The sequence below is a fragment of the Pelomonas candidula genome (genome assembly GCF_043555985.1).
Taxonomy (GTDB): Bacteria; Pseudomonadota; Gammaproteobacteria; order Burkholderiales; family Burkholderiaceae_C; genus Pelomonas; species Pelomonas candidula.
In genome coordinates this window covers 1-57,031 of record NZ_JBIGIC010000017.1, presented here as the reverse complement: position 1 = coordinate 57,031, position 57,031 = coordinate 1, and the positions used below count along the sequence as shown (strand labels likewise).

Genomic DNA, 57,031 nt, shown 5'->3' with positions numbered 1-57,031 from the left:
TGACGGCAACTGGGTCACGATCGATCTCACGGCCCAGGCTGGCAAGCAGGCCAAGGTGCAGATCTTCGACAACGAGTCCGGCGGCTGCGGCTTCGTCAGCTTCGACCACGTCTACATGGGCGCGGTCCGCAAGAAGTAGCCGGTGCGGGCTGGGCGGGCGCATTGCCCGCCTTGCAAGTCACCGCAGAGGCGCCGCAAGGCGCCTTTTCGTTGAGCTTCCGGGTAAACCCGCGCGGCAACTCAACACAGAAGAATTACTATCGATAGACAAATGGCTACCGATGGCCATTTGCTCAAAAGAATGATGGAGACATGACTTCTTCGGCCACGATATACGAGGTTGCCGCTGCCGCCAATGTGTCGGTGAGGACGGTGTCCCGTTACCTCAATGATCCCAACTGCGTCTCCAAGAAGACGTCGGCCTTGATCGTTGGCGCCATGCAGGCGCTCAAGTACCGGCCTTCGATCGCCGCGCGTTCTTTGAAAGGCGTCAAGACCAACCTGATCGGCGTCGTCTCTGACCGCATTACCACCAGCCCGGATTCCTTCGAGCTGATCAAGGGCCTGCAGCTCGCTGCCAAGCAGCAGGGCAAGCGCCTGCTGATCGCCGAAAGCGGCGGGTCGGATGAAGACATCCCCTCCCTCATCGACGAGCTGATCGAGCACCGGGTCGACGCGTTGATCTTCGCCACACACTTCCACCGTCCGATCGACGCGGCGCTGCTCGAGCGTGCCGACGACCTCCATATGGTCTTGCTGAACTGCTACGCGCAACGCGGCGAATTCCCGGCAGTCGTCCCCGACGATGAGCAGGGCGCGCGAGAGGGCCTCGCGCACCTGTATGAGCTCAAGCACAAGCGGGTGGTGGTTTTCGAGCTGTACCCCGACATGCGCGCCACGCAACTGCGCCACAAGGGCTACCTCAAGGCCGCCAAGGACCATGGCGCCTCCGAGCCGATCTTTGTGCAAGGATCCCAGGGCGGCAGCCCCGATGACGAGTTCGCCGCCATCGATGCGCTGGTCGGTGAGGTGCTGCGCGTGCACAAGCCCACCGCCATGGTAGCCGGCAACGACAAGATGGCCGCGCGCATCATCCAGTGCCTGCACAAGCGCCAGATCGCCGTGCCCGATGAAGTGTCCGTGCTCGGCTTTGACGATCACCCGATGCTGGTGCATGCCACCGACCCGCCGCTCACGAGCGTGAAGCTGCCCTACCTTCAGATGGGCATGCGTGCCGCGCAGCTGGCCTGCGATCCGTCGCAGACGGGCAAGTTCAAGGAGCGCTGCGATGTTCAAACGCGCGCATCGGTAGCGGGCGTCACGAGCGGAGGGCGACGGTGAAGTGGTCCATCCCGGCGGCCCTCTCCCTGGCCGTTGGCGCCGCCCTGGCAGCTCCTCAAGAGCTGCACGTCTGGCGTCATGAAACCGGCGACAGCGAGATGGTCGCGAGTGCCCACGCCGTGGAGCGCTTCAACCGAAAGCAGAGTCGTTGGCACGTGGTCGTCGAGACCCTGCCGCAGGGGTCGTATCAGCAGGCCGTGATCGCCGCCGCGATGACCAAGAAGCTGCCCTGTGTGCTCGACCTCGATCAGCCCTCGGTCCCCAACTTCGCGTGGGCCGGGCATATCCAGGCGCTTGAGGGTCAGCTGCGCCCGGCCGGTGCCGACAAGCTAATCGCCGGCGGCCGCTCCACGCTCAAGGGCAAGCTATACGCGGTTGGTCAGTTCGACGTCGCGCTGGCCTTGTTCGCCCGCAAGAACGTGCTGGCGAAATACGGCATAAGGTTGGCCACGCTGGAGCAACCGTACTCGGCCGACGAATTCCGCGAGATCCTGCGCCGGCTCAAGAAGCAAGGCGTGAGGTATCCCCTGGATCTGAACGGTCAGCGCAACGGCGAGTGGGTGACGTACGCCTTCTCCCCTTGGCTGCAAAGCGCGGGCGCCGACCTGATCGACCGACGGAATTTCAAAGTGGTGGACGGCGTCCTGAACAGCGACAAGGCGCTGGCGGTTCTGGACTACTACCGTAGCCTGTTTGATGAGCGTCTTGCGTCACGCAGGCCGGTGGATGAGCAGGCTTTCCTCAGCGGCCGCGCGGTCTTCAACTACAACGGATCCTGGGCGGACAGCGAGTACCGCCGGAAGTTCAACGACGACCTGGCTGTGCTGCCGCCGCCGGCGTTCGGCGACAAGCCGCGCATTGGTGCTGGCTCCTGGCAATGGGCGGTCTCCAGCAGTTGCCCCCATCCCGACGGTGCCCGGCAGTTCATAGAACACCTGATCAGCACGGACGAGATTGCCCGGTTCTCGATCGAGACCGGCCTGATGCCCACCAGCGAAGCCGCGGCAGGCGCCACGCCGATGTACCGCGTCGGTGGCTATGGCCGGGACTACTTCGAGTTCGCGCGCCAGTTCGCCGTGCTGCGCCCAGAGACGCCGGCCTATCCCCTCATCAGCAGCAGCTTCGAGCGCGCCTTGAAGGAGGTCCGCGAAGGGGGCGATGCGGCCGAAGCGCTGGACCGAGCCGTCGAGGCCATCCAGCAGGATATGAAGCGGAACCGCGACTATGGCTTCTGATACCCAACATTTCGGCCACGCCCGCTGGGGCGAGGTGGCCACGCTCCTCGGCCCCGCGATGCTGCTGTTCGCGGGCTTCGTGGTGCTGCCGTTCATCATGGCGGTGTGCTTCAGCTTCACCAACGTCAAGCTGCTGCAGACGGACAACGTGGAGTGGGTCGGCCTCGACAACTACGTCCGGATGTTTTCGTTCAAGGTCGTCAAGGCGCCGTCTGAGGCTGAGGCACAGCCGCTGGCTCCCTCACGCCAGTGGCGCCAGCTCAAGCGCGCCGAACCCACGGCATTTGAAGGGTTCCAGTACCTCACAGACGTTCGGCTGGCAGGCTCGCACTACCTGATCGGCGCCCGTGATCCGCTGTTCCTGCGATCCATCGCGAACACCTTCCTGTTCGCGCTGCTGGTCGTGCCGCTGCAGTGCGGCCTGGCCTTCGCCATGGCGCTGTGGGTGAACCAGAAGTTCCGCGGTCGCGTCGGTTTGCGGACGGTCTTCTTCTCGCCGGTCGTGACATCCATGGTCGTCGTCTCGGCGATTTGGGGGCTGATCCTGCACACGGATGCGGGCCTCTTGAACCAGGTGCTCCGCGCCATCTTCGGCGAAGACGCTGCGCAGCCCGACTGGCTCGGCGACCCGCGGCTGGCCATGCTGTCCATAGCCATCATGTCCGCGTGGCAGGGCGCAGGCTTTCAGATGCTGATCTTCCTGTCCGGCCTGCAGGGCATATCGAACGACCAGTACGAGGCGGCGAGCGTCATGGGCGCCAACGCCTGGCAGAAGTTCATCTACATCACGCTGCCTGGCCTAAGGCGCACGCTGGTGTTCGTCATGCTGTCCACCACCATCATGGCCTTCGGCCTGTTCACGCAGGTGGATGTGCTGACCGGTGGCGGGCCGCGTGACTCGACCAGCACCATCATCTTCCACGCAGTCCGCGTGGGCTTCAGGGAGCAGGACATTGCCTATGGCTCAGCGATGACTCTGTTCTTCTTCCTGTTCGTGCTGCTGTTCTCCTTCGGTCAGAAGAAGGTCATGGAAAGGTTGGGATCATGAGCCGATCCACCGAAGGGGCGCGGGTGGCCGGTCGGCTCCTGCATGTCGCGTTGATGCTGCTGGCCGGCGTCGTGTTCGCCTATCCGATGCTGTTCATGTTCGCCGCCGGCTTCAAACCGAGCGAGACGATCTTCGCGGACCTGGGCAGCCCAACCGCGCTGATCCCCGACGCCAGCTGGACCCTGGACAACTACCGTGCGATGTTCGAGAAAGGCTCCATCGGCTCCTACCTCTTCAACTCGGGCGTGGTGTCGCTGGTGACGGTCGTCGCGGGCATCTTCATCAACAGCGCTGCCGCGTTCGCGCTGGCCAAGCTGAAGTGGCGTGGCCAGGGTCTGGCGCTAGCCATCGTGATCGGCCTGCTCATCGTGCCGTTCGAGGTCTTGGCCATCCCGCTGCTGCTCATCGTGTCCAAGCTGCCCTGGATCGACATCGCCACGGGTGCCGTTGTCGTGGGTTGGCTGGACACCCTGCACGTGCAGTTCATTCCTTTCCTGGCGAACGCCTTCTGCGTCTTTCTGTTCTACCAGTTCTTCAAGGATGTGCCCGACGAGCTCCTGGAGGCGGCGCGCATGGACGGCGCCGGCGCGCTGACGATCTACCTGCGTGTGGTCCTGCCCGTGTGCAAGCCCGTCATCGTGACGGCCGCGATCATCCTGTTCCTGGGCATGTGGAACCAGTACCTCTGGCCCGTGATGACCGTTCACACATCGCAGGCGCGTACCGTGATGGTCGGGCTCCAGCAGTTCTACGGCCGCACGACGCAGTGGGGCGAAATCATGGCCTACGCCTCGTTGATCACATTGCCGGTGCTTCTCTTCTTCCTGGCGTTCCAGAAGCACTTCATCCGGTCGGTCGTGGGCGCCGGCATCAAGGGCTGATACCCCCGCTGCACGCCAATCGCCCCCTTTTTTTGACCCTTCATGTCTATCGGTAGTCATCGCGGACTGTTCCCAGTTGCACCATGCCAAACATAGTTTTCGACCAAGTCGACAAGCGCTACGAGGAGCACTCGGACCGCTACGTCTTCCAGGGGCTGAACCTGCACATTCGCAAGGGCGAGTTCACCGTGCTGGTGGGTCCGTCAGGTTGCGGCAAATCCACCCTGCTGCGAATGATTGCGGGCCTCGAAGCCGTCAGCGGCGGCGAGTTGAGCTTCGACGGCGCGAGGGTCAATGAGCTGCCGCCGGTCGAGCGCGGTGTCTCCATGGTCTTCCAGAACTACGCGCTGTATGCCCACATGTCTGTGTACGACAACATCGGCTTCGGCTTGAAGATCCTCAAGACGCCCAAGGCCAAGCGCCACGAGATGATCATGAGCGCTGCGCGGCAGCTCCAGCTGGAGGACCTGTTGCAGCGCAAGCCGACCCAGCTTTCCGGTGGGCAGCGCCAGCGCGTGGCTATAGGCCGAGCGATCGTGCGGGAACCCCGAGCCTTCCTGTTCGACGAGCCGCTGTCCAACCTCGACGCGAACCTGCGTGGTCAGATGCGCACGGAGATTGCACAGCTCCACCGCCGCCATGGCATCACCACGGTCTACGTGACCCATGACCAGGTCGAGGCGATGACGCTCGCCGATCGGATCGTTGCCCTCAGCCGCCAAGGGTTGGAGCAGTTCGGCACCCCCGACGAGTTGTTTGATACGCCTGCCAACCTGTTCGTGGCCGGCTTCATGGGAACGCACCGGATGAACCTGGTCAAGGTCGCCCCCACCAACGGTGCTTTACTGCAAATGCTGACGGGCCGAACACATGCCGAATTGGCCGCGGCCGGTATCGGCACGGTCGGAGCTCGTCCTGAACACATTGATCTGGCGCCCGGCGACGCCACGACCGTGCGGCTGGTGGAGCGGTTGGGTGCTGAGTCCCTGGTGCACCTGGGCCTGCCGGAGATGCCAGATGACATCACGGTGCTGACCACCGACAGGACCACAGCCTTCGGCCAGGGCCGATCACTTCGGATCGCGCCCGAACGACTTCACTACTTCGATACCAGCGGCGCCCGCCTCGTGCCGTGTTGACCCGGCGCGTTTTCTACCTTGGCACTTTGGCGCTTGCCGGTTGTGGCGGCGGCGCATCTACCAACTCTCCTGAGACACCTCCCATCGTGAATCCCCCCACACCGTCGCCCCAGCCCCCGCTCTCGAAGTCGGAGGCCTGGCGCCCCCGCTTTCACTACAGCCCGCAACGCAACTGGATGAACGACCCGAACGGGCTCGTCCTGTTCGACGGTGAGTACCACCTGTACTACCAGTACAACCCGTTCGATGCGCAGTGGGGCAACATCAGCTGGGGCCACGCCGTCAGTACCGACTTGGTCTCCTGGCAAGAGCAGCCCGTGGCGATTGCTGCGACCGAGCATGTCATGGCGTTCTCCGGCTGTGCCGTGGTGGACCACGACAACACGGGGGGCTTCGCCCCGGCAGGTTCGTCGAGTCCGGCGCTGATCGCATTTTTCACGGGCTTCGATCCGACGACAAAGATCCAGTCGCAGCATCTCGCTTACAGCCTTGATCGCGGGCGGACCTTCGTGCCTTACGCCGGCAACCCCATCATTGACATCGGTTCGACAGAGTTCCGGGATCCCAAGGTGTTCTGGCACGAGCCAACGCGCCGCTGGGTGATGCTCGTCGTGGCAGCGTTGCGCCAGGAAGTCTGGTTCTACACCTCGGCCGATTTGAAGAACTGGAGCAAGGTGTCGACGTTCGGGCCGGCCGGCTCGGCGGCGAACAACATCTGGGAGGTTCCGGATCTGTTCGAGCTGCCCGTGGTGGGCGCGCCGGGCTTGAAGCGCTGGGTGCTGATCGTCTCGGTCAACCTGGGCTCCATCTGGGGCGGCAGCGGCGTCCAATACTTCGTCGGCGACTTCGACGGCACGCGCTTCAAGGCCGATCCCAGTGACACCGTGGATGCCGTCACACCGCCTTCCGGCGACCTGGTAGCCGACTTCGAAGGCGATCGCTTCCCAGCGGGATGGCAGGTCAGCGGCACGGCGTTTGGCAGCGGACCTGCCGGTGGTTCGCTCGCAGGGCAGCAGCACGTCAGTGGCTTTCTGGGTCGCGGCTTCGCTTCATCTTTCCATGGCGGCGATGGGAGTACGGGGACGTTGACGTCGCCGGTCTTCACGATCACGAAGCCGTTCCTGTGCTTTCAGATCGCGGGGGGGCGCGATCACGTGACGCGCATCGAGTTGGTCATCGGCGGGCGGGTCCTTCAGCAAGCCTCGGGCGACGACACGGAGATTCTGAAATGGGTGTCCTGGGATGTCGCGACGCTCATTGGCCTCGGAGCGCAGCTGCGTATCGTCGACGAGGCGACCGGCGGATGGGGGCACATCAGCGTCGATCACGTCGTCATGACGGACCGGCCGATACGCCAACCCAGCAATGCCGAAATCACGCTCTGGGCGGACCATGGACGCGACTTCTACGCTCCGATCACCTTCGCCAACATGCCAGCCAGCCGGGTGGTCTGGCTCGGCTGGATGAGCAACTGGGACTACGCGCGGGCTATTCCCACGCAACCTTGGCGCGGCCAGCAGTCGTTGCCGCGCGAGTTGAGCCTCGCGACCACGCCACGAGGTCTGCGCCTTTGTCAGACCGTCGTCGAAGAGGCGAGGGCGTTGGTCAATCCGCTGCCGCTGCAGCGTGCCTCCGATGCTCCCGCCAGCCAGGTGGCCGCCATGCTGTCGGGCACCGCGGGTGCTGGCCGTCAATTGCGGATGAAGCTGCGGTTGTCGCGAGCGGCGATCGGCGCACCCATCGGCGTGGAACTGTTCAAAGGCGCCGCCCGCGCGATCAAGGTTGGATTCGACCCGGCGGCGGAATCATTCTTCATCGACCGCACGACAGCTTCGCCCGAGTTCGCGGGCCAGTCCGAGCGACACACGGCGCCGCGCGTGCTGACTTCTGATGAGATCAGCCTTGAGATTTGGGTCGACGGCAGCACGCTGGAGGTGTTTGCCGACTACGGTCTTATCGCACTCTCCGACCTTGTCTACTGCGACCCGGCCGACATCGGCTTGGGCCTATTCCACGGCGCGGAGGACCCGCGGGTCGGGCTCCTTGAGCTCTGTGCCGTCCGCGGCACGATGTACGGCGCAGGCGCCTGACTCAGCAGAAAGGGTTCAACGATGTTCTTGGTTTGTGGTGAAGCACTGATGGATGTCTTCGCGGAGCAGGAGACGTCCTCTGGCGTGGTGCTCGACGCGCGCGTGGGCGGCTCGCCGTTCAATGTCGCTATCGGCCTAGCGCGCTTAGGACAGCCCGTGGCCTTCTTTGGAGGCATCTCGAAGGGCTTCCTTGGAGACCGGCTGCTCAAGGCACTGACGTCCGAACGTGTAGACGTCGGCTTCTGCCCGCTGGTCGACGCACCGACGACGCTGGGGCTGGTCGGACTGACGGCAGACGGGTCCGCTTCCTACGCCTTTTACGGCACCGGGTGCGCCGACCGCATGGTCACCTCCGATGACATTCCTGATCTGGGAGACGACATCCGGGCGCTGCATTTCGGCTCCTATTCGACGGTCGTTGAGCCGGTGGCCGCTGCACAGCGTGTTTTGGTCGAGCGTGAACGGGGCCAGCGCCTAATCGCTTACGACCCCAACTTGCGCCTCAATGTCGAACCGAACCTTGAGCGCTGGCGGGACTTGATGGCTTGGATGGCTTGCAGGGCTCACATCATCAAGGTGAGCTCTGAAGACTTGGATCTAGCCTTTCCCGGGGCGTCGACCCGGGAGATCGCGGCTGACTGGCTGCAGTCCGGCTGCAGCTTGGTCATTGTCACCCGCGGAGGAGCCGGCGTTGCCGCGTTTACGAGCCGAAGCGAAATCGAAGTTGAGGCACGGCCAGTGGATGTCGTGGACACCGTCGGAGCGGGCGACACCTTTCAGGCCGCCCTTCTTACCTGGCTTGCAGAGCAGAATTTGCTGTCGATCAACGCTGTCAAATCGCTTGAGGAAGACCAGCTTAAGCTCGCCCTAGAATTTGCATCAAAGGCGGCCTCGATAACCTGCACGCGGCGCGGCGCGGACCTCCCGCGGCGAGATGAAATGGATGATCTTGGTAAGTCGCTGCTCGGACATTGAAAGACCTCTTGAGCGCGGAGTGACCCTGCACGCACCATGCCTTGCTCACCGTCGAAATTGTTGATGCCGACGATGAGGATGTGCGCATGACGCGCACGCTATGCATTCCTGGAACAACGCCCAGCGGCGGGGCTGTGCTTGCCGGAAGCCAACCGCGTCAAGGGCATCGCTTGCATGATGCCCGCGTGGCAATCGGTCACGGGCCATTGGACCTCGCGCGAGATTCGGGAGGTCTGGCTGTGCAAGTCCGCCGCGGGTGAGAGCGTCTTGCTTTGCGACGCGAGTGGCGAGAGGTTTGACTTTGGCCTGTCCCTCGAACATCGCACGCCCATGGAGCAGGAACTGATGCCGCGGCTTGCCCCGCGCCCAAAGCCGGCGGCGCGCCGGCGGAACCGCGCATCTCGCCCTGCCGCCTGGTCTGCCGTGGGAGCACCTGCGGTGGCACTAGCCGCAGCCCTCACTTTTCGTGCTTCCTCGAGGTGGCTTCCCGCATCTTCTTTACATCGCGGTTCGGTGGCTCCCCGAAAAGTCGGCTGTACTCTCGGCTGAACTGCGACGCACTCTCATAACCGACACGAATTGCCGCGCTACCGGCATCCAGCCGTTCATTGAGCATCAGTTGTCGTGCGTCCAATAGCCTAAGGTTCTTGACGTACTGCAACGGGCTCATGCCGACCAACGCACGGAAATGCTGGCGGAACGTCGACGGACTCATGTGGGCCAAGGCCGCTAGGTCATTCATTGCAAGGTCTTCCGTGTAGTGCTGCTTGAGCCAGGTGACAACCTTGGCAATTTGCTGGCTCGGCGAGCCCGCCGCAACGAGGCGGCGCAAGCTCGGGCCATGTCCGCCATTCAGCAAGCGGATGACGATTTCCTGTTCGATCAAAGGCGCAAGCGATGAGACCAGGGAAGGTTCTTCAAGCAGGCGGACCAGCCGAGTCAACGCATCGCACAGGCCTTCATCCAGCTGCACCTGCGACATTCCCCGGGTCGCAGAATCCTGGAGCGGTGTAGCGAACTCCAGTTCTGCAGAGAGCTGGGCGATGACGCGAGCATCGAGTGCCAACAACATCCCGAGGAACGGTTCGGTGGCACTGGCGCGGGTGATGTACGCCACGACCGGCATGTCTACCGTTGTGATCAGCGTTTGCCCAGCCGCATAGTCGAAGACTTCATCGCCCAACAAGATCCGCTTGCCGCCTTGGACGATCAGTGCAAGGCTCAGACCATAGATGCAGGGCATCGGATCGGTCGTGAAACTGCAGCGACGCAGCTTCAGCGCCCGAATGGCCGTGTCGTAGTCACCGTCAGTTTGTGCAATCTTTCCCACGAGGCCGGCGAGCTCGAGGGCGTTCGCCCCTTCGTAAGTAAACATTCAAAGCCCCTTCGATGCTGCCAAAGCCTCCCAGCCATGCGGGAGGCAAGCCTAGCATCGCCAACGCTGGATCAACGCGATCTCCGATGGAACTCCGTCGAATCAGGCAAGAAGAACGACGGTTCCGACAAACGCCCATCAGACCTTCAGAACCATACTTTCCAGCATCAGATCGCACCCGAACTCGGTGCGGTTTTCACTGCTGGAGATCCAATGAGCCCCGCCTACTCACGGCTGTTTCAACCTTTCGCTTTCAGGAACGGCCTGACCTTGCGCAATTGCGCAGTGATGGCGCCGATGACGACGTGGTCGGCAAACCCGGATGCCACTGTCTCGGAGCAAGAACTGGCGTACTACCGCGCCCGCGTCCAGGGCGTCGGCATGGTGGTGACGGGCTGCACGCATGTGACTTCGAACGGCATCGGCTTCACCGACGAGTTCGCCAGTCATGACGACAGCTTCATTCCCAGCCTTCGTCGTCTCTCCGAGGCGGCGAAGAGCGGCGGCGCACTTGCGATCCTGCAGATCTTCCATGCAGGGAACAAGGCCTTGCCGCACCTTGTGCCGGACGGTCGCGTCGTCAGCGCGAGTACGTTGAAGGTGCCACCCAGCCCCTTCAACAGCGCCGAAGTGACCAGCCACGCCCTGAGCGAGAGGGAGATCGAAGCCATCATCAAGGCCTTTGGCGCCGCCACCCGACGAGCCATCGAGGCTGGGTTCGACGGTATCGAACTGCATGGCGCCCATGGCTTCCTGATCCAGAACTTCTTCTCACCGATGTACAACCAGCGCGAGGATGGCTGGGGCGGCTCGCTCGAGAAGCGCATGCGCTTCGCGCTCGCCGTGGTGCGCGAAGCGCGGCGCGTCATCGCACAGCACGCCAAGAAGCCCTTCCTGCTCGGCTACCGCATCTCTCCGGAAGAGGCGGGCGAGGGTTCGCTGCGCATTGCCGACAGCTATGTGCTCATCGACCAGTTGATCGACGAAGGCATTGACTACCTCCACGCGTCGCTGTTCGACATTCCGAACGCCAAGCCGGCGGACTATGCCGGTGAGCGAACCACCGCGGAACTCCTTGTGGAGCGTGTCGCCAATCGCGTCCCGCTGATCGCGGCAGGTCTTGTTCGGACGCCTGATGACGCCGAGAGCGCCTTGGCCAAGGGGCTTTCGCTCGTCGCCATCGGTCAGGGGTTGGTGATGAACCCGGATTGGGTGGAACTTGCGCGTGCTGGCCAGGCCACGGCCATTGCGACGGCGCTCGATGCCGGCCGCGTGCCGCAACTGGCGATCCCGGACAAGCTGTGGGGCGTCATTCAGGCGGCGCGCGGCTGGTTCCCGATGGTCGAACCCGCCGCGCCTGGGGCTTGAGCAATGAGCCCTTCTCGAGAGGAAAGCATCGTGAACCGATCTTCCCTGCAGCGCATTCAGTACGACAACTACGGTGGCCCGGAGTTGATGCGACTCGAAGACTTTGCATTGGCAGCGCCAGGCAAGGGCGAGGTCGCCGTGAGGGTGAATTTTGCAGCCATCAACCCCGTCGACTGGAAGCTGCGGAACGGCTATCTCAAGTTCGTCACAGGCAAGGCCTTCCCCCGTGCCATGGGCAGTGACTTCTCGGGGACCGTCGTGTCTGTCGGCCCGGGCGTGACGCGCTTCAAGCCGGGCGACGCGGTGTTCGGTCTGGCCCGGCTCAAGGAAAGCGGCGCATTCGGCCATGCCGTGGTGACGAAGGAAGGCTTCCTGGCCAAGAAGCCCGCGAACGTTTCCTTCGAGGAAGCGGCGTGCCTGGGAACGCCGGGCGTCACCGCCTGGAACGGTCTCCAGGACAAGGCGAAGCTGACCGCAGGCAAGCGTGTTTTCGTCAATGGCTGCACGGGCGCAGTGGGCGAGGCGACGGTGCAGCTTGCGCTGACGCTCGGGGCGACGGTCGCGGGCAGTTGCAGCGCAGGCGCCATGGCGAGGGCACGAGCCCTTGGCGTTGAAGCCGTCTACGACTACCGAACGACTGACTTCTCCAAGCTAGACCGGCGATTTGATGTGGTCTATGACACGGCGGGCACGATGACCACACAGACGGGCCTCGGCCTGCTAGGCCCGGGCGGCGTGTTCTTGGACATCGACCCGACACCTGGCAAGTTCATCCGTTCCATCTTTAATCGCCGCCTGAAGCCGATTGTGTGCACGCCCCGGGCGGATGTTCTGGAAGGCCTTGCGCGCGCTGCGGGCAACGGCAAGCTGAGGCTTCCGGTCGCGGAGATCGTTCCGCTGGCCGAAGCAATTCGGCTGATCACAAGCCTCGAAGGGGGCAGATCACTGGGTGGGAAGGGGCTCATCAAGATGGATTGATGAGTCTGCGAGCAAGTCACAGACGCGCCCGACCGGGCAGATGCCCTTGCAAGCCACCAAGACCTGTTCATCAGCACGCCAAAGCCCGACGGGCGCCAACCCACGTTTGAGAGAGCTCCCACATGACCACACTCCATATCAATGGCAAGCCGACCCGCATCGCAGCAGACGACGACACGCCATTGCTGTGGGCACTGCGTGACGAACTGCAGCTGACCGGTACCAAGTTCGGCTGTGGCATGGGTCTGTGCGGTGCTTGCACGGTGCACCTTGACGGACAGGCCGTGCGCTCCTGCATCACGCCGGTGTCCGCTGTCGCGGCAAAGAAGGTCGTCACCATCGAAGCCGTCGACCGCGGGCGCGTTGCAAAAGCGGTGCAAGAGGCCTGGCGTCGGTTGGACGTCGTCCAGTGCGGCTACTGCCAGTCGGGCCAGGTCATGAGCGCCGTGGCTTTGCTGGCGCAGAACCGCAAGCCCACAGACGCCGATATCGATGCCGCCATGAATGGAAATCTCTGTCGCTGCGCCACCTACGTGCGCATCCGCGCGGCGATCCACGAAGCCGCCCGTGCGCTTGCCTGAAGGACTGTTCGCCATGAACGACTCCACCCAAATCGAGAACGACAGCCGTCGCCGCTTCCTCCAAGGCGCTGCCGGGCTGACGCTGGCCCTGCACCTGCCGACGGCGCTCAGTGCCGCTTCAAACGCTGCCTCAGAGGCTGCCCGCTTTGAGCCGAACGCCTTCCTGCGCATCGGCACGGATAACACGGTGACCGTCATCTGCAAGCATCTGGAGATGGGCCAGGGCACGCACACTGGCCTGGCCACTATCCTCGCGGAGGAGCTCGACGCGGCCTGGCCGCAAGTGCGGGTCGAGGGTGCTCCAGCGGATGCCTCGCGCTACGCCAATCTGCTTTTCGGTGCCTTGCAGGCCACGGGCGGCAGCACGGCCATGGCCAACTCCTGGGAGCAACTGCGCAAGGCTGGCGCATCGGCCCGCGCGATGCTCGTGTCCGCCGCAGCCGCCCGCTGGAACGTGCCGGCAGAGGATCTGGCCGTGAATGACGGCGTGGTGTCCCACCCAAAATCCAAGAAGCGCGCCAGCTTCGGCGAGTTGACGCAGGCGGCGGCGCAGCAGCCGGTGCCCGCCGACGTGAAGCTTAAAGACCCCAAGGACTTCAAGCTGGTGGGCCGGCGCCTGCCGCGCAAAGACTCGGCCGACAAGGTCAACGGCAAGGCACGCTTCACGCAAGATGTGCACCTGCCAGGCATGCTGACGGCCGTGGTGGCCCACGCACCTCGCTTTGGCGCCAAGGTGAAGTCCTTCGACGCCACTCTGGCCAAGGCAGTCAAGGGCGTGGTGGACGTGGTGCAGGTCCCTACCGGCGTTGCCGTGCTGGCCAAAGACACCTGGAGCGCAAAGAAGGGGCGCGACGCGCTGCAGGTCGACTGGGACGAGACCGGCGCCTTCAAGCTGGGCACCGAGGAGATCCTGGCGCACTACCGCGAACTGGCGAAGGCACCCGGCACCGTGGCACGCAAGGATGGGGATCCCGAGACAGCCTTCGCGGAGCCCGCGCACGTGCTGCGCGCGTCTTACGATTTCCCCTACCTGGCGCACGCGCCCATGGAGCCCCTGAACTGCGTCGTGCAATTGAGCAAGGACGGCTGCGAGATCTGGAATGGCGAGCAGTTCCAGACCACCGACCAGATCAACGTGGCGCAGCGCCTGGGACTCAAGCCAGAGCAGGTGAAGCTGAACATGCTTTACGCTGGCGGCAGCTTTGGCCGTCGTGCCAACCCTTCCGCCGACTACGTCCTGGAGGCGGTCAGCATCGCTCAGGCCATGGGCGGACAGGCGCCGGTGAAGATGGTGTGGATGCGCGAAGACGATATGAAGGCGGGCTTCTACCGGCCGGCCTTCCACCACGCGCTGGAAGCCGCGCTGGACGCACAGGGGCGGCTGGTGGGATGGCGGCATCGCCTGGTCGGCCAATCCATCATGGCCGGCACCATGTTGGCCGGCTCGGTGCGCGGCGGAATCGACCCCGTCTCGGTCGAGGGCGCGGCTAACTTGCCCTACGCCATTGATAACCTGCAGATTGATCTGCACACGCCCTCGGATGTTGGTGTGCCGGTGCTGTGGTGGCGTTCGGTCGGCCACTCCCACACGGCCTACTCGACAGAAACCTTCATCGACGAAGTGGCCGAAGCCACAGGCCGGGATCCGGTCGCCTTCAGAATCCGCCTGCTCGCCAGGCACCCCCGTCACGCCGCCGTGTTGAAACTAGCGGCCGAGAAGGCCGGTTGGGGCACACCGTTGGCCGTCGGCGCCCACGGCGACCGCCGTGGACGCGGTGTGGCCGTGCACGAATCCTTCGGCAGCTACATCGCGCAGGTGGCCGAGGTGACCGTCAAGCCCGACGGCAGTCTCCACGTCGACCGCGTTGTCTGCGCCGTAGACTGCGGCGTGGCAATCAACCCGGACAACATCGTCTCGCAAGTCCAAGGTGGCGTGGGCTTCGGTCTGTCGGCGGCAGTGCGCGGTGCCATCACCTTGAAGGACGGCGTCGTGGAGCAATCGAATTTTCACGACTACGCACCGATCCGCATCGAGGAGATGCCTCGGCTCGAAGTACACATCGTGCCTTCCGCAGAGAAGCCGACCGGTATTGGCGAACCCGGCGTGCCGCCGCTGGCACCCGCGGTGGCCAATGCCATCGCCGCAGCAACTGGTAAACGATTGCGCAAACTGCCGTTCGACACCGCCGCGTTGAAAGCCTGACGGAAAGTGCCGCTCCCGAACGGCCACGCTGCTTTCCCTCGGTTGTGAGTGGCAGGTCACCGGCGCGAGAGGCAGGCTGATCTGAATTTTCGTTCAGGATTGTGGGCGCCGGATTCCCTATCATCGACCTCAAGAGTCGTGGCAAAGAACCCGTCAACTGGAGACTGTCGATGAAGATTCTGGTCGTTGAGGATCAGGACCGCCTGGGGCGATTTCTGCTTCAAGGGCTGTCCGAGTGTGCCTACACGGTAAGCTGGGTGCGCACCTGCACAGCGGCCTCCGATTCGCTGGTGGAGACCCACTACGACGTCATCGTGCTGGACCTCGGTCTGCCTGATGGCGATGGCCTGGATCTGTTGAAGCGCTGGCGCCAGAGTGGCTTCAAGGAGCCGGTACTGATCCTGAGCGCTCGGGACGGCGTGCAGGATCGCGTGAAGGGACTGGACCTGGGGGCGGACGACTATCTGCCCAAGCCATTCAGCCTTGAGGAGCTGCTGGCGCGCGTGCGCTCGCTGGTGCGCCGCCAATCCACTGTCAAGCAGGTGGTACTGGAGCACGCCGGCATCAAGCTCGACCTGCTCAGCCACACGGTGCAGGTCAACGGCGCGCCCGTGGACCTCACCAGCCGCGAGTACGCGCTGCTGGAAGTGTTCATGCAGAATCAGGGCCGCATCCTGCCGCGGACGCTGATCTCCGAGAAGATCTGGGCCTCCCATTTCGACGTGGACACCAACCTGCTCGACGTCTATATGAGTCGCCTGCGATCCAAGCTGGAGACGCAGGGCAAGCCGATCTTCAAGACTGTTCGCGGCGTGGGTTACCAGCTGATGTGATCGCGGCCACGATCAACCTGAATCGAAATTCAGTAGCGCGACAGGGCTTGTTCAGAAAGTCTTCATAAGCTGACCTCCAATGAGACGCGGCCCGCCACGAGGCTGCGCAAGCTGGAGACAACCACTTGGACAAGACTGCCCGCCATGCGGCGACGGGTGTGCTGATCGTGATCGTCAGCGCCGCAGCCTCCGCGACCACCGAGCCGCTACCGGCCTACGAGCCCGAGCAGGCAGTGGCCGGCACCATCCGCAACTTCGGCTTCGGTCTCGGCGGCGTGCTGAAAGCCTGGGAGGTCGGGTTCCAGACCTACCACCCGCAGATCCATTTCGACGATCACCTGCCCACCAGCGATGCGGCCATTCCGGCGCTCGTCACTGGCGTCACCGACCTGGCACCCGATGGAGGCGAAGCCACGCTGACCGAGAGCCTGTCCTTCTTCGAGGTCTACGGTTATCCGGTCACGGACATCACCGTCGCGTCGGGCGCCTTCGATGTCGAGGGCAAGTCCAACGGGCCGGTTGTCTTCGTACACAAGGACAACCCGCTTGCTTCGTTGAGCCTGAAGCAACTCGACGGCATCTTCGGCGCTGAGCGCACCGGCGGCATGCATGGCTTCCAGTGGACGCCGTCGCAAGGCCGTGACGCGGAGAAGAACATCCGCACCTGGGGCCAGCTCGGCCTCACCGGCGAGTGGGCCGACAAGCCCATCCAGACCTACGGCCACGCGCCGTCGGGCACCACGCGCTTCTTTCAGTGGAAGGTGCTGGGCAACGGCGACAAGTGGAACCCTAACTACCGCGAGTACGTCGAGTCCGGCAGCAAGATGATCGCCCCGGAGGACCGCGTGGAGCAGCGCCTGGGTCTGCAGTTCATGATGAAGGACGAGTTGGCGAACGACCGCTATGGCATCGCCTGGACCGTCATGCCGCAGGCCAGCGGCGTCGTTGGCATCAAGCCGATCGCGCTGTCGGACGGCGATGGTGGTCCGGCCGTCGTGCCGAGCCGGCAGAGCTTCGAGAACCGCAGCTACCCGCTGGTGCGCAGCATCTACATATTCCTGAACCGCAAGCCTGGCACCGCACTGGACCCGAAGCTGCGCGAATTCCTGCGCTACGTGCTGAGCCGCGAAGGCCAGCAGGCGGTGCTGCACAACGGCAGCTACCTGCCACTGCCCGCCGACGTCGCCGCGGCCCAGCGCAAGAAGCTCGATTGATAAACAGACATTCAGGTCCGGTTCAGGCGGGCTTCAGAGTGCCTCACTACTGTGAGGCCACTCGACAAAGGTTTCCAAGCAGTACAGCGAGTAGGTTCTACCCATCAAACATAAGGCCGGAGCGTGACTCCGTGCCGACCAGGAGACATCGTGAAACAGCCCTCGAAGAAGACTCTGTTGGCCTCACTGATCGCGTCGGGACTTGGTGTGGGCTTGCCCGCCATGGCTGCCGATGAGTCCGGTGCCACGCCGCCGGCGGCAGCGGCGCAACCCGCCGAGGGCTTGGAAAAGCAGGAGCGCATCGTCATCACTGGCTCGGCCGTGCCGACGACCCGCGACGCTGCGGCCGTGTCGGTCGCCGAGGTCGACCAGGAGAAGATCCAGAAGAGCGGCGCCAGCTCCGATATGCTGGACCTGTTGCGCAAGGCCGTACCGACCTTCCAGGGGCGCGGCAACACCGGCTCCACGAACGCGAACAACACCAACCAGAACACCGCTGGCGGCTCGCAAGTGCAGCTGAAGAACATGGACACGCTGGTGCTCGTGAACGGCAGGCGCGTGGCCATCAGCGGGATAGCCGCCATCGGCGGCAAGGCCTTCGTCAACGCGAGCCAGATCCCCACCTCGGCCATCGAGCGCATCGAAATCATCTCGGACGGCTCCTCCGCCATCTACGGCTCCGATGCCATCGGCGGCGTAGTCAACATCATCCTGAAGTCGAACTACAACGGCGTCGAGGCCGGCGCGCGCGTCGGCTCGGCCAACAACTACACCGAGCACTCCGCCTACTTCACGGCCGGTACGGCGGTCGACAAGTTCAGCCTGACCGTGTCGGGGAACTTCTCGCATACCGATCCGCTCTACCAGCGCGACCGCAGTTTCTCCAGCCCCATCACCGGCCGTGTATCCGTCGTGCCCGGCACCATTGGTGGCGGCTCGCCGGCCATCCTGGCGACAGCGCTCAACACGCCCAGCGCCAGCAATCCGACGGGGGCCAACGCCACCGCGCCCAATCTGGCCGCCCTGATTGCCAACGGCACCTACGTCGCGTCCACCAATCCGGCCATCGCCAGCAGCTACGACATCTCGCAGTTCCAGACGCTGGCGCTGAAGCAGGACCAGACGGCCTTTGCAGCGAATGCCAAGCTGGACCTGCTGGACAACCGTCGCCTCGTCGCCTTCAGCGACCTGCAGGTCGCCCAGAACAAGAGCTTCACGCAGTTCCTGCCGATCACGACGACGGTGAACGTGCCCCAGGGGGCGCCGTCCAACCCGCTGGCGAGCAATTTCGCCAGCGTGAACTTTGCGGACTGGAACGCTCCCAAGCAGTACCACAACGACCAGAAGTCACTGCGCCTGACGGCCGGCCTGCGCGGTGACCTGGGCGATGGATGGTCCTGGGAGTCCGCCTTCGTGCACAGCCGCAACACCTTGCAGCAACTGCAGGGCAATGTGCTCTTCAAGCCCAACATCGCACTGGCCATCGCCGGCGGTTACGACAGCAGCGGCAACGCCGTGGCAGGCGGCAACTACAGCCGCGTCTACAGTGGCTTCTCGACTTCCAAGCCCTTCGTCTTCCAGCCCGCACTTGACCCCTTCGCGCGCGCCGCGGCCCTGGCCCCGGCTTCGCTCGCCAATGTCTACGGCACCGAGGTCATCGACACGGCGAGCCAGCTCGACTCCTTCGATGCCTCTCTCACCGGCACGCTAGGTCGGTTGCCCGCGGGCAAGGTCGCCTTCGCGGTGGGCCTGGCCTCGCGCCGCGAAAAGCTGGAGGCGCACACCGATGAAAACGGCCACAACACCGGCCCAGGCGCGCAGCAATGGCTGGGCGGCACGTCGGCCGACGCCTTTGCCAAGAGCCGCACCGTCAACGCCGTGTTCGCCGAAGTGCGCGTGCCCATCACCAGCGCCAAGATGGCGGTGCCGGCGCTGAATGCGCTGGACCTCATCACCGCCGTGCGCGCCGAGAACTACAGCGACGCCGGCAAGTCCACGGTACCCAAGATCGGTTTTCGTTGGCAACCGGTCGGGCCGAGCCTGACCATCCGCGGCAGCTACTCGCGCTCGTTCACCGCACCGACGATGTATGCCGAGTACGGCCCCACCGGTACGCGCCTGGTGGGCAGCGGCGTCATCCAGACCGTTTTCGGCCTGGCCAATCCTGGCCTGCAGGGAGAGGATGGCAACAACCCCAATCTGCAGCCGAGCAAGGCCAAGACACAGTCGCTGAACTTCGTGTACCGCCCGGCGGACATCGACGGCCTGTCCCTGTCGCTCGAATACTCCGCTGTCGATCAGAAGGGTTTTCCCGGCGGCGTCGGCTTCACCAACATCCTGCAGAGCGTGGACCAGGCGGGTTCCGCGTCGCCCTTCGCGGGCAACCTGGCCAAGGGCAACTTCCCCGGCCTGCCCGGCGCCACGCCCTTCGCCAATCCCGGCGACTTGAGCGCCTACCTGAAGGCCGACCCCAACAACTCGCTGAACGTCTATGCCATCGATCGCTTCATGAATCTGGGCGGCGTCAAGGTCAAGGCATTCAATGCGTCCGCCGAGTACGAGATGGACCTGAATGAGTCGGGCGTGCTGACGATCGGCAGCGTCGGCACCATCTTCAAGTCGTACCAGTTCCAGGCCTTGCCCTATCAGAAGTACTACGAGTACGCCGGCTATGCCACCAACGGTGGCACGGGCGTGCAGGGCACGCTGCCCAAGTACCGCTTCTACACAACACTGGACTGGCAGATTGGCAATTGGAGCGCCACGCTCGGCAACACCTATGTGTCTGCGGTGACCGACATCGGCGCCGGTGGCATCGTCTACGAGACCAGCACCACGCTGAAGCCGAAACATGTGTCTGCCTACACGACCTGGGACCTGCGGCTGGGCTACAAGCACGAGGGACACGGCGGTTCGATGCTCAAGGGCTGGAACCTCGCGCTGGGCGTCAACAACATCGGCAACAGGATGCCGCCCGCCTCGCCGCAGGCCTTCACCGACAACCTTGCCGATGTGGCGACCTTCTCTCCCATCGGCCGATTGCTCTATGTGACGGGCAAGGCGAGTTTCTGAGGCAGCCGATGGCCACCCGTCACGATCCGCGAACGATCGCGCTGCACTGGGCGACGGCAGGCCTCGTCGTCCTGCTCTGGCTGAGCGCGCAGTTCATCGACTACTTCCCCAGAGGCCCGTCGCGCTGGAACGTGGTGGGCGCGCACATGGCGCTGGGCGTCCTGCTGCTGCTGCTGACCATTTGCCGCATCGGCTGGCGCCTGTCGGACCGCTCGTCCAGCCTGCCCCTGCCCGCAGGGCAGGGTAGGGCGGCCCGGCTCGTTCATGTCGCGCTGTACGCGTTGGTGTTGACCAGCCTCGCGCTGGGTCTGTGGAACGCCTGGACACGGGGCGAGCATGTCTTCAACCTGTTCCAGATCCCGGCCTTCGACGAGGGCAACAAGGCCTTGCGAAAGTGGGCTGGCAGCCAGCACAAGCTCCTTGTCAACGTGCTGCTGTTCGTGGCCGGAGCCCATGCGCTCGTCGGGCTTGCCCATCACTTCATCCGTCGCGATGGGGTCCTGCAAAGGATGCTGCCCGCGCGTTTCTCAATCTCGCGAAAGGCCAGGAAGCCATGAACATGCAACGCCTCTGGGCGCTATTCGTTGCCTTGCACATCGGTGTGGGCGCTGCCGTGGCCGCACCGGTCGACGCTGCCGCGGCGCGCGGCAAGCACGTGCTCTACGTCTACAACCGAACCAAGCTCGAGAACGCCAGGGCGGCCGTGCCGCCGCCGGCCGACCCGAAGCGCATCCCGACGCTCGAGAAATGGCGAAGCAATGATCGCAAGGCGATCGCCTATCTGGAGTCGCTGGGATTCGCGGTCAAGGAGAACAGCGAGAGTTCGCCGGAGTCCGACACGCAGGGCATGGACCTGATCGTGATTTCCGAGTCCGTCGATGCGTTGGACATCAGCACCAAATACCGCTTCACCCCGGTGCCGCTGCTGACCTTCGAGAACGACCTGCTGGGCGAACTGGGTATGACGGGGCTCAAGACCGGCCGCGACACGGGCACCGACGACAACCAGCGCTTCCTGTGGATGGTCAATGCACCGCATCCGCTGTCGGCTGGGCTGTCCGCCGGGCTGCAGAACGTCTTGCAGACCGAGGACCTGAAGATGAATTGGGGCAAGCCGGGCCTGGGTGCGATCACCATCGCCACCTTGCGCGGCGAACCCGACAAAGCGGCCATCTTCGCCTACGAGAAGGGCGCCACCATGAACGGGGAGGCCTTGGCGCCCGCGCGACGCGTCAGCTTCTTCCTTTGGCAGGATACCTTCGAGCAATTGCGTCCGGAAGGTCTGGCCTTGTTCCGCGCGGCCGTCCTGTGGGCCGTGACACCGCCGCAGTGATGACGGCGATGCTGACCCGCCGAGATCTCGTCGCCATCGCCGGGTTGATGCCGCTGGCGGCCCAGGCACAGGCCGCGCCTGTCGCGTTGCCAGGCTACGCGCCTGCTGCGACGGTCACCGGCCTGATCCGTACCTGGGGCCACGGCAGCCGCGACCGCGACATCCTCGGCGGCCTCGTGCGCGACTGGCAGGCGGCGTTCGCGCGCCGCCAGCCCGGCGTGCGGTTCGAGACCACGCTGCGAGGCGACGCCACCGCCATCGGCGGCCTCTACACCGGGGCGGCCGACCTGGCGTTGATGGAGCGCCCGCCACTGGCCATCGAGCTCGACGGCTACCAACCCATCTTCGGCCGCGACCCCTTCGAGGTGCAGGTGGCCACCGGCAGCCTCGACGTGACCGATCACGCCTTCGCGCCGGTGCTTCTCGTCCACCGCAGCAACCCGTTGCCGCGCCTCACCCTCGCCCAGCTCGACGCCCTTTTCGGTGCCGACCGCCGCCGTGGCGGAGCCGCATTGCGCACATGGGGCGACCTGGGTCTGACAGGCCCGTGGGCCGAGCAGGCGGTCCGCCTCTACAGCTTCGCCATCACCGACGACACCGCGCAGTTCTTCCAGCGTGCCGTCATGGCTGGCAGCCAGAAGTGGGCCTCGCCGCTGACCGAGTTCGATGGCGCCGACGCCGGCCGCCGGATCGCCGCGGCGCTCGCGCAAGACCGCTTCGGCCTCGCGCTGTGCGGCCTTCAGTTCAGTAACCCGCAGCTCAAGCCGCTCGCGCTGGCCGTGCAGGACGGCGGCCCGTTTGTGCTGCCCGCGCGCGAGACCGTTCGCAAGCGGCGCTACCCGCTGACCCGTGCCGTGTCCATCTTCCTGGATCGCCAGCCTGGTCAGCCCATGCCGCCGCACCTGAGGGAATACCTCGCCTACGTGCTCAGCCGCGAGGGCCAGCAAGCCGTCGAGCGCGATGGCCGCTACCTGCCGCTGACGCCTGAACTCGCGCGGCGGGAACGAGAGAAGCTGGCATGAGCGTGAACCGCCGTACAGCGCTGCAAACCCTGGCCCTTGCGTCGGCCTCCCTGATCGGCTTGCCGGCGCGTGCCGACGATGCCGACGCGCTGGCCGAGTTGACGCCCTACCGTCCCGCGCCCGAGCCGCTGCAAGGCGTCATCCGCGTCTGGGGCAATCCTTATATCCCTGGCTTGGTCAAGGCCTGGCAGGACGGCTTCCGGCAGCACCATCCGGGTGTGAGCTTCCAGACCACGCTGAAAGGCACCGAGGCCGCGATGGCCGGCCTGTACGGCGGTATCGCCGACGTCGTCTTCATCGGCCGCGAGCCCTACGCGCCGGAGGTCCAGGCCTTCGCCGAATGGTTCGGCTACCCGCCCACCGGCTTCAAGATCACGTCGGGCAGCTTCGCCACCCAGCACAAGACCTTTGCGCTGATGGTCTACGTGCACAAGGACAACCCGCTTGCGCAAATGAGCCTCGCGCAGCTCGACGCCATCTTCGGCGAGGAGCGCCGCCGCGGCGCGCGCGAGCCCATCCGTCGTTGGGGGCAACTCGGGCTCGGCGGCGACTGGGCCGATCGCCCCATCCATGTCTACGGCTACAACTTCGACACCGGCATGGCCGCGTTCTTCCGCCTGACCGTGCTGCGCGACAGCCACCGCTGGAACCCCGCGCTGAAGGACTACGACAACGGCCGCACGCCGACGGGCGGGGTCATCAACGCCGGTACCTACATCCTTGACGCCGTGGCCCGAGACCCTGCCGGCATCGGCTTCGCCAACGTGCTGTTCGAGAACACGGGCGTCAAGTCGCTCGCGCTGGCAGAGACCGATGCCGGCCCTTTCATCGCGCCCACCCGCGAGAATGCCTGGAGCCGCAGCTACCCGCTGACGCGCTACAGCACGATGTTCATCAACCGCGAGCCGGGCAGGCCGGTTGATCCCAAGATGCGGGAGTTCGTGCGCTACATCCTAAGCCGCGAGGGCATGGCCGCGGTGGTCGAGGACGCGGCCTTCCTGCCGCTGAATGCCGATGCGATACGTGCGGAGCTGAATCAGCTGGAGTGACGCGCACTCGACGATGATGAGCGCTGGCAGCGTGGCACACCTCGCCACTAGAACGCCCCTCCATGAGTTCCATCAGCACGAGGAAGGTCCTGATCGCAGTCGCCAAGGGCGTCGCCGCCTTGGTGGCCTTGCTGCTGCTGACCGTGCTGGCTCTGCTGGCTCTCGCCTGGGCAATGCATTCGCAAGCCGCGTCTTTGCTGGCGCCCAGCGGCACCCACGCAGTGGGCCGGTCACTGTTCCGGCTGAACGCGCCCGGGCAACGCGATCCCATGGCGCCCATGCAGGATGCACCAAGAGAGTTGATGGTGTGGGTCTGGTATCCCGCCGACGCAGCCGCCGCCGGGCAGCAGGCCGCGCCCTATCTGCCAGCAGCCTGGCGAGAAGCCATCGAGCAGCGCAACGGCTGGCTGGTTGGCCACGTGCTGAACCAGGATCTGGCGCAGGTGCACGCGCATGCCATCGAGAACGCCGCGATGGCTGCCGATCAGCGCGTCCATCCCGTCGTCGTGCTGCGGCCGGGCGGGGCCGCGTTGACGGCCGAGTACTCGACGCTCGCCGAGGACCTCGCCAGCCACGGCTACGTCGTGGTCGGCTTCGATGCGCCGTACCGCGCCCGGGTCGTCGTCATGCCCGATGGCCGCGTGCTGCGCCGCGCACCGCAAAACGACCTGGACCTTGTCACGGGCCAGGGCCTGGACGATCTGGCGACGCGCCTCGTGGAGGCCGGCGTGAATGACATCGCCTTCGTGCTGGATGAACTGGCGCGGCTGCCCGCGAACGAGCCTGGGCGGCCTTTCGCCGGTCATCTGGACCTGGGCCGTATCGCCGTGGTCGGGCATTCGCTGGGCGGCGCGACGGCGGCACAGTTCTGCCACGACGACGCACGCTGCAAGGCCGGCATCGACATCGATGGCGCCCTGTTCGGCGGCGTCGTCCATGACGGCCTGAAGCAGCCCTTCATGTTCCTGTTGAGCGACCACGGGCAACCCACCGACGCCTTTTCGCAACGTACGCAGCGCGATCTTCAGTCGGTCTACACCCGGCTGCCTGCGGCCTCGCGCCAATGGGTCAGCCTTCCGGGCGCCAACCATTTCGGGTTCTCGGATGTCAGCCGGACCAAGAGCCGCGTGCTGACCCGCGCGCTCGGGGTGCTGGGCCTGATGCCGCAGGCCGGCGATCTGCAGCTGGAGATGACCCGGCAGCAAGTGGAGAGCTTTCTGGACAGGAGTCTGTGATCGCGGATTCACCGGTCGCCACGGTCAGGGGCCCAGTTCAGCGACCTGCCCAGGCTTCCACTTGGCCAGCCGGTTCTGCAGCCGCGTGATGATTGCTCGGTCAACGAGCCGTTCGCCGCCAAGGGCCTGTTGCAAAGGAGCGGCACGGCGGTAGGCTTCACCAGGATCGGCTGACGCGGGCTGGTCGCGAATGCGGGCATGCGTGCGTTGGCGCTTGTGAATGCTGCCCAAACGCCCGAAGCCGTGCGGGCGCAGGACAAGGGGGCGACATGGCATCGAGAATCTGGATTCCCGGGGTCGAAGCGGATGGGGCACGCCGTCGAGTGATGCGCGGTGGCTTGGCCTTGGCGCTGGCAGCCATGAGCCGTGGCGCATGGCCGTTGTCGGTCAAGACGCGCGCCATCTTCGGTGACGATGGCTACCCGCCGGTTGTCTACCTCCAACAGGGGCGGCCTCAGGGTTTTCTCGTTGATGTGTTGCGACGGTCAGAGGCGCACCTTCATGATCGCTTCGACATCCAGCTGATGCCCTGGAAGCGGGCCTACGTGCTCGCCCTGCGTGGGCAGGGTGGGTTGATCGGCGTGTCGCGTAACCAGGAGCGCGAGACGCTGTTCGACTTTTCGCGGCCGGTCTACAACGACGACATCCGCGTGGTCGTCCTGAAGGGCAAGGCCTTCCCGTTTCGAGACCTGAAGGACCTGCAGGGGCGGCGTATCGGCGGTGTTAGCGGGGCCAGCTACGGCGAGCAGGTGGACGCGGCGATTCGGGACGGTGTGATCCTCGTGGACCGCGACATCGGACAGGTGAGCCGGCTGCGCAAGTTGCTGGCGGGGCACCTGGACGCCGCCTTCATCGGCAACGGCGAGCTCGGGTTGGGCTGGCTGATGTCCAGCAATGCCGAGTTGCGGCTCCATCGGGACGAATTCGAGCTGCTCCCCAAGCCGCTGACCAGCGATCCGCTGCACCTGGCGTTCCTGAAGTCCATGCAGGAGCGGGAGTTCCTGGACGCCTTTGACCGAGCCACCAAGGAACTGGGTTTACAGGTCTGACGACAAAACTGGGCCGCACCTGCGACTGGGTCGACCGTCCCAATCATGTCGAGGACGCGGCCTTCCTGCCGCCGAGCGCGGAAACGGTTCGGGCGGAGCTGAATCGGCTGGATTGGCGGCGAGGTCGCGGGGCGCGGGGATGCTTTGTCAGCCGCGCCGGACCCGTGCCGCCACAGCCCGCGAGAACGCTTCGGTGCTCGCCGAGCCGCCCAGGTCCGCGGTGCGCACGTTGTCGACGTTGAGCGTGGTGCCGATTGCACTGCGCAAGCGCGAGGCCAGGGGAGCGAGCCGCACGTGTTCGAGCATCATCGCGGCCGCCAGCATCAGGGCGACCGGATTCGCACGGCCCTGACCGGCGATGTCGGGGGCCGAGCCGTGCACGGCCTCGAAAATGGCCGCGTCGGCGCCGATGTTGGCGCCCGGTGCCATTCCCAGGCCGCCCACCAGTCCTGCGACCAGATCCGACAGGATGTCGCCGAACAGGTTCGTGGTCACCAGGACATCGAACTGGTGCGGATCGAGCACCAGCTTCATGGCGCAAGCGTCGACGATCACCGTATCCATCGCGATGCGCGTCCTGTAGCGCTCGTACATCTGCTCGGCCGTCTCCTTGAAGATGCCCGTGAGCGCCTTCATGATGTTGGCCTTGTGCACGATGGTGACCTTCTTGCGCCCCTGAGCGATGGCGTACTCGAAGGCATGCTCGAGGATGCGCCGGCAGCCCGCGCGCGTGTTGATCCCCGTGGCCATGGCCACGGCGTGCGGGTCGTCGTCGATCGGCACGTAATGTTCATGCCCGATATACAACCCTTCCAGGTTCTCGCGCACGACCATGAGATCGATGTTGTCGTATCGACCGCCAGGAATGAGGGTGCTTGCCGGCCGCAGATTGGCGTAGAGCTTGAACTCCTCACGCAACCGGACATTCGAGGAGCGGTAGCCCCCTCCCGAGGGTGTTTCCAACGGGCCTTTCAGCGCGAGACGTGTGCGGCGGATGCTTTCGATCGTGGCGGGCGGCAACGGATCTCCCGCAACCTGAATGCCGGCCAGCCCGGCGACCTGCCGGTCCCAGTCAAAGGGGGCACCCAGTGCGTCCAGTACCGTCAGCGTGCCGTCGACGATTTCAGGACCTATGCCATCGCCGGGAATCAGCGTGGCGGGAATGCGAGCAGTCATCGGGAGTCCTTGAAAAATGGGTGACGTTGGTGGGGGCATCGTTCGCGATGCGGTTTGCGGCGCGAGTCTCCGTACGCCGGAGGGCACCGGGATTGCGCCCTGAGCCGCGAATCAGCGTCGGAAGCCGCCGCGCGAGTCAATCACGCTGAGATCGGTGTACTGCAGGCCGGTGTGATCGATGGGGCTGTACCTGATCACCAACCCGCCGAGGTCGAAGCTGGACATGTCCTCCAGCGCCTGCCGCAAGCTCGCGCGGGTGGGGCGAGAGCCAGCGCGCTTCAAACCCTCGACCAAGACTCTGGCCCCGGCAAACCCCTCGACCATGGCGGGCGAAAGCTCGCCCAGCCCCTTGCGCCGCAGCAGGTCCATGGCCTCCTTGATCATGGGGATGGCCGAAGACCGCTCGCTGGGAAACACCTGGGTCACGATGACGCCGTGCGCGTTCGCCCCCAGCGCTGTGACGAAGCCGGACGACGCGTTGTTGGACAACGTCACGACGTAGGCCTTGGAACCCGTGGCGCGGAAAACCTCGACGAACTGAGCGACCGAGGCTCCCGCGCCGATCACCAGCACGGCCTGCGCATCGCCGTCAGCCACTTGCCTGGCGATGCCCGCGAACTCGGGCTTGGCCTTGTCGAACGCGCCCACCAGCAGTGGCTTGACGGCGATTCGGTGGAAGCCGCGTTCCGCACCCTGCATGGCGTCGTCGCCGAAGGAGTCCCGCGTCTTGAGAACGGCGATGCGCGAGACGCCCATGCTCGCCAGCTGATGGATCGCCTTCTCGGCTTCGTCCTGGTACGAGCTGCGCACGTTGAACACGTACGGCCTCGTCGGTTTGCGCAGCGTCATCGCTCCGGAGGACGGTGCCACCAGCGGCACGCCATGCTTCTCCAGCAACGGAAGAATGGCCTCGTTCTGGGGTGTGCCCCTCACCATGAACAGCGCGAGCACGTGGCGCTCCTCGATCAGCCGACGGGCGTTGGCTTGCGCCAGCCTGGTGTCGCCTTGATCGTCAAGCGTCACGACCTCGATCTTTTGACCATTGATACCGCCCTTGGCGTTGATGGCGTCAATCCACAACCGCTGGCCGTCCAGCGTCTCTTTCACGTTGGCGGCCGAAACGCCCGTGATGCCGGTGGTTTGCCCGATCACGATCTGGGCGGCTGCGCACGAGCACAGCATGCTCACCGCAAGTCCGGCGACGGCAGACCTCATGGCTTTGTCTCCTGAATTCTTGTTGTGTCGTCGGTGCAGCCGGGCCGCGGCGTCATGTCGGTTGTTTCAGGTGCCGAGGTACGACCGTTGCCCAGCATTCGGAACCACCTGGCCAGCGTTCTCTTGGGGGTTGGGGTCAGCTTTCAACCGTCGGTCACTGTAGGGTGCGCCACCTTTCAAGCCGCTTTAGGCGGCTGGGGAAAACCGGGCGGAATCATGCGTCGGGGGGCGTGGCATGGCGGCCCTGCATGCCGGCGGTCGCTACCGCCAGCCGGATCATTCCAGCTTGGCCAACTCGGCCGCCACCTCTGCTGCCGTCAACGGAAAGTAGCCCGAATACACCACCGGCTCCTGCCCCTGCCGGCTGAGAATGAAGCGCAGGAACTCCCTCACCGGCGGGGGCAGTGCCTGGCCTGGTTGGGGCTGCAGGCGGATGTACATGTAGCGGGTCAGTGGGTAACGCCCGTTGGCGGCCGTCTCGCCATTGAGCTGGACGGGCGGGCTGCCCTCACCGGGCGCGACGGCCAGCGCCTTGAGGCCAGGCGCACCATCTTCCAGGCCACCGAAGCCGATAGTGGCGGGATCTGCGGCAATCGCCTTGGCGGTGTCGGCGACCGACGCCTCGCGTGCCGCAGCATTCCACGCGCGTCCCTTCAGCACCATCATCTGCATGGACATCGCGTTGGGCGTGATGCGCGGGGGCATCGCGACGGTAATGGGGCGGTTCGCCCAGTCACCCGTGAGGCCGAGTTGTCCCCAGCGCGTGATCGTCGGCGCGGCGCCCAGCACCGCGGCAAGCTGTGGCAGCGTGATGCTCTGAAGCGGGTTGCCGGCGTTGACGAACACGGCCTGCGCGGTGGTGCGCTGCGGCGTGTTGAAGCCGCCGCGGGCGACTCGTATCTCCAACGGCTGCTGACAGCCCTGTTGGCTGGCGTACGCGGCGGCTTCGTCGGGCCAGAGCTCCCGACCCATGGGCGCCAGATCGGTCTCGTTGGCCATCAGTGCGTGAAAGCCGTTCAGCGTTCCCAGATGCTCCCAGCGCTGGCCACGCCGCACGCCCGGTTGCAGCGCGCGAAAATCGTTCATCCAGCGCTCCATCAGCGACTTCATGCCGTCGCTGCCCACGCTGCTTATCTCGCCCTGCACCGGGGCGCCGGCGACGTATATCGGCAGCGCCGGATCCAGCGGGGCGACGTAGCCGTCGACCTTGCTCAGCTCCCGGGACAGCTCGGCGCCGGTCAGCGGACGCAGGCCAGGCTGCTGCGCGACCAGCCTCTGCCCGGCTGGGCCGAGGGCGAATCCGACCCAGGTGCGCACCGCGGCGGACGGCGGTGTGTCCGGGCGCTTGTTGAAGGCCAGATACATGGGCTGCTCCCCGCGCATCGCAACGCGCACCAGCACGGGCGACTTCATCATGTCGCCGGCAAACTGATGGGCGTAGGGTGCCAACTCGGCGGGCAGCGGTGCGCGAGACAGCGGCGCCACGTCGGCCAGCTCGAACATCAGTGCGCCGATGGCCGCAACGTCGCCGCCGCGTGGCCAGCGCAGTGCGCCGGCCACGTCGGGCTGCTCCTGCGCCAGCGCCTGCTGCCAGGCCGCCATCAGTGGCAGCAGGCTCCGGTCGTTGGCGACGGCCTGAGCCGGCGTGCCGCCGGCCTGCCAGCCCAGCAGGAGCATCAGGGCTGCTGCGGTCCAACGCCTCATGGGTCCAGTTCCTCCAGTGCCACCGGGCTCGCCGCGACGCGGGCCTGCAACTCGTCGCGAAGCGCCACGGCCTGGGCCAGCAGGGCCTTGGTGTCAGAGGCGTAGCGGTAACCGACGTTCATCGTGCCGATGGCGGTGCCGCCGGCGTCGCGCAATGCCAGGTCGACGCCGAAACGCTTGCCGTTGGAATACACGCCGGTCATGGGCGCGGCGCTGTCCAGCACCTTCATGTCGTCGGCGTCGGCCTTCTTGCCGTGGCGGCCGAAGGTTGAGCCCAGCAGCACCAGTTCGCCGCTGGGTTTGACCTTGGCGCGTAGTGCCAGCACGGTGACCTCCGGATGGCGCAGCAACGCGTCGTCCACCAGCGTCTGGGCACGCGAGCGGGTCGTGGCGAGCGGGTCCAGCGGGTAGGCATCCATCAGGCAGGCCACGCTGAGGATGCGCCTTGCCAGCATGTCACGGATGACGCCGGCGCTGTGCTCGAACTCCGCATGGTTGCCACCCACCGGGTAGCGCCACACCAGGCCCAGCGAGCCGATGATGTCGCCGCCCACGTCGTGCAGCGCGAGGTGCACTTCGATGCGCTTGTTGCCGGTGTCCATCGTCACGCGGGTCTTGCCGGTGGCGATGACGTCCAGGTCGGCCGCTTCGCTCGGCTTGCCGATGCGGCCGATGCTCGACGCGATGACGACGTTGCCGCCGGCTTTGGGCGGCGTCACGTGCATGACGACGGCACGCAGGTCGGGATGCTGGGCGATGGTGCGGTCCACGAGTTCCTGGGCATAGATCTTGACGGGGATCTGGGGCGCCGACTGGGCTGCCGAGGCGAGCGGCGCCGCCAGCGCCAGCACGAGGACGGCACCGGAAAGGAAGGGTGTCATGGGTGTCTCCAAGCCACCACCGCCGCATCTCGCGGCCGGTGGCGGCAACGGTGGTCAGTTCGTGTCTTGCAGCGGCGCAGGGCGCCACTTGGCCAAGCGGTTCTCGACCAGCGTCATCAAATACTCCGCGGCCAGGGCCACGACCATGATGATGACGATGGCGGCATACATGCCCGCCGCGTCGAACGAGCCCTTGGCGATGTTGATCAGCAGGCCGATGCCGTAGCGCGCGCCGACGAACTCGCCCACGATGGCGCCGACGATGGCGAATCCGAAGCTCACGTGCAGCGACGCGAAGATCCAGCTCATCGCCGACGGGATGACGACCGAGCTCGTCAGCTGCCAGCCGCGTGCGCCCAGGATCTGCGCGTTGGCCAGCAGGTTGCGGTCGGCCTCGCGCACGCCCTGGAAGGCGTTGGAGAACACGACGAAGAACACCATCACGAACGATAGCGCCACCTTGGACGTGAGGCCCAGGCCGAAGATCATGATGAAGATCGGCGCCAGCACCACGCGGGGCACGGAGTTGATGACCTTGATGTAGACCGAAAACACGTCGGCCAGCATGCGGTTGCGGCCCAGCGCGATGCCGGCCACGATGCCCGCCACCGAGCCGGTGAAGAAGCCCAGCAGCGACTCCTCCATCGTGACCCACAGGTGGTACCAGAGCGAGCCTTCGGACGTGCCCTCGACGATCCAGGTCCAGAGGCGGTCGCAGATGTCGGAGGGCTTGGAGAAGAAGAACTCGTCCATCACCTTGGCGCGCACCAGCGCCTCCCAGCCGCCGAGGAAGACGATGAGGATCAGGTAGCGCCAGAAGAAGACGGTGCGCACTCGCTTCCTGGCGGCCTTGGCTGCGGCGGCTTCGATCTCGGCCGCTGAGGTGCCGACGGACGCCACGTGGACGGCCGGCGGTGAAAGGGTGGCATTGCTGTTCATGCGGCCACCTCCGCTGCACTGGTCACTCGGGCTTCGTCGCGGGACGCACCGCGCATCACTTCGCCACGCAGGTCGTCCCAGATCGTGCGCGAGATATCGATGAACTTCTGCTCGTAGCGGATCTCGCTGGCCACACGCGGGCGCGGGATGTCGATGGTGTAGACCGACTTCACCGTGGCCGGCCCGGCTGTCAGCACGTAGACCTTGTCGGCCAGCGCGATGGCTTCCTCCAGGTCGTGCGTGACAAACACGACCGAGGCCTTGGACTGCGACCACAGCCGCAGCAGCTCGTCGTGCATCATCACGCGGGTCTGCACGTCGAGCGCCGAGAAGGGCTCGTCCATCAGCAGGATCTGCGGGCCGTTGATGAAGGTCTGCGCCAGCGACACGCGCTTGCGCATGCCGCCCGACAGTTGATGCGGGTACTTGGTCTCGTGGCCCGACAGGTTGACGCGCGCCAGCCACTCGCGGGCGCTGGCGTAGGCCTCGTCCTTGGGCGTGCCGCGGAACAGCGGGCCGGCGACGACGTTGTCGATGACGCTGCGCCAGGGGAACAGCGCGTCGGTCTGGAACACGAAGCCGATGCGGTCGTCGATGCCCTGGACCGGGCCGCCGAACACGCGCACCTCGCCCGCCGACGGCGTGGCCAGGCCGGTGACGAGGTTCAGCGTCGTCGACTTGCCGCAGCCGGTGGGGCCGACGACGGCGACGAACTCGCCGCGCTCGACCGTCATCGTGAAGTCGCGGATGGCGGTCATGGACTTGCCATCGGGGGTCAGGAAGCGCCGGCTGACGTTGATCAGCTCGATCGCCGGACCCGTGTTGGGTGCGGTGTTTGCGGCCATGGTCACTTCACCTGCTTCACGAACTCGGTCGTGTAGGTCTTGTACAGGTCCACCTTCTTGCCCTGCACGTTCTTGGAGAACGCGGCCAGCACGGACAGCACGGTCTCGGGGCCGCCCTGCGGCATCACGCCGTCGGCCGTGAACATGCCCTTGCCGTCTGCCAGCGCCTTGACATAGCCCTCCTTGTCGCCGACGTAGAAGTCCTTGGGCATCTTGTCGGCGATCTCGGCAGCCGAGTGCGTGTTGATGTAGCGCAGCGTCTTCACGAAGGCGTTGGCCAGCTTCTGCACCGTGGGCTTGTTCTTCGCGATCCAGTCGTTGGGCATGTACAGCGCCGCGGCGGGGTAGGTGCCACCCAGCGCGGCCTGCGTGGTCTCGCGGGTGCGCAGGTCCACCAGCACGCGGGCCTGGCCGGTCTTGATCAGGCGCGAGATCGTCGGCTCGGTCGTCATGCCGGCCTGGATCTTGTCCTGCGTCATCGCGGCGATAAAGGTGGTGCCCGCGCCCACCGGCAGCGACGTGAACTGGCCCAGCGGCACGCCGGCCTTGACCATCAGGAACTGCGTCAGGAAGTTGGTCGACGAGCCCAGGCCGGTCACGCCGAGGTTCTTGCCCTTCAGGTCGACCATGCCCTTCACGTTGGGGTACTTGGTGGACACCAGCTCCACCTCGCCCGGCGCGTGGCTGAACTGCACGACGGACTCGATGTACTTGCCCTTGGTCTGCAGGTCCACGCAGTGGTCGTAGAAGCCCACCACGCCTTGCACGGCGCCGGCCAGCATCTCGTTCTCGGCGTCCACGCCGGCGCCTTCGTTCAGCAGCTCGACGTCCAATCCCTCGGCCTTGAAATAGCCCAACCCCTCGGCGAGCTTGGCGGGCAGGTAGATGATCTTTTCGTAGCCGCCGACGATCAGCTGGATCTTCTCGGCGGCCTTGGCGGCGGGGGCCACGCCGAGCGTGGCGGTGACGGCAGCCGCCAGCAGGAGCTTGTCTCGAATATTCATGGTTGTGGTCCTCGGAGGGCAGGGGAAACGTGATGACGCTCATCGGTCGCATCGGACCGTAGCGAAATCTTGATTTCCGACCCTGTCTCCAACGTGAACTCTTCCTGAACTTCCGTTCAGGCTGCCGCAGCTCAGGCGCGTTGCGTGGCCGGCAGTTCGATGACCACGCGCAGGCCGCGGCCCACGTCGCGGCTGGTGGCCCAGATGCGGCCCTTGTGCATCTTCACAATGCTGCGCGAGATGGGCAGGCCCAGGCCCGCGCCTCGCGTGTCGCCACCCGCGGCGTTGCCGAAGCGAACGAAGCGCTCGAACATGCGCTCGCACTGCTCGGTCGTCAGGCCCGGCCCCTCGTCGACGATGCTGATGCGCCAGCGGTCGTCGACCAGCGTCGAATCCATGCTGACGCCGCTGTCGAGCGGCGTCACCTTCAGCGCGTTGGTGAGCAGGTTTAGCAGCACCTGGCGGATGCGCTTGCCATCGATGCTGACGCTGCCTTCGCCCGTGTGCGTCCACACGAAGTGCTTGCCGTCGTACTCAGCCAGTGCGTTGGCGTCCTGCGCGAAGGCGCCCAGGAAGGCCGCGGGGCTCTGCTGCGCCAGCTCGATCAGCACGGCACCCGCGTCGGCGCGCGACAGGAAAAGCAGCTCGTCGATGATGTGATTGACGCGGCCGATCTCTTCCAGCTGCACCATCACCGAGTCGCGCTGGGCCTCGGTCAGCGTGTCGTCGCCCAGCAGCCGCTCGGCGTGCAGCTGCATCAGCGACAGTGGCGTCTTCAGCTCATGCGAGGCCTCGGCCGAGAAGCGTCGGATCTCGGAGAAGGCGTTCTCCAGGCGGTCGAACATCTGGTTCAGGAAGGCCGCGAGCTGCGACATCTCGTCCTTGACGTTGCCGACCGGGATGCGCTCGGTCAGGTTGTCGGAGCGGATGCGGTTGGCCGTTTCCTGGATGACGCGCACCGGCCGCAGGAACAGCTCGCTGAGGCCATAGCCGATCAGCAGCGCCAGCACCAGCGCGAGAAGCAGCAGGCCAAAGAACACCCTGCGGTAGCCGGCCATCAGGTCGCGCACCGGCGCCAGCGGCGTGGCGACCATCACGTCGAACGGCCGCAGCAGGAATTCGCCCACGCGCACCTCGCCGACGCCATCGACCGAGATCGAGTAGATGTTCTGCCCGACGATGTCCGGGATGGACTGGCCGTGCAGGTTGCTGGAGCGGAAGAAGCGGTTCGTCATCGGCCCGTGCATGTCCGTGTAGAACATGGACGACGCCGACTCGGTGGCCTCGCGGATGCGCTCGTCGATGACGGCGGGCGTGAGGCTTGCATAGTCCTGACCGAGCACGGCACGCAGGTGCTTGAACTGGTTCTCGTTGAGCTCGTCGAGCTGGCGCACGAGGTAACGTTCCAGCAGGTAGTGGCCGGCGATGAAGAGCGTGGCCAGCGTCGCGGTGAGCGTGATGGCGTACCAGAGCGTGATGCGCGAGCCGATCGACTTCATGGCCGCGGATGCTAGACCGTGAGGCACCTTTTGAGACCGGGTGTTTTGCAGGGGAGCTACCTGAACGACCTTTCAGAATCGAGACAGGAACCGTACAGGGTGCCTGCCTAAATTCCATCCTAGCCTCCAGCCTCATGGATGCCGCTTTCACCTCAACGGAGACAACATGAATCCCATCCTCAAGACGGCGCTCGCGGTAGCCGCCGCCAGTGTGCTGGCCCTGGGCACCGCCGCCAGCCGGGCCGCCGATGCACCCGCCAAGAACTGGACACCGCCGACCCACAAGACCTACGCCCAGAAGCTGTCCGACGACACCATGGCCGCTCATCCCGAACTGCTTAGCGTCACGTTGCACGGCGTGCCGCCGGGCATGAGCGAGGTCTATACGATGTTCGCCGGCTCCTTCCCCGAGCGCGTGGGCAACCCGGACGACCCGGACGACATCGACGTCATCAAGAAGGGCATCACCATCGTCGACCCGCGCTGGAAGCGTGTGAAGGACAACCCGAAGAAGATGGTGGTGCTCATGCCCATGCGCGATGCGAAGGGCGAGAACGTCGGGTTGGTCGTCTACGCGTTCAAGAACCCGCCGGCCGACCCGAACAGCAGCGCTGCCGAGATCGAGTGCCTGCAAAAGTCGACCGTGCTGCGCGACGATCTGGCCAAGAAGATCTTCAGCTACAACGCGCTCTTCGATGCCGCCAAATGATGGCGCGGCCCTACACGCAAGGCAAAGGACTGGTCATGTTCAAGCAGACCCTGGCCGCTGCGGCGGCCCTGCTGGTGCTCGGTGCCGCGGCACCCCTGGCGGCCGCGGCGGATGGCGCCGCGTTGCGGCTGCTGGGCCGCACCGAGATTCCGAACTACGACGGCGACTTCGACCACTTCGGCGCCGACATCAAGGGCAACCGGCTCTTCCTGGCTGGCGAGGACGGCGGCACGCTGGAGGTGTTCGACCTGAAGAGCGGCGCCCGCGTGAAGACCGTGCCCGGCATGGAAACGCCGCACGCGGTGCATTTCGACGCGAAGAAGAACCGCCTGATCGTCAGCAACAGCGGTGACGGCCTCAGCAAGGTGCTGGACGGCAAGACCTACGCGGTGCTGGACACGATCAAGATCGCACCCGGCGCCGATGTGATGAGCTACGACCCCTCGCTGAACCGGCTGTGGTTCGTGACCGGCGGCAAGAACGCGGTCACCAAGCTGCCGAGGACCATGGTCACGCAGGTGGACGCCGCCACCGGCAAGCCGGTCGGCGAAGTGGTGTTCGACACCGACTTCACCGAAGGCATCGTGGCCGAGCAGAAGGGCTCGCGCGCCTTCGTCAACGTGGCCGGCAAGAGCGAGATCGCGGTGCTGGACAAGAAGAGCGGCCAGCAGCTGGCGTTGTGGCCGGTCAAGGAAGGCGAGAACAACTCGCAGATCGATCTCGACGAAGCAAACAAGCGCCTTTTCATCATCACGCGCAAGCCGTTCAAGCTGGTGGTCATCAACACCGACACGGGTGCCTCGGTGGCCAGCTTCGACGCGCCGGGGCGCACCAACGGCATGATGTTCGACGCGGCCAACCGCCGCATCTACGCGGCTGGCGACGACTATGTCGGCGTGTTCCGCCAGGTGGACGCCGACCACTACGAGGAGCTGGCGCGCGTGCCGTCCGAAAAGGGCGCCAAGACGGCCTTCCTTGTGCCCGAGCTGAAGCGCCTGTACGTGGCCGTGGGTGGCTCGGACAAGACCAAGGCCGGGTTGCTGCGCTACGAAGTGCTGCCGGCCGGCGGCAAGTAAGCAACACGGCGGCAACGCACGCGGCGCATGGTTCCACCCGTGCGCCGCGCTCAGCCGCGCCTGCCACGCCGCCCGCACGGCGATCTCCAGAAGCAAGGAATCTTTATGCGTTCTTCTCGACCCCGCGGCCGGCTGCGAAGCCTGCTCGTGTTGGGCGGCCTGTTGGCCGCGACCGGTGCCGCACTGGCCCAGGGCGGCCCGCCCATGGTCACCGATGACCCCGATACGCCTGGCGCCGGCAAGTGGGAAATCAACCTCGGCGCCATCGCGTCGCGCACGCGCGGGCGCCGCGTGCTCGCCGCGCCCGATGCCGACATCAACTACGGCTGGGGCGAGCGCATCCAGCTGAAGGCGGACGTGCCCTGGGTCACCGCGCGCGACGACGGCCAGGGTTCAAAGGCTGGCCTCGGTGCCGGCAATTTCGGCGTCAAGTGGCGCTTCGTCGACGAGGACGACGCCGGCTACGCGCTGTCCACCTACCCGCAATACACGCGCAGCCTGCTCTCGTCTTCCACGCGACGCGGGCTGGCCAGCGCGGGGCATGAGTTCTTCCTGCCGGTCGAGTTGTCGACGGACGTGGCCGGCGTGGGGGTGGTGGCTGAGGTGGGACGCAACTTCGTGTCGGGCGGCGGGGCCAACCAGTGGGTGGCGGGCGTCGTGCTGGCGCATGGCTGCGGCGAGGGCGTGGAGTGCCTGGCCGAAGTCCATCGCACGCAGTCCACCGGCGAGCACCAGACGCTGCTGAACTTCGGCCTGCACTGGAAGCTGCAGGAGTCGCTGACACTGCTGGCCGCGGCCGGCCGCGAGTTCGGCACCAGCACCGACGAGCGGCGCCAGTCCATGGTCTACCTGGGGCTGCAGTTCACGCGCTGAGCGCGCGGGCCGAGCCCCGTCCGGTGTGCGGGCTCAGCCCTTGGGCTGCAGTGAGTCGAAGGTCGCGAGCAGCTCGGCCACGGCCTTCTGGCAGTCGGCGGCGCTGGGCTTGTCGGCACGCAGCGCCGCCAGTGCACGGTCGATGGCCTTGTCGAGCACATGCCAGTCGGCCGCGGCGCGGGGCTTCAGGCCAGCCTCGGCCTTGTCCCAGGCCAGCTCCAGGTCCTTGATGCGCGCCTTGCCCTTGGCAAGATCGCCCGACTGGACGATGGTGCTGACGTCGGCCGCAATGCTGCGGAATGGCGTGAGGTCGCCGAGCTTGCTGGCTGTTGCGGCGGCAGTGGCTGCCTTGGCCATGCCCGCATGGCCGGCACCGAGGGCCAGCAGGAAGACGCTGGAAGCGACGACGAGGGCGCGCGAGACGGGACGGAGGACGGGACGGAAGACTTGCATGAGAATATTCCTTGTCGGGTTGAAGATCATTTGCCGGCCAGGGAGCGGCCGGGCTTGACTTGGCGCTGGGCCAGCGTGACCAGCGAGACGATGAAGGCGAGGAACAGCGCGCTGGTCCACATCGCGCCGATGCCGAGGCCGCCGTAGGTGCGGTCCTGGGTCAGCAGGTCGCCGATGGCGGCACCGAATGGGCGGGTCAGGATGTAGGCGATCCAGAAGGTCAGCACGGCGTTGGCGCCGAGGCGCCAGGCGGCATACGTCGCGGCGATGAGCAGCCCGAACACCAGCGACCCGAGGCTGAAGCCCAGGCCCAGCGCCTCGGTCGCCAGGTCGCCCACGGCAGTGCCGAGCGCGAAGGTGCACAGGATGGCGGCCCAGTAGAAAAGCTCGCGCCGGCGCGTGACGATGTGGTGGATCGACAGGTCCCGCTCGACCGCATGCCAGCTCGCGAAGATGGCGGCCAGCGTGATGGCGAAGACCGTGCTGCTCAGGTAGAGGCTGACGCCCAGGCCATCGGTCAGCAGGTCGGTGATTTGCGTGCCGACGACGCTGACCAGCACGGCGCTGAGCCAGTACATCCACGGCACGTAGCGCTGCGCGCGCAGCTGCAGGGCCAGTGCGCCGCCCAGCAGCGTGGCCATCAGCGCGCTCGTTAGGCCCTGGCCCCAGCCGACCTGCACGGCGAGGAAATCGGCCCCAGTCTCACCCACCGTGGTGGACAGAATCTTGATGACCCAGAAGGCCAGCGCGATGGCGGGCACTTTGTTGCGCGGATCGGGCAGGGAAATGGGCATGGCCGATCAGTCCTCGCCGTCGTCATGTTCACCGTGGCGCCCGTCGCGATCGAGCTTGTCCAGCTCCGACGACAACACCGTGCCGTTGGTGGCGTCGACGTGCACGTCGAAGACGCCCGCGTTGCTGACCACCTCGACCTCGTAGACCCAGCCCTGGCGGCCGTGCGTGTACTCGGCCTGGCGGGCCTTGCCGGCGGCGCGCAGCTCGGCGGTCTGCACGGCCTGCAGCAGCGAGATGGGGGCCTGCGTGACCGGCACGGCGTCGGTCTCGGGTTCGCCGCTACGCGGCTCACCGCTCTCGGCGTACGCCAGTGCGCCGGCTGCGATCAGGCTTGCGCTCAACAGCGCGTAGATGTAGCGACGATTCATGGTCTGCCTCCCAAAAAAGGCGCGACCGTCGCGCCCTGGCGGGCAGTATGTTTTTCGGGCGCTTATCGGCTCCTTAAGAGTCGCGCGGACTAGACTTTGATGGCGAGCGTGAGCACGCCGGCCGTGATCAGCGCGATGCCCAGCCACTCCTTCGGCGCGGGCCGCTCGCCGAGGAAACTGACCGCAAACAGCGCCACCAGCACGACGCTGAACTTGTCCACCGGCGCGACGAGCGACGCCGGGCCGAGCTGCAGTGCCCGGAAGTAGCACACCCACGACGCGCCGGTGGCGAGGGCCGACAGGGCCAGGAACAGCAGCGTGCGCGGCGCCAGCGTTATGGGGTTGGCCCACTTGCCCGTGGCGCCCACGAACAGCGCCAGCAGCACGGCCACGATCAGGGTGCGCACGAGCGTGGCGAGGTCGGAGTCGACACCCTGGATGCCCACCTTGGCCAGCACGGCCGTGCCGCCCGCGAAACCGGCGGACAGCAGCGCCCACCACAGCCAGTTGTTGGAAAAACTCATGTCATGGTCCTTGCTGATCGTTGGGGGTGGGGAAGACGACGCGCACTTCGAGGCCCGTGCCGGCAGGCCGGTCCAGCAGCCGCACGGTGGCGCCATGGCGGTCGGCGATGGCCTTGACGATGGACAGGCCCAGCCCGCTGCCGTCCGTCGTGCGCGCCGAGGGCGACGGCGGGTCGCCGCGGTAGAAACGATCGAAGACGCGCTCGCGCGCCTCGTGCGGGATGCCCGGCCCGGTGTCCCGCACGAAGAGCAGGGCCTGCGCGTCGCGCACCTCGGCGCCCACGTCGACGAAACCGCCGGCCGGCGTGTGGCGCAGCGCGTTCTCCACCAGGTTGTTCAGCAGCACGACGAGCTGCGCCCGGTCGCCCACGGCCGGGACCGGCCCGTGCAGTTCGGCGCCGAGGTCGATCTGCAAGGCTTCCGCCTTGAGGTTCAAGCCCTCGACCACCTCGCGCACGATGTCCGCCAGATCCAGCGCCACCATGGGTGCGAGCTGCGCTTCGGGCTCGGTGCGGGCGAACTGCAGCAATTGCTCGATCAGCCGTTGCGCGCGGGCCATGCCTTGTTGCAGCTCGTCCATTGCGGCCGTGCGGCCGGCGTCGTCGGGGCTGCGGCGCAGCAGCTGCAACTGCAGTCTCAGTGCGGTGACGGGGCTGCGCAGCTCGTGCGCCGCGTCCGCGAGGAAGCGGCGCTGCGCGGTGAGCGAATCGTCCAGCCGCGCCATCAGGCCATTGATGGACTGCACCATCGGCGCCAGCTCGCGCGGCAGGTTGTCGCTGGCGATCGGCGCCAGCGACCGGGCGCTGCGCCCGGCCACGTCGCGCGCCGCGGCGTCCAGCGGCCGCAGGCCGCGGCGCAGGCTGAAGATCAGCAGCGCGCCGATGCCCAGCGCCAGCAGCAGCATCGGCGGCAGGATGCGGGTGGCCGACTCCTGCGCCATCTCCAGCCTCGACGTGACGCGCTGCGCCGCCTGCGCCAGACCACTGCCGTGTCGGGCTGTGTAGACGACCCAGGCTTCGCCGTCCAGCTGCTCCTGCGACAGCCCTTCGGTGGCGATGAAGTGCATCGGGATCGCCCGGTTCGAGCTGTAGAGCAGGTGGCCGGCCGCGTCCCAGGCGAAGGTGACGATCTCAGTTTCCTCCGTGTCGCCAGCCTCGTTGTCGGAGGGCTCGGCAGAGGCCAGTGGTGTGGGTGGCGGGTTGGCCTGCTGGAACCGCGCGAGCCCGGTCGCGACGTTCTTGAGGTCGGCGTCGAAGACCTCGTTCATCTCCTCCAGCGTCACTAGGTAGACCACCAGCACGATCATGGCCGCGCCGATGGCCAGCGCAGCCATGATCCAGGCCAGCAGCACGCGCTCGATGGACCGCATCACTCGTTGACCACGCGGTAGCCGATGCCGCGCACGTTTTTGATCACGGCCGCGCCGAGCTTGCGGCGAAGGTTGTGCAGGTGCACTTCGATGGAGTTGCTGGCCACCTCCTGCCCCCAGCCGTAGACGGCTTCCTCCAGCCGCTCGCGCGACAGCACGGCGCCGGGTTTCTGCATCAAGGCCTCCAGCACCGAGAACTCGCGGGCCGACAGCTCCACCGCCACGCCGGCCTTCGTCACTTCCTTGCGCGTCGGGTCCAGCACCAGGTCGCCCTGGCGCAGCCGCGGGTCGCCGCTGCCCGCATGCCGGCGCAGCAGGGCGCGGACGCGCGCGATCAGCTCGTCCAGGTCGAAGGGCTTGAGCACATAGTCGTCAGCGCCGGCCTCCAGGCCGTCGATACGGTCCCGCACGGTGTCGCGCGCCGAAGCGATCAGTACGGGCAGCGAATTGCCCGCGGCACGCAGCGCCTGCAGCAGCGACATGCCATCGCCACGGGGCAGGCCGAGGTCCAGCACGGCGAGGTCGTAGACGCCGTGAGTCAGCGACAGCTCGGCCGCCCGGCCGTCGGTGACCCAGTCCACGGCAAAGCCAGCCTGCAGCAGGCCTTCGCGCACGGCCTTGCCGATCATCAGGTCGTCCTCGATCAGGATGAGTCGCATCGTCGGGTCTCGGCAGGGCCGGGGTGGGCGCGGTCGGCGCGGTTGTTGGTGCAAGGATATCGAGGCAAGGCCCTGCCGGTGTCGGGCCATGCCGGGTCAAAGGATTTCGGAGAGCCGCACGATCGCCAGCCGCGTGGCCAGCCATTCGCCGAAGGCCGGGCCCATCAGTACCTCGTGCTCCACCTGGCGCGCCGCCGCGATCGGGTCGCCCGGCGCTGCGCCGATCGCGGCGTGCGTCATCAGCAGGTCGCCGTCTGCCATCACGTCGCACCAATCCGCCAGTCGGTATGCATGGTCGGGGGCCGGGCCGGAGAAGTCGTAGACGCCCAGCAGGCTGCGGTTCTGTGGGTAGCCTTGTTCGCGAGCCAGGGCGGCCAGCCGCTTGGCGCCGAGGGCCGCGATCGCCTGCTGCTTGAGCGGTACCCGGCCGTGGTGCCGCAGCGCCTGAGGTGCCTGCGTGTTGCGCAGCCAGGGCGGACGCATGGGGTAGCGCCGGGCCAGCTCTTCCAGCATCAGCTCGCGGACGACGGGGAGCTGGTGCACGTGCTGGTGGCCGTCGACGAAGTCCGGTGCCTGGCCCATCGCGTCCTCGAACGCGTCGAACTGCGTGGCGATCTCGGCGCGCACCTTGCCGGTGGGCAGGGTGCGGGCGCAGGCGCCCAGGCAGAGCATGGGCAGGGGCAGGTGCCAGGCGTCCGGTGTGAGTGGTTCGCTGAGGTTCAGGTGCAGGCCGACGTCAGTGCGCCGCTGCGGCAGCGCGCGCAGCGTGGCCGCACCGGCGCGCCAGGCAGGCCCGCGCGTGAGGCAGCTCAGCGCGGAGGCGCGGCCGGCCTCCGCCAGGCTCAGGGCGCCGGCGTTGACGGCACCGTTGAGGCCGAAGTCGTCCACGCAGACGGCGACGCGCCGGCGCGCCGTCACGGCGCCTTCGCGCGCACGCGCAGCAGCTGCTCGTCGCCGAAGCAGCAGACGCGGTGCTCCAGCTGCAGGCCGATGTCCTGCAGATCCTGGGTCATGTCCAGCTTGGACTCCAGGGCGACGTAGCCGGCCTGCTGGCCCAGGGCCGCGGGCAGCGCGGCCAGCCCAGGGATCTGCAGCGCCCGGCCCTGGCTGTAGAACGCCGCGGAGTAGGGCCGTTGCGCCAGGTACAGCAGCGGCTCGCCGGCCTTGGCTTCGGCCAGGTAGGCCTGCACCAGGTGGCGGGCGCTGCGCTGGTCCTGGTGGCGGTCGAGGCCCAGCCGGCCCAGACCCACCACACCCCCCAGCAGAGCTGCGGCCAGGCCGGCGGCGACCCAGGCCTCGGCATGGGCGGAGCGCAGCACCAGCCAGCGGGCCATCAGCAAGGCCACGGCGGGCAGCGACGGCAGCGCGTAGGTCCAGATGATGTTGCGCGCCGCGGTGAAGAACAGCAGGGGCAGCAGCGCCCACAGCCACAGGTACAGGCGCAGCGACGCCTGCTCGTCAGCCACTCGCACGCGCCGCCAGCGCCAGGCCGCGAGCGGCACCAGCAACGACCACGGCAGCAAGGCGCCCCAGGCGAACACCCAGATCGAGCCGATGGGCATCTGGTGCGCATGCCCGTAGCGGTCGCCGGACCAGCCCGGCGTGAAGAAGCGGTGCCAGTGCTCGCCGACGATGAAGTAGTTGATGAAGCCGGGCGTGCGCTGCTCGGCCAGCAGGTACCAGGGCGCGGCGAGCGCCAGCGCCAGCAGGCTGCCGCGCAGCCAGGGCAGGGCCCGCCAGGTGTCGCCCACGCGCCGTTGAAGCATGGTCCAGAGGACGACGGGCAACCCGGCCAGCACCACGGCTACCGGGCCCTTGGCCAGCAAGCCCATGCCCAGCGCGATGAAGAACATCCAGCCGTGGCGGCGGCGCCGGGCTTCGTCGGCCGCGTGGAGCGCGAACCAGAAACTGCAGAGCGCCGCCGTCGTGCACAGCACCATCACTGTGTCGGTCATCACCGCGCCGACCGACACGAAGAATAGGGCCGCGCCGCCGAGCAGGGCCACGGCGAGCAGGGCTTCGCGTGCGTCGCCGCGGCGCCGTGCGAACTGCCACACCAGCAACGCGATCCCGCCGCCGCACAGCAGGTGCGGCAGGCGCGCGGCGAACTCGCTGATGCCCAGCAGCCGCATGCTGGCCGCCGTGGCCCAGAACGACATCGGGGGCTTGCCCCAGAACGGCACGCCGATGTCGAACCAGGGCGTGACCCAGTCGTCGAACACCATCATCTTGCGGCCGATCTCGCCGTAGCGAGCCTCCGTCGTGTCCATCAGCGGCAGGCCGGCCATCGCGGCCAGCCGCAGCACGAGCAGCAGCGCGAGCAGCCCGCAGATGGCGAGTTGCGGGCGGGTCATCGGCCACGCGCGACCGGGTGCTGGCGCGCTCAGCCCTTCGGCGGCGGGGTTCACGTGAAGCTCCATGGGATGTTCTGATTGTCAGGGAGCAGGAACAACCTCAACGTGCGGCTGTCGGCTTGTCGTCAACCCTTGTCCACGCGCCTCTCGCACGATGAACAGCGGCCTTGCCTTGCCTTCTTCGAACCTGCGGCTGACGTACTCGCCGACGATGCGCAGCGGCCGGAAGTGGTTGCGGGCCAGCGGCGTCGGCACCGCGGGTATCGGGCCTGGCAGGCGGCGAGGCTGCACAGGCGGTTCGGTCTTGAGGGCGGATGCCATCCCAGCAGTGTTCGGGCCCGATGCTTATCGAGTCCTTAAGGCCGCACAGCGACTGCGAGCCAGAGCCGGCCGGCGACGGCTCGCAGAAAGTTTGGTGCCGCGCGAGGCGTAGATAACAACTTTGTCAGGTCGGCTTCAGCCTCCCGTTAGCGCGGCCTTCCTACAGTCGCGGTCGAGTTGATGCCCTGATGTCTTTGATGCCCATGATCGAGTTCGCAAGGAAACGCCCGGCCCTGCTGCTGGCCGGTGGTGCAGTGCCGTTGGCGCTGGCCGCCGCCGCCGTGGCTCTGAACAAGGCGCCGGAGAAGGCCGCCGCGCCCAAGCCGCTGCCGCTGGTCAGCGTGGCGCCCGCGGTGGCGCGGGACCTGCCTGTCAAGCTCTCCGCGCAGGGCCACCTGGTGGCGCTCACGCAGGTGGACGTGCGCCCGCAGGCCACCGGCACCATCCGCGCCATCCATTTCAAGGAGGGCGACGAGGTGAAGGCCGGGCAGCTGATGTTCACGCTGGACGCCAGCGACGTGGCCGCCCAACTGGCCAAGGCGCAGGCCACGGCCGCGCAGGTGCAGGCGCAGCTGGACGAAGCCCAGCGTGACCTCGTGCGCACCCAGCAACTGGCCAAGGCGCAGTTCTATTCGCCCAGTTCTGTGGATGCCGCCGAAGGCAGGGTCGCAACGCTGCGCGCCCAGCACCGCGCGATGCTGGCTGACATCGAAAACAGCCGTGTGCTGGTGGATCGCACCCGCATCCTGGCGCCGATGGCCGGGCTCACCGGCGCGTTGTCGGTCCATCCCGGCAGCCTGGCCCAGCCGGGCGCGGCATCGCCGCTGGTTAACGTCGCGCAGATGGACCCGATCGGCGTCGAGTTCACGCTGCCCGAGGCCAACCTGCCGGCGTTGCTGGCCGCGCGCGATGCCGGCAAGGTGCAGCTGTCCATCGCCGCGGCGTATGGCACGCCGGTGCAGGGCAAACTCGTGTTCGTCAACAACACCGTCAATGCCGACACCGGCACCATCAGCCTGAAGGCCGCCTTCCCGAATCCGCGCAAAGCGCTGTGGCCCGGCGCCTACGTGAAGGTGCAACTCACGGCCGGCGTGAGCCCCGGTGCCGTCACGCTCGCGCCGCAAAGCATTCTGGACAGCCCGGGCGGGCGCTTCGTCTTTGTGCTGGACGCGCCCGCTGGCAAGGTGGTCGCGCGGCCTGTCACGCTGCTGCGCATCCAGGAGCAACTGGCCGTCGTCGAGGGCCTGGCCAACGGCGAGCAGGTCGTCACCGAAGGTCAGTTGGGCTTGAAGACCGGCGCCGCGGTGCGCGTGGCCGCAGCGGCACCGGCCGCCAGCGCGGGGGCGGCGCCATGAACCTCTCTGAAGCCTGCCTGCGCCGGCCCATCGCGACGATGCTGTTCTGGATCAGCGCGGTCGTCGCCGGCTTCATCTGCTGGACCAACCTGCCGATCTCTGCGCTGCCGCAGTACGACACGCCCATCATCCAGGTCACGGCCTCGCTGCCTGGTGCCAGCCCGGACAACCTCGCCACGTCGGTCGTCACGCCGCTGGAAAAGCAGTTCTCGTCCATCCCGGGGCTGCTGACGACGTCGTCGACCAGCATGCAGGGCCAGGCCTGGATCACGTTGGAGTTCGACGCCAGCCGCAGCATCGACGCCGCAGCCGCCGACGTGCAGGCTGCGCTGTTCCGCGCCGCGCGGCAACTGCCCGCGGAGATGCGCACGCCGCCGTCGTACAGCAAGGTCAACCCGGCGGACGCGCCCATCCTGCTGGTGGCGCTGAGCTCGCCGACGCTGTCCTTCGCGGAGCTGAACGCGTTCAGCGACAACCTCATCGTGCCGGCGCTGTCCACCATCTCGGGCGTGGCCCAGGTGCAGGTGTCGGGGCAGAAGCGCTACGCGGTGCGCATCCAGGCCGACCCCGCAAGGCTGGCGGCCGTAGACCTGACGCTGGACGAAGTGGCCACCGCGCTGCAGGGCGCCAACTCCGGAACGCCCATCGGCCAGCTGGACAACAGCCGCCAGATGCTGACCGTGCAGATGAACGGCGACCTCATGAAGGCGGCGGACTTTGCCAGCGTGGCGGTGGCCAGCCGTCAGGGCCGCACGGTGCGGCTGGCGGACGTGGCGTCGGTGGCCGACAGCATCGAGAACGTGCAGAACATGAGCGACGTGAACGGCCGCCCGTCCATCCTGCTCAGCGTGCGCCGCCAGCCCGGCGCCAACACGGTGGCGGTGGTGGACGCCATCCGAGCGCTGCTGCCGCGCCTGCAGGCGCAGCTGCCGGGCTCGGTGGTGGTGCAGACGCTGAGCGACCGCTCCATCTCCATCCGCAATGCCATCCACGACGTCAACCTGACCATGGTACTGACCGTGGGCCTGGTGGTGCTGGTGATCCTGCTGTTCCTGCGCCGCGCGGCGGCGACGTTCATCCCGTCGCTCAGCGTGCCGATCTCGCTGTTCGCCACCTTCGGGCTGATGTTCGCGCTCGACCAGAGCCTGGACAACATCTCGTTGCTGGGTCTGACCATCGCAGTGGGCCTGGTGGTGGACGACGCCATCGTCGTGCTCGAAGCCATTATCAGCCACATCGAACGCGGCATGGCGCCGGCCGAGGCCGCCGCCGCTGGCGCCCGCGAGGTGGGCTTCACGGTGATGTCGATCTCGGTGTCGCTGGTGGCGGTGTTCATCCCGATCTTCTTCATGCCGGGCGTCGTGGGGCGGCTGTTCCACGAGTTCGCCATCGTCGTCTCCATCGCCATCCTCGTCTCCGCCGCGGTGTCGCTCACGCTGATCCCGATGCTGGTGCCGATGCTGATGAAGCCCGAGTCGCTGCACCGCCCGGTGCCGGCCTGGAGCCGCTTCTTCGAGCGCGCATTCGACCGCACGCTGGCCGCCTACACGCGCGCGCTGGACGTGGCGCTGGCCCACCGCGCGTCGGTGCTGCTGGTGGGCGTGGCCACGTTCGCGGTCACGGCAGGGCTGTACGTCACGGCGCCCAAGGGCTTCTTCCCGCAGGAGGACATCGGCCAGGTCGTGGCCAACGTGGACACGCCCCAGGACATGTCCTATGCCGGCCGCCTGGCCGTCATGCAGCACCTCGAGAAGACCGTGTTGGCGGACCCCAACGTGGCCGGCGTTGCCACCAAGGTGGACCACGACACCACCCAGCTCACCATCGACCTGAAGGACCGCGGCCAGCGGCCGCCGCTGCCCGCCGTGCTGAGCCAGTTGCGCCAAGAGACGAGCGACCTGCCGAGCATCCAGGTGTTCTTCAGCCCGGTGCAGAACCTGCGCGTGGGCGGTCGCTCGTCCAAGAGCACCTATCAGTACACGCTGCAGGCCGTCAGCGCGAATGCGCTGGACCAGTGGGCCGACAAGCTGATGAACGCGCTGAAGGCGTCGGATGTGCTGGTCGGCGTGACGAGCGACTACGAGAAGAACGGCCTGGAGGCCCAGATCAGCGTGGACCGCGACAAGGCGGCGCAGTTCGACGTCGACATGGCAACCGTGCGTGCCGCGCTGTTTGCCGCCTTCGGCAGCCGCCAGGTCTCCACCATCCGCGCGCCGGAGGACAGCTACCAGGTCATCCTGGAGGTGGCGGACTCTGCCAGGCGCGACGAGAGCGACATCCTCGGCCTGGAGGTGCGCAGCGGCGCCGGCAAGCGCGTGCCGCTGAGCGCCTTCGCCACCGTGACGCGCGGCAATGGCGTCATAGCCGTCAACCACCAGGCGCAGCTGCCGGCGGTGACGCTGTCCTTCGACCTTGCGCCGGGCAGGTCACTGTCGGATGCGGCGGCGGCCATCCATGCGGCCGAGGCGCAGCTCAACCTGCCGGCCACCGTCTTCGGCGCCTTCAGCGGCCAGGCGGCGCTGTTCCAGCAGTCGCAGACGGCGCAGCTCTGGCTCATCCTCGCCGCGGTCGCCGTCATCTACGTGATCCTGGGCATGCTCTACGAGAGCTGGGTGCACCCGCTCACCATCCTGCTGGGCATCCCGTCCGCGGCCGTGGGCGCGCTGCTGGCGCTGCGCATCGCGGGCATGGAGCTGAGCTTCATCGCGATGATCGGCATCCTGCTGCTGATTGGCATCGTCAAGAAGAACGCGATCATGATGATCGACTACGCCATCTCGGCGCGCCGCGATGAAGGGCTCGGCGCCGTCGACGCGATCCGCCAGGCCTGCCAGCAACGTTTCCGCCCGATCATGATGACCACGATGTGTGCCCTGATGGGTGTGCTGCCCATCGCACTGGGCCTGGGTGCCGGCGCCGAGCTGCGCCAGCCGCTGGGCGTGGCCATCGTCGGCGGGCTGCTGCTGTCGCAGCTGGTCACGCTGTTCGTCACGCCGGTGCTCTACCTGCTGTTCGACCGCGGGCAGGCGCGGCCGGTGCCGTCGCTCGCCGTGCCGCAGGAGGCTTGACGCCATGCCCCGCATCCTGCTCGTCGAAGACCAGGCCACGGCCGCCAAGTACATCGCCCGCGGGCTGGGCGAGTCGGGCATGCTGGTGGACGTGGCCGGCAGCGGCCCCGACGGACTGCATCTGCTGCTGACCGGCGAGTACGACCTCGCCATCCTGGACATCATGCTGCCCGGCCTGGATGGCTGGAGCATCCTGGAGACGGCACGCAAGGCCGGGCGCACGGTGCCGGTGCTGTTCCTGACCGCGCGCGACGACATCGACGACCGCGTTCGCGGCCTGGAGGCCGGCGCGGACGACTACCTCGTCAAGCCCTACGCCTACCCCGAGCTGCTGGCGCGCGTGCGCGTCATCCTGCGCCGCCACGCCACGGCGCACACGCAGGAGAGCGAGCGTGTGCTGCGCCTGGCCGACCTGACGCTGGACCTGCTGAAGCACCGGGCCGCGCGCGGCGCGGACCGCATCGACCTGACGGCCAAGGAGTTCGCGCTGCTGCGCCACCTGATGAGCTTTGCGGGCGAGGTGCAGTCACGCACCGTGCTGGCTGCGCACGTCTGGGAGATGAACTTCGACTCCGACTCCAACGTCGTGGAGGTGGCGATCAAGCGGCTGCGCGCCAAGATCGACGACCCCTACGAGACCAAACTGCTGCACACCGTGCGCGGCGCCGGCTATGTTCTGGACGACACCGCCCGATGAACCCGCGACTAGACCCGCGGCGCTGGTCGCTGCAACTGAGGCTGACGCTGTACTTCTTCGTCTTCACCACGGCCTTGCTGTGTGTGGTGGGCTGGGCGCTCAACGACCAGCTTGCCCACCAACTGTGGGAGAAGGACGAGGACAACGTGCGCACGACGATGGACGTGCAGCGCGCGGTCATCGAGGCGATGGATGCCGGAGGCGTGGGTGCCCGGAACCCCTGGCAGAAGGAGTGGGCAGAGCACACTTTGCGCAATAGGAACCTGGCGATGCGGCTGACGGCGCCCGACGGGCAGGTGCTGGATTCCCCCCCGACTCCGCCAATACCGCTGGATGCCTTCCCGGCGGCCAGGAAGCGCGCCGCGTTCAAGCGCTACACCGTTGGCCACGGGAGCGCGGAGGTGCGCTACATGCTGGCCGCGACGATGGTGGAAACGTGGCCCGGCCGCGTCTGGCTGCTGCAGGCGGCCTATAACCTGCACGAGGGGCAGGAGCTGGGCGAGGCATTCCGCCGCCGCCTGATCCTCGTGGTGACTCTGGCCGTGCTGGCCGCTTCGGCACTGGCCGCCTACCTCGTGCAGCGTGCGTTGCGGCCGTTGCGTGTGATGAGCGAGGCCATCGGCGACATCACCGCCGACAAGCTCGATGCGCGCATCGCCCACCAGGCCTGGCCCAGCGACCTGCGCCAACTGGCTGAATCGTTCGATGCGATGCTGGGCCGCCTGCACGCCGCATTCGAGCAGCTGTCGCGCTTCTCGTCCGATCTGGCCCACGAGTTCCGCTCGCCCATCACCAACCTCGTCTCGGCGGCGGGCGTCATGCTGTCGCGCGAGCGCTCGGCCGGCGAATACCAGGACACGCTGGCCGTCGTCGTTGAGGAGGGGGACCGGCTGGCACGCATGGTCTCGTCAATGCTCTTTCTGGCCCGGGCGGACAACGCGCGCCAGGCCTTGAACTTCGAGACCCTGTCTGCTCAAGGCCAGCTGCGTGACATTGCAGAGGCCTATGGCGCCGTTGCCGAGGAGCGGGGCCTGCGTCTCGAACTGGGCGCCGCGGCCGACATCAGGTTGCAGGCCGACCCTCTGCTGTTGCGCAATGCGCTGTCCAACCTGGTGTCCAACGCGTTGCAGCACACACCCGCCGGCGGCCTCGTCACATTGACGGCCTGTGCACGCGATGGTGGTGTGGAGTTCATCGTGACCGACACCGGCAGTGGCATTGCTGCGGAACATCAGCCGCACATCTTCGAACGCTTCTACCGTGTCGATGCCGCTCGCAGTTCGGGCGACCGAACCGGCCTGGGCCTCGCTGTCGTGCGGTCCATCGCCGAGCTGCACGGCGGGCGTGCCAATGTCAGCAGCGAGTTGGGAAAGGGCGCTCGCTTCACGCTGTGGCTACCGTTCGACGCGGGTGAGCAGCGAGCCTGAAGTCAGCCCGGGCGCGGCGTACCAGTATCGATGAGGAGGCTTGCCCGAAGTGCCTTTGCTAGGTGTGATGTGCCTGAGCTTTGTTGCGCACCTCGGCTTGCAGGCGCGATTCCCCCGACTCCAGACGTAGTCGGGCCACCGCAACCTTCACGGGCGTGCTGGGCCGAGGAAAGCGGTTGGGCGGCACGCGGCCGGTCGCGCACTCTAGCCACGGCCGACGCTAAGGGCTTGTCTTGCGCTTCCCTGTCACTGCTGCGAAATGTCAACAGGGTTGCCCACGGTTTGGGCGGACAGCCGCCCGGGGCATCAGGCTCTGTTGTGCTGTCACATGCGCAGGCCACGGACGGACGGGTGTTGGCGGCGAGCTACTCGACGGCGTTGACGATCAGGTCCGTCAGGAGGGCAGAACGGTGCTCGGTATGGCATGGAATACGCAATAAAAAGCCCGCAGCTTTTTGACGGGCTGCGGCCTTGCGCGGAGCGCTGATGCGCTTACTGCGTCTTGGTTTCAGTCTTGGCGTCAGCCTTGACTTCGCCGTGCTTCTTGCCGTGCTTGTGAGCATGCTTGGTGGCGCTGGCGGCGTCGGCCGGAACAGCGGCCGTTGTGGGCTTCGCGGTCGTGACCGGCGTGGCGGCGGGGGTGGCAGGTTGGGCCAGCGCAATGCCTGAGGCGAGCGTGATGAGGGCGGTGGCGATGGTGGTCTTCAGCGTGTTCATCTTGGGCGTTCCAGGGAGTTGGTTTCGGTTGCTTGGGCTTCGCGAATGCTTGTGTCCACAACGACGGCTTCTGCCGCGTCGTTTACGGCGTTGCAAAGGTTTACAGGCGCCGGTCGTCGATCTTGGTGCCCGCAGCATGCAGTTCGGCATCGCGCCGATACCTGCGTGAGGTGCCGAACCGGCTACCAGCGATGACCTTGCATGCATCTTTGATGCGACAGCTTCTGGTAAGTACGCTCATCCTATGATTGCGAATCATTCTCATTATTGTTTGATGGTGCGGCGCCATCGAACCCGATGGTGGCGGCATGCGGATCTGGAAGTTCTGGTGTGGGAGGCTGAGCCTGGCGATGGTCGCGGCCCTGCTGGCGAGCTGTGGTGGCGGTGGTGGCAGCGCGGCGGCGACAGCTAGCGTGCCCAAAGCGGCGACGCTGTCGGCGCAAGCCGCGTTGGGCGAGAAGATCTTCAACGACGTCTCCCTGTCAGCCTCTGGCCGGCAGTCCTGCGCCAGCTGCCATGACGCGAGCCAGGCCCATGCGCCGGCGAATGCACTGACTGCCCAGCTTGGTGGCCCGCTGCTGGACCAGCAGGGACGGCGCAGCGCACCGTCCATCAACTACCTCTCCTTCAACAGCGCCTTCCGCTTCGAGGCGGATGGCACGCCCACTGGTGGCTTCTTCTGGGACGGCCGTGCCGCCTCGCTGCAGGCGCAGGCTGCCGGGCCTTTCACCAACCCCTTCGAGATGGCCAACGCCGACGTGCAGGCCGTGATCAGCCGGTTGGCCCAGGCCAGCTACGGCGACGAGTTCAAGCGAGTGTTTGGTGCTGACATCCTCAGTCGGCCCGCCGATGCGATGGACCGCGTGACGCTGGCGCTGGCCCAGTACCAGAAGGAGGACACGGACTTCCGGCCCTTCTCGAGCAAATACGACGAGTTCCTGCGCGGCAAGGTGGCTTTGAGCGATCAGGAACTGCGCGGACTGGCCCTGTTCAACAACCCCAGCAAGGGCAACTGTCAGGCCTGCCACCCGTCGGCCAAGGCGGCCAACGGCAGCTTCCCGCTGTTCACGGACTTCAGCTTCGACAACCTGGGTGTGCCGCGCAACCCGGCCATCGCCCGCAATGCCGACCCGGTCTACTTCGATCTCGGCCTGTGCGAGCGTCCCGAGCTGGCCTCCCGTACCGACCTTTGCGGCGCCTTCAAGGTGCCGTCGCTGCGCAACGTGGCCAAACGCCAGGTGTTCTTCCACAACGGCCGCTTCACGTCCCTGAAGGAGGCGCTGACCTTCTATGTGCAACGCGATACCAACCCCGAGAAGTGGTATCCGCTCAATGCGGACGGCAGCGTGCACAAGTTCGACGACCTGCCGCGAGCCTATGTGGGCAACGTCAACACGGCGGAGGTGCCCTACAACCGCAAGCCCGGTGACTCGCCCGCGCTGACCGACGCCGAGGTCGATGACGTCATCACCTTCTTGCGCACGCTCAACGACGGCTATGCGCCGCGTTGATCCCACAAGTTTGCCAATTCCGCCGGAGTTCCTATGACCGCTTTCCGCCCGCCCGTCCGCAGCCTCCTCGCCGCCGCCTTGGCCATGGCGCTGGGCAGTGCCCAGGCCCAGACGGCCACCGAGGCCGAACTGGCCCGCAGGCTCGACCAACTCGCCAACGAACTCGCCGCCGTCAAGGCGCAGCTGGCCCAGCTGCAGCAGCGCACCGCGCTGCCGGTACCGACGCAGCCTGCACAGCCGCAGCCGGCCCAAGCCACGACGCCCGCACCGGTGTCCGCCCCCGTCGCAGAGGCGCAGACGCTGCGCACCGGGCCTGCCACCGTGCTGACGAGCTATGGCGAGATCAACTACAACCACCCGACCAAGGCCAGCCAGAACGCACAGGCCGACATCCGCCGCTTCGTGCTCGGGTATGAACACCGCTTCGACGACAAGACCAAGGTCGTCACCGAGTTGGAGGTCGAGCACGCGGTTTCCTCTGCCAGCGACCCCGGCGAGGTCGAGGTCGAGCAGGCCTACATCGAGCACCAGATCCACCCCAATCTCGCGCTGCGCGCCGGCCTCTTCCTGATGCCCGTGGGCCTGCTCAACGAGAATCATGAGCCCACGGCGTTCTACGGCGTGGAGCGCAATTTCGTCGAGACAGCCATCATCCCCAGCACCTGGCGCGAAGGTGGCGTGCAGTTCGTCGGCAACTTCGACAACGGCCTGACGCTGCAGGGAGGCCTGACGACCAGCTTCGACCTGACCAAGTGGGATGCGACCTCCACCGAAGGGCGCGAGTCGCCGCTGGGCAGCGTCCACCAGGAGATGGCCCTGGCCAAGGCCCACGACGTGGCCGTGTTCGGCGCCGCCAACTGGCGCGGCATCCCCGGCGTGCTGGTGGGGGGATCGGTATTCAGCGGCAATGCGACGCAGGCGCAAGCCGTGGCCAAATCGCGCATCACGTTGTGGGACGTCCACGCGCGATGGGCGCCCGGCCGCTGGGATTTTTCCACCGTCTACACCCGCGGCAGCATCAGCAACACCGCTGCGCTGAACACGCCGCTGGTCGGCAACGGCACGCTGATCCCGAAGACCTTTGACGGCTTCTATGTGCAGGGGGCCTACAAGCTCTGGTCCAGCGGCGACTACGCGCTGTTGCCCTTTTTGCGCTGGGAGCGTTTCAACACGGCCAAGTCCTATGCCGACCTCGGCCCCGGCCTGACGCCTGATGCCGCACGCAGCGAGCGCGTCATCACGGCGGGCGCCAACTTCAGGCTCTCGTCCAATATCGTTTTCAAGGCCGACTACCAGCGCCTGCGCGAGGCCACGGACGCCAACCGCTACAACCTCGGCGTCGGGTGGAGCTTCTGATGCGACTGACCCTGGCCCCAGCCGCCCTGGTCGCACTCGCGCCAGCCAGTGCCTTCGCGGTGACCTACCTCAGCCCCGAACAGGCTGCCCAGTTGATGTTCCCGGAGGCCGACCGCTTCGAGAGCCTGACGCTGCCGACCGAGGGCGGCAGGCCGCTCGGTGTACGTGTCGCCAAAAAGGGCGGTGCCGTGCTGGGCTATGTCGTGCTGGACGACGTCATCGGCAAGGTCGAGCTGATCAGCTATGCCGTCGGCATCGCGACGGATGGCAGCGTCCGCCAGGTGGAGATCCTGGCTTACCGAGAAAGCCACGGCAGCGAGATCCGGCTGCCTGCCTGGCGCAAGCAGTTCATTGGCAAGACTGCCGCCGCGCCGCTGCGCATCGGTGAAGACATCGCCAACATCAGCGGCGCGACGTTGAGCTGCACCCATGTCACCGACGGCGTGCGCCGCATCGTCGCCACGCTGGGCGCGGCTCGCCGCGCCGGCGCGCTCGGGTAGCCGCATGCAGCGACGCGCCCGCCCGCTGCTCGGCACCTGGGTCGAGATCGGTGCGACCTCGGGGCACGAGTCGGGTTTCGGGGCGATTGCCGCGATTCAGGCGCGCCTGTCGCGCTTCGAGCCGGGCAGCGACATTGCCCGCTTCAACGCGATGCCCACCGGCGGCGAACTGTCAGTGCACCCTGTCACTGTCGAGGTGCTCACGGCCGCGCACAGATTGCACGTCGACAGCGATGGCCTCTTCGACATCAGCCTCGGCAGCGGTTCCGACGCCTGGTGTCTCGACGGTGACCGGCTGCACAAGCTCGCCGACGGTGTCGTGCTGGACCTCGGGGGGATCGGCAAGGGCCATGCCGTCGACCTCGCCGTGCTGGCGCTGCAGGCCGCGGGCGCCGCAACCGGCTGGGTCAACGCGGGCGGCGACCTGCGTGTGTTTGGCGAGCTTGAACTACCCATCCTTTTGCGCAACGACGCCTGCGGTGGCGGCGTGCGCGAGTTTGCACGCCTGGCCGATGGCGCTTTTGCGACCAGCCACTACGCGCCTGGCAGCCGTTCGGCAGCGAGCCGCGCCGTGCAGGCCCACGTCAGCGTGGCTGCGCCACGGTGCCTGTGGGCCGACGCACTGACCAAGGTCGTCGCACTCAGCAGTCGCTGCGATCACCCGCTGCTGGCCCGTTACGATGCCGCCGCCTGGCAGCACGATGCGCCACGCCTTGCATGACCCGCCAGCACCACCCCCGCGCCCATCCGCACCCCGCACACCCGCCACGGCATCGCCTGCCGCGTTGGCAGCGTCGCGTCCTGTACGGGAGTGGTGTCCCGCTGCTGCTCACGGGCCTGGTCTGGCTGGCCGTCCATTACAGCGTCGGCGCCGGCGCCGGGGAGCTGCCGCATCCGCTGGAGGCCTGGTGCCTGCGCCTGCACGGCCTGGCCGCCATGGGCGCTCTGTTCGTGCTGGGTGCGCTTGCGGCAGCTCACATGCCGCAGGGCTGGCGGCTGAGCCGACGTTGGCAACTCCTCCGCCAGCAGCGTACGGGCGTGGCCCTGTGCGGGCTGGCGGCGCTGCTGGTGCTCAGCGGCTACCTGCTGTATTACTTCGCGCCGGAAGACCTGAGGCCTGCCCTCGGTGGGCTGCATGCCGCTGCAGGCGTTGCAATGGCCGCCCTTGTGCTGTGGCATCGACGCGGCAGCGATCCTGCAGGCATCGCGGCGTCGTAGGTTGCCCCTGATCGTCGTCGGCCCTTCTCGTCGCCATCTGACGCCGACACCTATCTCGCATTTGCCCCCATTCACCCGCGACACCGCGGTCCACAAGATCTGCCTGGCCGAGGAAAGTTGGAATCGTCGTGATCCGGGACGCGCCGTGCTTGCCTACGGTCCGGACAGCGTCTCACGCAATAACGACGAGTTGCTTCGTGGCCGCGCAGAGGCGCAGGCGCTGTTGGAGCGCGAGTGGGCGCGGGAACTCGACTGCCACTGCATCAGGGAGTGTTGACGCCGACTGAAATTTGACCCACCCGTGAGGGCCCTGCCGACCCAAATTTGACCCAGGTGTTCAACCTACCCTGCCCGAGATATCCACAGCTGGGCGGGGGTGTGAGGAGTGATCACCATG

Annotated in this window: 53 protein-coding genes (1 of these 53 cut by a window edge); 34 read left to right on the top strand and 19 right to left on the bottom strand. The window is 66.6% G+C overall.

Annotated elements, in window-relative coordinates:
• The 8 genes from ACG04R_RS25335 to ACG04R_RS25300 form a co-directional block, all read left to right on the top strand.
• On the top strand, positions 1–139 hold the end of the coding sequence (locus tag ACG04R_RS25335; protein ID WP_394416714.1) for a hypothetical protein. It extends 1,997 nt beyond the left edge of the window; 139 of the gene's 2,136 nt are visible here — the last part of the coding sequence; the start codon falls outside the window, past its left edge; it ends in the stop codon at positions 137–139.
• 173 nt (positions 140–312) lie between these two features.
• Positions 313–1,341 carry a LacI family DNA-binding transcriptional regulator gene (locus tag ACG04R_RS25330; RefSeq protein WP_394416712.1) on the top strand — a complete coding sequence of 343 codons (1,029 nt, stop codon included), beginning with the start codon at positions 313–315 and terminating at the stop codon, positions 1,339–1,341.
• A complete protein-coding gene (locus ACG04R_RS25325; protein WP_394416710.1) occupies positions 1,338–2,576 on the top strand; it encodes a sugar ABC transporter substrate-binding protein in 1,239 nt (412 codons plus the stop codon). The genes ACG04R_RS25330 and ACG04R_RS25325 overlap by 4 nt, the downstream gene beginning before the upstream one ends.
• Positions 2,566–3,624, top strand: coding sequence for a carbohydrate ABC transporter permease (locus tag ACG04R_RS25320; RefSeq protein WP_394416708.1), 1,059 nt, complete (start codon positions 2,566–2,568; stop codon positions 3,622–3,624). The genes ACG04R_RS25325 and ACG04R_RS25320 overlap by 11 nt, the downstream gene beginning before the upstream one ends.
• Positions 3,621–4,505: a carbohydrate ABC transporter permease gene (locus ACG04R_RS25315; protein ID WP_394416706.1), complete on the top strand. Its 885-nt coding sequence runs from the start codon at positions 3,621–3,623 to the stop codon at positions 4,503–4,505. The genes ACG04R_RS25320 and ACG04R_RS25315 overlap by 4 nt, the downstream gene beginning before the upstream one ends.
• An 83-nt stretch (positions 4,506–4,588) precedes the next feature.
• Positions 4,589–5,644, top strand: coding sequence for an ABC transporter ATP-binding protein (locus ACG04R_RS25310; protein WP_394416704.1), 1,056 nt, complete (start codon positions 4,589–4,591; stop codon positions 5,642–5,644).
• Positions 5,638–7,734 carry a glycoside hydrolase family 32 protein gene (locus ACG04R_RS25305; protein WP_394416702.1) on the top strand — a complete coding sequence of 699 codons (2,097 nt, stop codon included), beginning with the start codon at positions 5,638–5,640 and terminating at the stop codon, positions 7,732–7,734. The genes ACG04R_RS25310 and ACG04R_RS25305 overlap by 7 nt, the downstream gene beginning before the upstream one ends.
• A gap of 21 nt (positions 7,735–7,755) precedes the next feature.
• Positions 7,756–8,709, top strand: coding sequence for a carbohydrate kinase family protein (locus ACG04R_RS25300; RefSeq protein WP_394416700.1), 954 nt, complete (start codon positions 7,756–7,758; stop codon positions 8,707–8,709).
• 457 nt (positions 8,710–9,166) lie between these two features.
• On the opposite strand, the gene ACG04R_RS25295 is transcribed toward ACG04R_RS25300, so the two are convergent.
• A complete protein-coding gene (locus tag ACG04R_RS25295) occupies positions 9,167–10,084 on the bottom strand; it encodes an AraC family transcriptional regulator (protein WP_394416698.1) in 918 nt (305 codons plus the stop codon).
• A 213-nt stretch (positions 10,085–10,297) separates the two neighbouring features.
• Between ACG04R_RS25295 and ACG04R_RS25290 the strand changes: the two genes are divergently transcribed.
• From ACG04R_RS25290 to ACG04R_RS25230, 13 genes are all read left to right on the top strand, one after another.
• Complete coding sequence (locus ACG04R_RS25290) at positions 10,298–11,452, top strand: NADH-dependent flavin oxidoreductase (protein ID WP_394416696.1); 1,155 nt, start codon at positions 10,298–10,300, stop codon at positions 11,450–11,452.
• A 30-nt stretch (positions 11,453–11,482) separates the two neighbouring features.
• Positions 11,483–12,430, top strand: a complete 948-nt coding sequence (locus ACG04R_RS25285; protein WP_394416694.1) for an NAD(P)-dependent alcohol dehydrogenase — start codon at positions 11,483–11,485, stop codon at positions 12,428–12,430.
• 122 nt (positions 12,431–12,552) lie between these two features.
• On the top strand, positions 12,553–13,011 hold the full coding sequence (locus tag ACG04R_RS25280) for a (2Fe-2S)-binding protein (protein WP_394416692.1): 459 nt from the start codon (positions 12,553–12,555) through the stop codon (positions 13,009–13,011).
• A gap of 13 nt (positions 13,012–13,024) precedes the next feature.
• On the top strand, positions 13,025–15,214 hold the full coding sequence (locus ACG04R_RS25275) for a xanthine dehydrogenase family protein molybdopterin-binding subunit (RefSeq protein WP_394416690.1): 2,190 nt from the start codon (positions 13,025–13,027) through the stop codon (positions 15,212–15,214).
• Between the two features lie 170 nt (positions 15,215–15,384).
• Positions 15,385–16,047, top strand: a complete 663-nt coding sequence (locus tag ACG04R_RS25270; RefSeq protein ID WP_394416688.1) for a response regulator transcription factor — start codon at positions 15,385–15,387, stop codon at positions 16,045–16,047.
• Between the two features lie 125 nt (positions 16,048–16,172).
• Positions 16,173–17,261, top strand: a complete 1,089-nt coding sequence (locus ACG04R_RS25265) for a PstS family phosphate ABC transporter substrate-binding protein (RefSeq protein WP_394416686.1) — start codon at positions 16,173–16,175, stop codon at positions 17,259–17,261.
• Between the two features lie 150 nt (positions 17,262–17,411).
• Positions 17,412–20,333: a TonB-dependent receptor plug domain-containing protein gene (locus ACG04R_RS25260; protein ID WP_394416684.1), complete on the top strand. Its 2,922-nt coding sequence runs from the start codon at positions 17,412–17,414 to the stop codon at positions 20,331–20,333.
• Between the two features lie 8 nt (positions 20,334–20,341).
• Complete coding sequence (locus ACG04R_RS25255; protein WP_394416682.1) at positions 20,342–20,890, top strand: cytochrome b; 549 nt, start codon at positions 20,342–20,344, stop codon at positions 20,888–20,890.
• On the top strand, positions 20,887–21,666 hold the full coding sequence (locus tag ACG04R_RS25250) for a hypothetical protein (protein ID WP_394416680.1): 780 nt from the start codon (positions 20,887–20,889) through the stop codon (positions 21,664–21,666). Before ACG04R_RS25255 ends, ACG04R_RS25250 begins: the two co-directional genes overlap by 4 nt.
• 8 nt (positions 21,667–21,674) lie before the next feature.
• A complete protein-coding gene (locus ACG04R_RS25245; protein ID WP_394416678.1) occupies positions 21,675–22,688 on the top strand; it encodes a PstS family phosphate ABC transporter substrate-binding protein in 1,014 nt (337 codons plus the stop codon).
• On the top strand, positions 22,685–23,737 hold the full coding sequence (locus ACG04R_RS25240) for a PstS family phosphate ABC transporter substrate-binding protein (RefSeq protein ID WP_394416677.1): 1,053 nt from the start codon (positions 22,685–22,687) through the stop codon (positions 23,735–23,737). Before ACG04R_RS25245 ends, ACG04R_RS25240 begins: the two co-directional genes overlap by 4 nt.
• Before the next feature lie 128 nt (positions 23,738–23,865).
• Positions 23,866–24,972 (top strand): alpha/beta hydrolase family protein, encoded by a 1,107-nt coding sequence (locus tag ACG04R_RS25235; protein ID WP_394416675.1) that lies wholly within the window; start codon positions 23,866–23,868, stop codon positions 24,970–24,972.
• Positions 24,973–25,241: 269 nt separating this feature from the next.
• A complete protein-coding gene (locus ACG04R_RS25230) occupies positions 25,242–26,021 on the top strand; it encodes a substrate-binding periplasmic protein (RefSeq protein ID WP_394416673.1) in 780 nt (259 codons plus the stop codon).
• A gap of 147 nt (positions 26,022–26,168) precedes the next feature.
• Here the strand turns inward: ACG04R_RS25230 and ACG04R_RS25225 are convergent, their stop codons facing one another.
• The 8 genes from ACG04R_RS25225 to ACG04R_RS25190 form a co-directional block, all read right to left on the bottom strand.
• Positions 26,169–27,197, bottom strand: coding sequence for an isocitrate/isopropylmalate dehydrogenase family protein (locus tag ACG04R_RS25225; RefSeq protein WP_394416671.1), 1,029 nt, complete (start codon positions 27,195–27,197; stop codon positions 26,169–26,171).
• Positions 27,198–27,308: 111 nt separating this feature from the next.
• Positions 27,309–28,412 carry an ABC transporter substrate-binding protein gene (locus ACG04R_RS25220; RefSeq protein ID WP_394416669.1) on the bottom strand — a complete coding sequence of 368 codons (1,104 nt, stop codon included), beginning with the start codon at positions 28,410–28,412 and terminating at the stop codon, positions 27,309–27,311.
• A gap of 276 nt (positions 28,413–28,688) precedes the next feature.
• Positions 28,689–30,116, bottom strand: coding sequence for a PstS family phosphate ABC transporter substrate-binding protein (locus tag ACG04R_RS25215; RefSeq protein WP_394416667.1), 1,428 nt, complete (start codon positions 30,114–30,116; stop codon positions 28,689–28,691).
• Positions 30,113–30,997, bottom strand: coding sequence for a hypothetical protein (locus ACG04R_RS25210; RefSeq protein WP_394416665.1), 885 nt, complete (start codon positions 30,995–30,997; stop codon positions 30,113–30,115). The genes ACG04R_RS25215 and ACG04R_RS25210 overlap by 4 nt, the downstream gene beginning before the upstream one ends.
• Positions 30,998–31,051: 54 nt before the next feature.
• Positions 31,052–31,936 (bottom strand): ABC transporter permease, encoded by an 885-nt coding sequence (locus ACG04R_RS25205; RefSeq protein ID WP_394416663.1) that lies wholly within the window; start codon positions 31,934–31,936, stop codon positions 31,052–31,054.
• Complete coding sequence (locus tag ACG04R_RS25200) at positions 31,933–32,781, bottom strand: ABC transporter ATP-binding protein (protein ID WP_394416661.1); 849 nt, start codon at positions 32,779–32,781, stop codon at positions 31,933–31,935. Before ACG04R_RS25200 ends, ACG04R_RS25205 begins: the two co-directional genes overlap by 4 nt.
• A gap of 2 nt (positions 32,782–32,783) precedes the next feature.
• Positions 32,784–33,785, bottom strand: coding sequence for an ABC transporter substrate-binding protein (locus ACG04R_RS25195; RefSeq protein WP_394416659.1), 1,002 nt, complete (start codon positions 33,783–33,785; stop codon positions 32,784–32,786).
• Between the two features lie 131 nt (positions 33,786–33,916).
• A complete protein-coding gene (locus ACG04R_RS25190) occupies positions 33,917–35,284 on the bottom strand; it encodes a sensor histidine kinase (protein WP_394416657.1) in 1,368 nt (455 codons plus the stop codon).
• 166 nt (positions 35,285–35,450) lie between these two features.
• Between ACG04R_RS25190 and ACG04R_RS25185 the strand changes: the two genes are divergently transcribed.
• The 3 genes from ACG04R_RS25185 to ACG04R_RS25175 all read left to right on the top strand — a co-directional run bounded on the left by ACG04R_RS25185 (position 35,451) and on the right by ACG04R_RS25175 (position 37,942).
• Complete coding sequence (locus tag ACG04R_RS25185; RefSeq protein ID WP_394416655.1) at positions 35,451–35,993, top strand: hypothetical protein; 543 nt, start codon at positions 35,451–35,453, stop codon at positions 35,991–35,993.
• A gap of 35 nt (positions 35,994–36,028) precedes the next feature.
• Complete coding sequence (locus ACG04R_RS25180) at positions 36,029–37,069, top strand: YncE family protein (protein ID WP_394416653.1); 1,041 nt, start codon at positions 36,029–36,031, stop codon at positions 37,067–37,069.
• A 105-nt stretch (positions 37,070–37,174) separates the two neighbouring features.
• Positions 37,175–37,942: a hypothetical protein gene (locus tag ACG04R_RS25175; RefSeq protein WP_394416651.1), complete on the top strand. Its 768-nt coding sequence runs from the start codon at positions 37,175–37,177 to the stop codon at positions 37,940–37,942.
• 33 nt (positions 37,943–37,975) lie between these two features.
• Here ACG04R_RS25175 and ACG04R_RS25170 read toward each other — a convergent pair whose 3' ends face one another.
• From ACG04R_RS25170 to ACG04R_RS25130, 9 genes are all read right to left on the bottom strand, one after another.
• A complete protein-coding gene (locus ACG04R_RS25170) occupies positions 37,976–38,395 on the bottom strand; it encodes a histidine kinase (protein WP_394416649.1) in 420 nt (139 codons plus the stop codon).
• 26 nt (positions 38,396–38,421) lie between these two features.
• On the bottom strand, positions 38,422–39,189 hold the full coding sequence (locus tag ACG04R_RS25165; protein WP_394416647.1) for a COG4705 family protein: 768 nt from the start codon (positions 39,187–39,189) through the stop codon (positions 38,422–38,424).
• 6 nt (positions 39,190–39,195) lie between these two features.
• Complete coding sequence (locus ACG04R_RS25160; protein ID WP_394416645.1) at positions 39,196–39,558, bottom strand: PepSY domain-containing protein; 363 nt, start codon at positions 39,556–39,558, stop codon at positions 39,196–39,198.
• An 89-nt stretch (positions 39,559–39,647) separates the two neighbouring features.
• Positions 39,648–40,082 carry an EamA family transporter gene (locus ACG04R_RS25155; protein WP_394416643.1) on the bottom strand — a complete coding sequence of 145 codons (435 nt, stop codon included), beginning with the start codon at positions 40,080–40,082 and terminating at the stop codon, positions 39,648–39,650.
• Between the two features lies 1 nt (position 40,083).
• On the bottom strand, positions 40,084–41,451 hold the full coding sequence (locus ACG04R_RS25150; RefSeq protein ID WP_394416773.1) for a sensor histidine kinase: 1,368 nt from the start codon (positions 41,449–41,451) through the stop codon (positions 40,084–40,086).
• Complete coding sequence (locus tag ACG04R_RS25145) at positions 41,451–42,110, bottom strand: response regulator (RefSeq protein ID WP_394416641.1); 660 nt, start codon at positions 42,108–42,110, stop codon at positions 41,451–41,453. Before ACG04R_RS25145 ends, ACG04R_RS25150 begins: the two co-directional genes overlap by 1 nt.
• A gap of 96 nt (positions 42,111–42,206) precedes the next feature.
• Positions 42,207–43,028, bottom strand: a complete 822-nt coding sequence (locus tag ACG04R_RS25140) for a ChbG/HpnK family deacetylase (RefSeq protein WP_394416639.1) — start codon at positions 43,026–43,028, stop codon at positions 42,207–42,209.
• Entirely contained in the window at positions 43,025–44,530 is a 1,506-nt protein-coding gene (locus tag ACG04R_RS25135) for an ArnT family glycosyltransferase (protein ID WP_394416637.1), read from the bottom strand. The genes ACG04R_RS25140 and ACG04R_RS25135 overlap by 4 nt, the downstream gene beginning before the upstream one ends.
• A 15-nt stretch (positions 44,531–44,545) precedes the next feature.
• Positions 44,546–44,785: a hypothetical protein gene (locus ACG04R_RS25130; RefSeq protein WP_394416635.1), complete on the bottom strand. Its 240-nt coding sequence runs from the start codon at positions 44,783–44,785 to the stop codon at positions 44,546–44,548.
• A 188-nt stretch (positions 44,786–44,973) separates the two neighbouring features.
• On the opposite strand from ACG04R_RS25130, the gene ACG04R_RS25125 reads away from it, so the two are divergent.
• The 4 genes from ACG04R_RS25125 to ACG04R_RS25110 are packed head-to-tail and all read left to right on the top strand — an operon-like array spanning position 44,974 to position 51,332.
• On the top strand, positions 44,974–46,140 hold the full coding sequence (locus ACG04R_RS25125; RefSeq protein WP_394416633.1) for an efflux RND transporter periplasmic adaptor subunit: 1,167 nt from the start codon (positions 44,974–44,976) through the stop codon (positions 46,138–46,140).
• The gene (locus ACG04R_RS25120) at positions 46,137–49,208 is read left to right on the top strand and encodes an efflux RND transporter permease subunit (protein ID WP_394416631.1); all 3,072 of its coding nucleotides are present in this window, start codon (positions 46,137–46,139) and stop codon (positions 49,206–49,208) included. Before ACG04R_RS25125 ends, ACG04R_RS25120 begins: the two co-directional genes overlap by 4 nt.
• 4 nt (positions 49,209–49,212) lie before the next feature.
• Positions 49,213–49,905 carry a heavy metal response regulator transcription factor gene (locus ACG04R_RS25115; protein WP_394416629.1) on the top strand — a complete coding sequence of 231 codons (693 nt, stop codon included), beginning with the start codon at positions 49,213–49,215 and terminating at the stop codon, positions 49,903–49,905.
• Positions 49,902–51,332 (top strand): heavy metal sensor histidine kinase, encoded by a 1,431-nt coding sequence (locus ACG04R_RS25110; RefSeq protein ID WP_394416627.1) that lies wholly within the window; start codon positions 49,902–49,904, stop codon positions 51,330–51,332. The genes ACG04R_RS25115 and ACG04R_RS25110 overlap by 4 nt, the downstream gene beginning before the upstream one ends.
• 492 nt (positions 51,333–51,824) lie before the next feature.
• On the opposite strand, the gene ACG04R_RS25105 is transcribed toward ACG04R_RS25110, so the two are convergent.
• Positions 51,825–52,049 carry a hypothetical protein gene (locus ACG04R_RS25105; protein WP_394416625.1) on the bottom strand — a complete coding sequence of 75 codons (225 nt, stop codon included), beginning with the start codon at positions 52,047–52,049 and terminating at the stop codon, positions 51,825–51,827.
• 308 nt (positions 52,050–52,357) lie between these two features.
• Here ACG04R_RS25105 and ACG04R_RS25100 point away from each other — a divergent pair, with 308 nt between their 5' ends.
• From ACG04R_RS25100 to ACG04R_RS25075, 6 genes are read left to right on the top strand one after another with little or no spacing between them, the layout of a single operon-like run.
• Positions 52,358–53,560: a cytochrome-c peroxidase gene (locus tag ACG04R_RS25100; protein WP_394416623.1), complete on the top strand. Its 1,203-nt coding sequence runs from the start codon at positions 52,358–52,360 to the stop codon at positions 53,558–53,560.
• Between the two features lie 33 nt (positions 53,561–53,593).
• Positions 53,594–54,916: a hypothetical protein gene (locus ACG04R_RS25095; RefSeq protein ID WP_394416621.1), complete on the top strand. Its 1,323-nt coding sequence runs from the start codon at positions 53,594–53,596 to the stop codon at positions 54,914–54,916.
• Positions 54,916–55,416 (top strand): FMN-binding protein, encoded by a 501-nt coding sequence (locus tag ACG04R_RS25090; protein WP_394416619.1) that lies wholly within the window; start codon positions 54,916–54,918, stop codon positions 55,414–55,416. Before ACG04R_RS25095 ends, ACG04R_RS25090 begins: the two co-directional genes overlap by 1 nt.
• A gap of 4 nt (positions 55,417–55,420) precedes the next feature.
• Positions 55,421–56,137 (top strand): FAD:protein FMN transferase, encoded by a 717-nt coding sequence (locus ACG04R_RS25085; protein WP_394416617.1) that lies wholly within the window; start codon positions 55,421–55,423, stop codon positions 56,135–56,137.
• Positions 56,134–56,634, top strand: coding sequence for a DUF4405 domain-containing protein (locus tag ACG04R_RS25080; protein WP_394416615.1), 501 nt, complete (start codon positions 56,134–56,136; stop codon positions 56,632–56,634). The genes ACG04R_RS25085 and ACG04R_RS25080 overlap by 4 nt, the downstream gene beginning before the upstream one ends.
• 1 nt (position 56,635) lies before the next feature.
• On the top strand, positions 56,636–56,911 hold the full coding sequence (locus tag ACG04R_RS25075; RefSeq protein WP_394416613.1) for a DUF1348 family protein: 276 nt from the start codon (positions 56,636–56,638) through the stop codon (positions 56,909–56,911).
• The last annotated feature ends 120 nt before the right edge of the window (positions 56,912–57,031 follow it).

Coding starts and splice junctions, on each gene's coding strand:
- ACG04R_RS25230 (WP_394416673.1), top strand. CDS start 25,242: ATGGCATCGAGAATCTGGATTCCCGGGGTCGAAGCGGATGGGGCACGC.
- ACG04R_RS25115 (WP_394416629.1), top strand. CDS start 49,213: ATGCCCCGCATCCTGCTCGTCGAAGACCAGGCCACGGCCGCCAAGTAC.
- ACG04R_RS25190 (WP_394416657.1), bottom strand. CDS start 35,284: ATGAAGTCGATCGGCTCGCGCATCACGCTCTGGTACGCCATCACGCTC.
- ACG04R_RS25085 (WP_394416617.1), top strand. CDS start 55,421: ATGCAGCGACGCGCCCGCCCGCTGCTCGGCACCTGGGTCGAGATCGGT.
- ACG04R_RS25120 (WP_394416631.1), top strand. CDS start 46,137: ATGAACCTCTCTGAAGCCTGCCTGCGCCGGCCCATCGCGACGATGCTG.
- ACG04R_RS25280 (WP_394416692.1), top strand. CDS start 12,553: ATGACCACACTCCATATCAATGGCAAGCCGACCCGCATCGCAGCAGAC.
- ACG04R_RS25155 (WP_394416643.1), bottom strand. CDS start 40,082: ATGAGTTTTTCCAACAACTGGCTGTGGTGGGCGCTGCTGTCCGCCGGT.
- ACG04R_RS25090 (WP_394416619.1), top strand. CDS start 54,916: ATGCGACTGACCCTGGCCCCAGCCGCCCTGGTCGCACTCGCGCCAGCC.
- ACG04R_RS25290 (WP_394416696.1), top strand. CDS start 10,298: ATGAGCCCCGCCTACTCACGGCTGTTTCAACCTTTCGCTTTCAGGAAC.
- ACG04R_RS25220 (WP_394416669.1), bottom strand. CDS start 28,412: ATGAGGTCTGCCGTCGCCGGACTTGCGGTGAGCATGCTGTGCTCGTGC.
- ACG04R_RS25195 (WP_394416659.1), bottom strand. CDS start 33,785: ATGAATATTCGAGACAAGCTCCTGCTGGCGGCTGCCGTCACCGCCACG.
- ACG04R_RS25250 (WP_394416680.1), top strand. CDS start 20,887: ATGAACATGCAACGCCTCTGGGCGCTATTCGTTGCCTTGCACATCGGT.
- ACG04R_RS25300 (WP_394416700.1), top strand. CDS start 7,756: ATGTTCTTGGTTTGTGGTGAAGCACTGATGGATGTCTTCGCGGAGCAG.
- ACG04R_RS25215 (WP_394416667.1), bottom strand. CDS start 30,116: ATGAGGCGTTGGACCGCAGCAGCCCTGATGCTCCTGCTGGGCTGGCAG.
- ACG04R_RS25180 (WP_394416653.1), top strand. CDS start 36,029: ATGTTCAAGCAGACCCTGGCCGCTGCGGCGGCCCTGCTGGTGCTCGGT.
- ACG04R_RS25105 (WP_394416625.1), bottom strand. CDS start 52,049: ATGAACACGCTGAAGACCACCATCGCCACCGCCCTCATCACGCTCGCC.
- ACG04R_RS25150 (WP_394416773.1), bottom strand. CDS start 41,451: ATGCGGTCCATCGAGCGCGTGCTGCTGGCCTGGATCATGGCTGCGCTG.
- ACG04R_RS25080 (WP_394416615.1), top strand. CDS start 56,134: ATGACCCGCCAGCACCACCCCCGCGCCCATCCGCACCCCGCACACCCG.
- ACG04R_RS25255 (WP_394416682.1), top strand. CDS start 20,342: ATGGCCACCCGTCACGATCCGCGAACGATCGCGCTGCACTGGGCGACG.
- ACG04R_RS25245 (WP_394416678.1), top strand. CDS start 21,675: ATGCTGACCCGCCGAGATCTCGTCGCCATCGCCGGGTTGATGCCGCTG.
- ACG04R_RS25270 (WP_394416688.1), top strand. CDS start 15,385: ATGAAGATTCTGGTCGTTGAGGATCAGGACCGCCTGGGGCGATTTCTG.
- ACG04R_RS25295 (WP_394416698.1), bottom strand. CDS start 10,084: ATGTTTACTTACGAAGGGGCGAACGCCCTCGAGCTCGCCGGCCTCGTG.
- ACG04R_RS25205 (WP_394416663.1), bottom strand. CDS start 31,936: ATGAACAGCAATGCCACCCTTTCACCGCCGGCCGTCCACGTGGCGTCC.
- ACG04R_RS25330 (WP_394416712.1), top strand. CDS start 313: ATGACTTCTTCGGCCACGATATACGAGGTTGCCGCTGCCGCCAATGTG.
- ACG04R_RS25100 (WP_394416623.1), top strand. CDS start 52,358: ATGCGGATCTGGAAGTTCTGGTGTGGGAGGCTGAGCCTGGCGATGGTC.
- ACG04R_RS25145 (WP_394416641.1), bottom strand. CDS start 42,110: ATGCGACTCATCCTGATCGAGGACGACCTGATGATCGGCAAGGCCGTG.
- ACG04R_RS25095 (WP_394416621.1), top strand. CDS start 53,594: ATGACCGCTTTCCGCCCGCCCGTCCGCAGCCTCCTCGCCGCCGCCTTG.
- ACG04R_RS25240 (WP_394416677.1), top strand. CDS start 22,685: ATGAGCGTGAACCGCCGTACAGCGCTGCAAACCCTGGCCCTTGCGTCG.
- ACG04R_RS25135 (WP_394416637.1), bottom strand. CDS start 44,530: ATGGAGCTTCACGTGAACCCCGCCGCCGAAGGGCTGAGCGCGCCAGCA.
- ACG04R_RS25200 (WP_394416661.1), bottom strand. CDS start 32,781: ATGGCCGCAAACACCGCACCCAACACGGGTCCGGCGATCGAGCTGATC.
- ACG04R_RS25175 (WP_394416651.1), top strand. CDS start 37,175: ATGCGTTCTTCTCGACCCCGCGGCCGGCTGCGAAGCCTGCTCGTGTTG.
- ACG04R_RS25130 (WP_394416635.1), bottom strand. CDS start 44,785: ATGGCATCCGCCCTCAAGACCGAACCGCCTGTGCAGCCTCGCCGCCTG.
- ACG04R_RS25165 (WP_394416647.1), bottom strand. CDS start 39,189: ATGCCCATTTCCCTGCCCGATCCGCGCAACAAAGTGCCCGCCATCGCG.
- ACG04R_RS25185 (WP_394416655.1), top strand. CDS start 35,451: ATGAATCCCATCCTCAAGACGGCGCTCGCGGTAGCCGCCGCCAGTGTG.
- ACG04R_RS25210 (WP_394416665.1), bottom strand. CDS start 30,997: ATGACACCCTTCCTTTCCGGTGCCGTCCTCGTGCTGGCGCTGGCGGCG.
- ACG04R_RS25125 (WP_394416633.1), top strand. CDS start 44,974: ATGTCTTTGATGCCCATGATCGAGTTCGCAAGGAAACGCCCGGCCCTG.
- ACG04R_RS25225 (WP_394416671.1), bottom strand. CDS start 27,197: ATGACTGCTCGCATTCCCGCCACGCTGATTCCCGGCGATGGCATAGGT.
- ACG04R_RS25275 (WP_394416690.1), top strand. CDS start 13,025: ATGAACGACTCCACCCAAATCGAGAACGACAGCCGTCGCCGCTTCCTC.
- ACG04R_RS25110 (WP_394416627.1), top strand. CDS start 49,902: ATGAACCCGCGACTAGACCCGCGGCGCTGGTCGCTGCAACTGAGGCTG.
- ACG04R_RS25310 (WP_394416704.1), top strand. CDS start 4,589: ATGCCAAACATAGTTTTCGACCAAGTCGACAAGCGCTACGAGGAGCAC.
- ACG04R_RS25160 (WP_394416645.1), bottom strand. CDS start 39,558: ATGAATCGTCGCTACATCTACGCGCTGTTGAGCGCAAGCCTGATCGCA.
- ACG04R_RS25320 (WP_394416708.1), top strand. CDS start 2,566: ATGGCTTCTGATACCCAACATTTCGGCCACGCCCGCTGGGGCGAGGTG.
- ACG04R_RS25170 (WP_394416649.1), bottom strand. CDS start 38,395: ATGCAAGTCTTCCGTCCCGTCCTCCGTCCCGTCTCGCGCGCCCTCGTC.
- ACG04R_RS25315 (WP_394416706.1), top strand. CDS start 3,621: ATGAGCCGATCCACCGAAGGGGCGCGGGTGGCCGGTCGGCTCCTGCAT.